The sequence below is a fragment of the Burkholderia sp. 9777_1386 genome, assembly GCF_015712265.1.
In the GTDB taxonomy this organism is placed as follows: domain Bacteria; phylum Pseudomonadota; class Gammaproteobacteria; order Burkholderiales; family Burkholderiaceae; genus Burkholderia; species Burkholderia cenocepacia.
The window spans coordinates 1-44,911 of the sequence record NZ_JACCQB010000054.1; the positions used below are offsets into that span (position 1 = coordinate 1).

The window sequence follows — 44,911 nt, forward strand, 5'->3', positions numbered from 1 at the left end:
ACCTTGCGCCGTCAGAGTTTGCGGCGAAACATCGGGCAACCGCGGATACTCCTGCCGCTTTCTTCCAGGAGCTGGTTTAAAGGGACTTTGCTAGAAGCCCATTGGCTCTATTGAAGGGGGCAGGTCAAAAGCGCCCTCCACATCTGCCTTCTCGAAGATATTATCGATCCCGCTACAGTCCACTCACTGCCAGTGAGATCTAGCCTCATCGAAGGTCTAGCGAAACTCAGAACATTTGCTGGGTTAGATTGATTGACTTATGGGCACCCTATCGATCATTCGACCAGACGCGTGACGCTTCGCGAGGCGTCACGCGTTGCCGGGCCGATCCCGGCTTAGCCGGGTTTGCCCACCAGAATTCGATAGCGTCCACTCGGTAAATTGCCGAGATAAGCGTAACCGCTCCGACGATTGACGCCTTGCAGGCCGCCAAACGACGCGTCGGCCTGCACGGTGCGCCCGTTGACGACCAGCGTGCGACGCCCGTCTGCAACTGGAACGCCAATCGCCCCGGTCGTGCCAGGCGGCACGACGACCGTCAAATCGAAGTCGCCCCCCGAAGCCCGCCACTCGACCTCGATCCCGCCGTAAGGCGTCGGCACTTTGCCCCGCGCCCAGCGCAAATCGCCCGGCTGGGGCTCGACCAGCCACGACCGGTAGCCCGCCGAAAGTGGCCGCACGCCGAGTACGTATTTCGACAAGGCCGACGTCGGCCCTGACGACCAGCCGTGCGCGAGGCTTGCGTATGTGTTGCCGGCGTCGGCAGGCGGAACGGGCGTACCGTCAGGCGCGATCGCTTCCCAGGTCGCACCGCTGTAGTAAGGACTGCCCGCTCGCATATGCCCCCACACGGTACGAATGGTCGATAGCGCGCCTCTCGCATCACCGGCTTCAAACCGTGCAGCAACGTCGAAACTGGAAATGAACGGGCTGATGAGCTGGCTGAGCAGCGGCGGCGTCCGGTAATCCGGTGAAAATGCGAGCGGCCCGTTGGCAGTGGAAAGCGCGGCACCCATCTTGCCGAGAATCGTCGTCCACTTGTCCCGCGGCGCGATACCGTAAAGCACCGCCAATGCATTCGCGTCCTGCGCGACCGGACCGCGAATCTGGTCGCTGATGACGTATAGACCGCTAGCGAAATCGTAGAGCGTGGTGTTGACCGCCCAGCGCACGCGGGCCGCCTGCGCATCGTAGTCGCGCTGGGCGCCAAGGTCGCCCACGGCCGCGGCGAGCTTTGCCCCGCCACGCAGCGCACCGTAATAGAGAGTGTTGAACTCCGTCACCGTCCCGGTCAATTTCGACGCATCGTGCGGGTGCCAGTCCGCTGAATTCGACGCATCCGTCACGATCAGGCCATTCGCATTGGTCAGACCGCGCAAGTAGTCGAACGAACGGCGAACGGCTGCCCAGTTCGAACGCACGAAGTCGAGATCGCCCGTGTACAGGAAATAGTCGTACAGGGTCGTCAGGAAATAGATCGAATAGGATAGCGAATAATAGTACGCATCGGGCATTGCATCCGCGCTCGCCACGCCGGCTGCAAGTTGCGGCGGAAGATCGCCGGGGAACATGCCGTTCGAACGCTGATAGGCGGCAGCCAGCCCCAGGGAGCCGGCTACGGCGTCGGTGGCACCGGTCGAGTAGTAGATCGCAGGCGCGCTCACGGCCAGGTCGCCACTCCAGACGTACCGGTCACGCTTCGCGCCGTCGAGAATCGCGGCAAAACGGTTCGTTCCCGCGGCGAAGGCATCGATGACAGCCGGATCCGTCAGCTTCGCATCGAGCAACGTACCGCCTGCCCCGGTGATCTTCAGGTTGCGGAACAGCCCTGCACTGCCGTCGTATCCCGCAAAACCGAATGAGCCCGGTGAAGGTATCGGCGCGTCGAGCACGAGCCGGTCGTCAACGTACACCTGCACGGCGCTTCCTGCCACGGTCTTCACGTGATGCCACGTGCCACGCTTGAGTTCGAACGGCAACGCGACCTGGGCCAGCGTGCCTGCTACGAAAGGATGCGTGAGCCGAAGCGTATTCGGGGTCCCGATTGCATCATCGCTCGCGGCAAGCACCAGCCTGAATCCGCCGCTCGGACTCGCGCCGACCATCCAGCCGGCCTCGTTCTCCAGCACCTGGACGTCGAACTCCGCAGTGTAGCCGGTCCACTTCGTCCCGGCCTGGTAAATCGAGAATGTGCTGTCCCTGACGACCAAACCCTGGGGCGTCACGGTCCAAGTAGGCGGCAAGCTGCGTGCCGGCACCGTAACCAGCTCGACCGTGCGCGCACCTAGATCCCAGATTTCGTCCAGAGCCGGATCGCTGGACGCGAAATAGCCGGCGCGCTTTTGGCGGGCGGGGACGAGCGGACGGATACCCACGCGAGACAGCGTCACGCTGCCGGGCTGGGTCAGCCGAATGACCTGAAAACGCTCTCCACCCTGAACCAGGCGACTTACGATCAGCCCTGGACCACTCGGCCGATACGTGTTTACGCGCGACAGGCTCACTGCGCCGCCATTGCCGACGAAGGACACGTTGTATTCGGCGCCGTCCGGATAGGAGCCGTCTCCATTCGCGCCAAGGTACTGCCGGGCCTCCGCATAGACGGCCTGCAGCGCGGGACGCCCGGACACCGAGCTGACCAGGAAAACCGGCAGACCACCGACCACGCGCCCGTAGTCCAGCGTGATGGTCGGAGACGGGCCGCCCGGCGCCATCGTCAAGGTCGTCGAGCCGCCCGTTGTCAACGCGTCGGCGTTGGCCACGTTACCCGCCGTGCTGACGACGCGAACCGGGCGAATCAACTCGTCATCCGTGGTTTGCGCCATCCCGCACGCGGTACCGAATACCCAGACCGACACGGCGACGACCCATCCGCGCATGCCTGGAAACAGCGCCTGTCTGTTCATATTTGCCTGATAGTTCGAAGATGCTGCGTTGAACGCGCGGGACCCGTGCGTGACGTGCGCGGCGTGGCCGCGAATGTGCAACACGGGATGCGTGAGCCGTGTCCCGCGGGACACCCCGCCCGACATCAGGCGGGGTCGCGGAGCGTCAGATCAGAAGTTGAATTGATCGATGTTGGACGCATCGAACGTCGTGGGCGGCCCGAGGATCACTTCTCCGCTCTTGCCGATCGTGCGCTTGCCGAGCTTGCCGGCCTCGAAACTCTCACCTTCCTTGCCCGAGATCGCACCCGATGCGAGATTGGCGGCAGCATAGGCGGCGAGGTAGCCGAGTTGGCCCGGATCCCAGAGCTGGAACGCCTTGACAGTACCGCTCTTCACGAAGGCGCGCATCTGGTTCGGCGTGCCGAGCCCCGTCACCGCCACCTTGCCCTTGCTCGACGACGTCGAGATATAGCGCGCGGCGGCGGCGATACCGACCGAGGTCGGCGACACGATCGCCTTCAGGTTCGGGTAGGCCTGCAGCAGGCCCTGAGTTTCGACAAACGATTTCTGGTCGTCGTCATTGCCGTAGGCGATCTTGACGAGCCTCATCTTCGCGTATTCCGGCTTCTTCAATTCCTCCTGCATCCACTTGATCCAGGTGTTCTGGTTGGTCGCATTCGGCGTTGCCGACAGAATCGCGAACTCGCCCTCCCCGCCCATCAACTTCGCGACGAGCTGGATCTGGCCGCGTCCGATGCTCTCGGCATTGGCCTGGTTGACGAAAACGTTGCGGCCGTCCGCAGCCGTGTCGGAATCGAACGTAACGACCTTGATGCCCTGCGACATCGCGCGCTTCAGATACGGCACGACCGCGTTGGGATCGTTTGCCGCGATCACGATCGCATTCTGTCGCTGCGTAATCAGCGTATTGACGTATTGCACCTGCGACGACGCGCCGGCGTCCGACGGGCCAACCACTTTTCCGTCGCCCTTGAACTCCTTGATGGCCGCCATCCCGCCTTCGTCGGCAATGACCTCGTACGGATTGTTGATCTGCTTCGGCACGAACGCGATCTTCAAACCGTCCTTCACGCCGGCTGCACTGGCGGCCCCCCCGATTCCGAACAACAGGCCGCAAACCGCGACGGTCGTCGCCATGCGCAGTGTCTTCATCATGCTACGTCTCCTATGAGTCGCCGGGCCGCTCGGCCGGCGTTGTTGATATGCGGTCGATTCACATTCGACACACGGTGTCCTTCAATGCGCGATCGCGCGTCGCGCTCTGCGTGCCCGCCAGCCCGCGACCAGATTCGGGATCAACACGGACGACAGCAGCAACACGCCGGTGACGATCGTCAGCGTCTCGCTCGACACGTCGACGAGCGTGAGCGCGTTTTTCAAGACGCCGACAATCAGCAGCGACAGCAGCACGCCGTACAACGAGCCGCGTCCGCCGAAGATACTCACGCCGCCGAACAACACCGCCGCGATGACGGCCAATTCGAACCCCTCGCCGTTGTCGCCGCGCGCGCTCGTGAAGCGGAGCGTGTAGACGATTCCGGCGATCGCGCTCATCACCCCCGACAGCACGAACAGCTTCAGCTTCGTCTTCTTGACGTCGATGCCCGAAAAAGCGGCTGCCTGGTGGTTGGATCCAATCGCATAAAGGCCGCGACCGAATGCCGTCGCCTGCAGCAAAACGGTAAACAGCACGGCAGCGACGATGACGATGACGAACGGCTCGGGAATGAAGGTCGCGCCGATCGTGTTCATCCCGAACGCCGTGTAAGCCGCCGGGAAATCAGCAATCGCCTGGTCGCCGAGCAGCACGTACGCGAGGCCGCGAAACAGCGCGAGCGTACCGATGGTCACCGCCAGCGACGGGAGCTCGAAGCGAACGATCACCCAGCCATTGAAGAACCCGGCAAGCGCGCCGCCGACGACCACCAGAACGATGACGACCGGCATCGGCAAGCCGAGATGCCAGAGCACGCCCATCAGCGCGCTCGATGCACCGAGGACCGACGCCACCGACAGGTCGATCTCGCCCGTCACGACGATCAGCGTCATCGTCAGCGCCATCAACGAGATCTCGGCGATGTCGAGCAGGATATTGGTGAGGTTGGCCGCATCGAGAAAGACCGGTGACAGCACGCGTGCCATCACCAGGGACGCTGCAAGTATGACGGCCAGCAGGACTTCCCAGCTCAGGGCAGTGGCGGATCGGCGGGCCGAAACCGCGGTGGATCGATTAACCATGGTCGCGTTTCCTCATCATGCGTTTTGCGATGGAGCGGGCAAGCAGCGTATCGGTGGCGACGGCCGCCACGATCAGTGCGCCCTGGATCGCCTGCTCCCAGAACGGCGAAACATGAAGCACCGCGAGCGCGATGCTGATGACACCGAGCATGACCGCGCCAAGCGTCGCGCCCAGGATCGTGCCGACGCCGCCATTGATGGCCACGCTGCCGACGACGGCTGCCGCGACCACCTGGAGTTCGATGCCCTTGCCCGTACTGGCATCGACCGTGCCGAAGCGTGCCAGCCAAAGTGCACCGGCGAAGCCCGCGATCGCGCCGGAGATCATGAAGCCGGTCATGACTCGCCGATCGACCCGTATGCCGGCCAGCCGCGCCGCCTCCGGATTGGAACCGATCGCGTAATGTTCGCGCCCGCCGCGAAACTGCTTCAGATAGACCGACAATCCGGCGAGGACGGCGGCGGCAACCAGCGCCAGGACCGGAATGCCCAGGACCGAGCCGGTCGCAAGCCGCGAGAACGCGTCGGGCAGGCTCGTGGCGTTGATCTGACCGCCGTGGACCCACGCATAGTCAGCACCACGAAAGATGTAGAGCGTCGACAGCGTCGCGACCAATGACGGGACCCGGCCTATGGCGACCAGACTTGCGTTAATCGCGCCTGCCGCCAGTCCGATGGCGAGCCCCGCTGCCAGCGCGACGGGTACCGGCATGGCCGGATACGCGACATAGAGGGCGCCGACGCCATACGCGCTGATGCCGACCACCGAGCCGACCGACAGGTCGATGTGCCGCATCAGCATCACGACCGTCATGCCTGCGGTCATCAGACCGACGATCGACACGTTGAGCAGCACGTCCCGCAGATTCTGCATGCTGAGAAACTGCGGCCGGGCAAGCGCCGTGCATGCGATCAGCGCCACCAGGACGACGAGCAAGGTCGCCTCGCGTCGCTTCACGACGTCAGACAATCCGCCAGCCAGTACCGCACGCCTCGGGAGGCGCTCTGTTCGATTCATCGTGTTCGTTCCGCTTTTCATGCCGCCCGTCCCAGTTCGATATCGTCTTGCCCGAGCGCGGCCCGCATGATTCGCTCTTCGGTCGCGAGCGCACGCGGGATCTCCGCGCTGATGCGACCTTCGTGCATCACGAGCACGCGGTCGGCCATGCCGAGCACTTCCGGCAGTTCGCTCGAAATCATCAGTACCGCCATGCCGTCCCTGACCAGCTCCGACAGAGCCCCATACACTTCCGCCTTGGCGCCCACATCGATGCCTCGCGTCGGCTCGTCGATGATCAGCACCTTCGGACCGGTCGCCAGCCACTTGCCGAGCACCACCTTCTGCTGATTGCCGCCAGACAATGTGCCGACCGGCAACGTCAGGTCGCTCGCCTTCAGGCGCAAGCGGGCTCCCCACTCATGCGCGAGCACCACTTCACGCGCAGCGGAGATCAAACCGTACCGTGTCAGGCGGCCGAGAACCGTCATCGACGCGTTGCGCGCGATGCTGAGTTCGAGCGCGAGTCCTTGCTGACGCCGGTCTTCCGGAACCATCGCGAGCCCGGCCTTGATCGCCCGCCCGGGTTGCCCGACCGAGAGCACCTTGCCCGCCACGCGGATCTCGCCCGAATCGAGCGGGTCGATGCCGAAGATCGCCCGCGCCACCTCGCTGCGGCCAGCGCCCACCAAGCCGGCCAGCGCGACGATTTCGCCGGCGCGCACATCGAACGACACGTCCTTGAACACGCCGATGCGCGTGAGTCCCCGCACCGCCAGCTTCACGTCGCCCGGCTCGACCTGCGCTTTCGGATAGAACGTCTCCAGATCGCGACCCACCATCTTCGCGACGATGTCGGCCGTGGTCATGTCCGACGTGCGCGCGTCGAAGACCTTCGCGCCGTCACGCATGATCGTCAGGTGCTGTGTCAACGCGAACACTTCCTCCAGACGGTGCGTGATGAACAGAATCGCCGCGCCCCGCTCGCGCAGCGTCCGCACGATCGCGAACAGCCGCTCGACTTCGGGAAGCGACAGCGCCGCGGTGGGCTCATCCATGATCAGCACGTTTGCGTCGACCGACAGCGCCTTCGCGATCTCGATGACCTGCTGGTCCGCAATCGACAGGCCGCGCACCAGCTGCTGCGGTTTCAGGTTCACGCCGAGCGATACGAGCAACTCGGCCACTTCCTGGTGCATCGTGTCGTAATCGATGCGCCCGAACCGGTCGACGGGCTGCCGTCCCATGTAGATGTTTTCCGCGATCGACAGATCGAAGAAAAGCGTCGGCTCCTGATAGATCACCGCGATGCCCGCATCGCGCGCATCGGCCGGCGACGCAAATCGCCGCTCGGCTCCGTCGATGGTCAGCGTGCCCGTATCGGGCGCATGAACGCCCGCGAGAATCTTCACGAGTGTCGATTTGCCTGCGCCGTTTTCGCCGAGCAGCGCGTGCACTTCGCCCGGCATCATCGTGAGATTGCCGTCGATCAGCGCGCGCACCGCGCCGAACGACTTGCTGGCGCCGCTGAGCGCCAGCCGCGGCACGGCCGTGCCGCTTGAGGTTGTCTGCACTGTTGTCTCCGTCGATATTGTCGTTGTGCGGCCGTCACGCCTTGCGGCGGCCGCTGTCACCGCTAGATTCGATAGATGCGCTCGGCGTTGTCGACGAACAATTGCCGGCGCTCGCCGTCGCTCGCGCCCGCGACGATGCGCGCATAGGCGTGCCACAACGCGTCGTATGAGCCGAACAGCCTGTCGACCGGAAAGTTCGACGCGAACATCGCACGCTCGACGCCGAACGTGTCCAGCGTCTCGAGCACATACGGACGCAGGCTTTCCACGGTCCAGTGATGATCGAACATCGCCAGCCCGCTGACCTTGACGGCCACGTTCGGGCACGCGGCCAGCGTTTTCAGGCCGTCGCGCCACGCGCGATAGCCGGTGGGGCTGTCACGGTCGACGAACATGCCGGCGTGGTTCAGCACGATCTGGATGTCCGGATACATCCGCGCCAGTTGCGCCGCCTCGTTCATCTGCGACGGGTAGAGCTGCAAGTCGAACGACAGCCCGTATCGCGCAAGCAGCCCGAAGTTCTTTCGCCAGACCGGATCGCGCAGGTAATGCCGCTGCACATAGCCATACAGCGGGTCGTCATGCACGTTGAGGATCTGGCGAATGCCGCGCACGTTGGCGAACGCGGCATGTCCGGCCAGCGTCGCCTCGACGTCGGGCGCGCTCAGATCCGCCGCGGCGACGATGCCGTTCGGCCATCCGGCCGCACGGCCGTCGCCCGCATCGGCGAGCGCCTGCAGCCAGCGCGTCTCCTCGACCGGGTCGGCCGGATCGTGATTGGCTTCGACGTGCACGATCTTCACGATCTCGATCTCGCCCGCATCGCTCGATAAATCACCGGGCAGGTAATCGTGCTTCAACAGCAGCGCATCGCCGACGAACGACGTTTTCGGATGCTCGAGCCACGGGTAGCGGTGCGTACCGAGCGACCAGAAGTGCACATGGGGATCGATGACTTGCATGCTGCGTCTCCGTGTGCGGGTCAGGGAAGATAGAACATCGGGACCAGCGGCTTCTGCGCCGGCGCGCCGTCTGAACCGGTGGCCATGATGTCGGACATGAAGCCCCACCATTTGCGCATGACGTCGTCGGTCACGAGCTGATCCATCCGGTGATCGCGCTCGCGCTTCAGCACCGCGAACAGATGGTTCGTCGCGTCGTCGAGAAAAATCCAGTAGTCGCGAATGCCGGCAGCGTGCAGCGTCTCGACCAGCTCGGGCCAGATCTCCCGGTGGCGTCGCCTGTACTCCTCGCTCTGCCCGGGGTTCAGCACCATCCGGAAGGCGATCGTCTCCATGTTTGAATCTCCGTGTCATGCCGTTTTTCGTGCGCCAGCGGCGTATGGCAGCGACTATAATTCCACCACCGATAACAAACCAATCCGTATTCGTGATTGGGCGATCCACAAACCGAATCGCATTCCTCACATGAGTCCGCACGACGCCACCGTCTCGCTCGTCAACCGCCTGAAGTTCAAGCACCTCGCGCTGCTCGTCGCGCTCGACGACACGCGCAACCTCCATCAGGCGGCAGACGAGATCAACGTCGCGCAACCGAGCGCGAGTCGCATGCTGGGCGACATCGAGGACGCATTCGGTTTCCGGCTGTTCGAGCGCAACGCCCGCGGCATGTCGCCTTCGGCGCTGGGAGAAGTCGTGCTCACCTATGCGCGCCGCGCACTGTCCGACCTGACCCGCTTCGCCGAAGATCTGGATGCAAAGCGCCGCGGCGGCCACGGCCAGTTGACGGTCGGCGCGATCATGGGCGCCGCACCCGACGTACTGGCACTCGCCGTCGCCGCGCTGAAGACCGAGCGCCCGCTCCTCAACATGCGGATCCTCGGCGAGACCAGCGATCAGATCGTTCAGCTCCTCTATCGACGCGACGTCGAGCTTGCACTCGGCCGACTGACCGCATCGCTTCAGCACAACGACTTCCGCTTCGAGCCGCTCGCACGCGAGACGCTCGTGCTCGTCGTGCGTGCCCGACATCCGCTCGCCGAAGCGGCCCGCGTGACGCTCGACGAGCTCGTCGCATGGCCCTGGATCGCGCAGCCGGTCACGAGCCCGGCGCGCGCGATCCTGGAGGAGGAGTTCGCCCGCGCGAATCTGTCGACGCCCGCCAACGTCACGGAATGCGGCTCGATCTTCGCGACGCTGCAGCTCGTTGGCACGTACGATGCCATCGCGATGCTTCCCGAATCCGTCGTCCGCGACCACGTGCGTGCGAAGCTGCTCGTCGCCCTGCCGATCGAGATCGGCAAGAGCTTGCCGGGCTACGGGATTCTCACGCGCAAGGAGGAACCGCTGTCCGAGCCGGCGGTTCATTTCATTGCGTTGCTTCGCCGCTTCTCGCAGCCGGTCGCGAACTGATCACACGGGCCCCGAAGGCGGCCCGTCCTCACTGCAGATTCACGAACATCCCGCCATCGACCAGCAGAGCGGCGCCCGTCACATAGCGCGCGCGGTCGGACGCGAGGAACACCACGCAATCGGCAACGTCCTCGGGCTGCCCGAGCCGGCCGAGCGGGATGCGCTTCTCGAAATAGCACCGCTTGTCTTCGTCCTCGAGATCCGCCGCGTTCAGATCGGTCGCGATCGTACCTGGCATCACGGAATTGCAGCGAATGCCGTAGGGGCCGAGCGCAATCGCGCAGGACTGCATCAACGAGTGCACACCCGCCTTCGTCGGCGTGTAATGCGTCTGCATTCCGCCGCCCACGAGTGCGCTGATCGAACTGGTTGCGACGATCGCGCCGCCCGTTCCCTGCTCCTTCATCTGACGTGCGACCGCCTGCGTCACATAGAACGCACCGTTCAGATTGACGCCGATCGTGCGCTCCAGGACGGACGGAGGCATGTCGAGAAACGCATGAAACGGGCAGATGCCGGCGTTGCTGGCCAGCACGTCGACCTTGCCGAACGCGTCTACCGCGTGGCGAACCAGGTCGATGCCGGTTTGCGGCAGAGCGACGTTGCCCTCGATCGCGATGGCACGCCGGCCCGCGCGCTCGACTTCGGCGACGACTTCGGCGATCGCGGAGCGCCGACCATACGACGCGTCGTTGTCGCCCCAGTAATTGACGACCACGTCCGCGCCTTCGCGGGCGCTGGCAACGGCGATAGCCCGGCCAATTCCGCGAGAACCGCCGGTGACGATGACGACCTTGTCTTCGAGCAGCACCTTGTTTCTCCTCGTTACGTTCAGTGCGTGTACGGACGAACCAGCGCGCACTCCGGATTGAGCCGCACACCGAATCCCGGCCGGTCCGGCACCTTCATGCGGCCGTTGACGGGCACCGGTTCGTCGAGCAACAGCGGCGTGAACATTGGTACGACTTCGTCCGCCTTCGGCGCCATCATCAGGAATTCCGCGAACGGCGAATTGTGGCGCGTCACGACGAAATGGTAGCTATACACCGATGAGCCGTGCGGCACCACCATTACGTTGTGCGCGTCCGCGAGCGCCGAGATCTTGATGAGCTCGGTAATGCCGCCGCACCAGCCGACGTCCGGCTGGATCAGATCGCAACACTCCATCTCGAGCAGCATGCGGAAGCCCCATCGCGTCGCCTCATGCTCGCCCGTCGACACCATCATGCCGCGCGGCACGTTGCGCCGCAGTTCCGCATAGCCCCAGTAGTCGTCGGGCGGCAGGCATTCCTCGATCCACTTCAGACCGTATTCATGGGCGGCGTTGGCCAGACGCGTCGCATAGCGCACGTCGAGGCTCATCCAGCAGTCGAACATCAACCAGAAGTCGTCGCCGACGCGGTTGCGCATGTCGGCGAGTTTCTCCAGGTTCTTCCTGAGCCCTTCCTCGTTCTCGGCCGGCCCGTGCTGCAACGGCATCTTGCCACCGATGAAGCCCATCTGCTTCGCGAGATCCGGGCGAGCACCGGTGGCATAGAACACCAGCTCGTCGCGAACCGGGCCACCGAGCAACTGATAGACGGGTTCGCCACGCACCTTGCCGAGCAGATCCCACAGGGCGAGATCGACGCCGGAGATCGTGTTGAGCACGACTCCCTTGCGCCCGTAGTAGAGCGTCGCGTAATACATCTGGTCCCACATCGTCTCGATGTCGGTCACGCTGCGGCCCTCGAGGAAACGCGCGAGATGCCTTTCGACGATGAACGCGCCGATTTCGCCGCCCGTCGTGACCGCGAAACCCACGCTGCCGTCGCTCGCTTCGATCTCTACCACGAGCGTACCGAGGACGTTGATGCCGAACGACCGTCGGCTCTGCCGGTATTCCGGGTAACGCGACATCGGCGTGGCGACGTGGTCGTCGATCCAGTGTCCGTCGTCCTGATCGTGATAATCCGCGCCGCCGCCGCGAACGGTGAACGCGCGCACATGCTTGATGGTAGGCATGGCCATGAAGAATAAGCTCCGAATGTTTTGGCTGGGTTACCGCATGCGCTGGACAGGCGGTTTGAAGGGTTCGGCGGCAATGCCGACGGATCGACGCGGCACGATGACCGCAATCAGCAACGCTGCCAGCAAGCTGGCAAGCGCGAGAACCTGCAACCCGGCCGCACCTGCACCGAACCAGCGGTCGGCCGATGCGCGCAGCGTCGGTGCGATGAATCCGCCCAGGCTGCCGAGTGAATTGATGAGCGCGATCCCGCCTGCTGCGGCGGCCCCCGTCAGGTCTCGCGCGGGAAACGTCCAGAACAGCGGCTGGGCGGCAATGAAACCGCTCGCGGCCGCGCACAGCCCGGCGAGCGCGACGAGCGGCGCGGGTGCGACGCCCGACAGCGCGATGCCGGCGGCGGCACATACGAGCATGACGATCGCCCACTTCCGATGTCCGTTCGAGCGCTCCGCCAGGCGCGGTATCCACCATGCGGCGCCGAGCGCGCATAACCACGGCACTGCGGTCACCAGCCCGACTTCGAAGCCGACACGTCGGCCGAGCAGCGCGCCGACTTGTTGCGGCAAGAAGAAGATGACGCCATACACGCTCATCTGGATCAACGCATAGATGACCGCATAAGCCAGCACGCGCGCGTTCGTCATGGCGGCCGTCACGCTGCGCGGGCCATGTCGCAGCGCGACCTTCGCATCCTGTTCGATCGCGTCGACCAGCACGCGGCGAGCCGGAATGTCGAGCCATTGCGCGTCGGCCGGCGCATCGTCGAGATAGCGAAGCGCCCATACCCCGACCAGCGACGCTAGCCCGCCCTCGACGATGAACATCCAGCGCCAGCCGGCCAGACCGAGCGCGCCGTGCAAATCCAGCAACAAACCCGACAAGGGCGCGCCGAAGATGAACGCCAACGGCGCACCGAAATAGAACACGCCGATCGCGCGGGCCCGTGCCGATTGCGGAAACCAGCTCGTCAGGTAGTAAATGATCCCCGGGAAGAACCCGGCTTCGGCGACGCCCAGCAGAAAGCGCAAGACGTAAAACGTGGTGGCGCTGTTCGTGAATGCCACGCCCGCCGACACGAGCCCCCATGTGACCATGATCCGGCACATCCAGATCCGCGCCCCGACCCGATGCATGATCAGGTTGCTAGGCACCTCGAGCAGCGCGTAGCCGACGAAGAACACGCCTGCGCCGAAAGCGAATGCCGCATCGGACAGGCCGGCATCGCGTTGCAGCGCGTGCTGGGCAAAGCCGACATTCGTCCGGTCGAGAAAGGCGAGGACGTACATCAGCAACAGGAACGGCAGCAACCTCCGCATGACCCTGCCGACCGTCTGCTCGACAGTGGGTTGCGTCGCGTTCATCGTGGTATCTCCTTGTCCGGGCGGTCGATCCGCCCTGTATCGTGCGACCCGCGTGGCGCGAGTCGGCTAGCGTCGATCAATAGGTGGCGCGACCGCCCGACAGGTCGAATACGGCTCCAGTGCTGAATGCGCAATCCTCGGACGCGAGCCACAGGATCAGCGAGGCCGCCTCTTCCGGCATCAGGAAGCGGTTCATCGGGATCTTCGACAGCATGTAGTCGATATGCTGCTGCGACATCGAGTCGAAGATCTCTGTCTTCGCTGCCGCCGGCGTGACCGCGTTCACGAGGATGCCGCGGGTCGCCAGCTCCTTGCCGAGCGATTTCGTGAGGCCGATCAGGCCGGCCTTCGACGCGCTGTAGTGCGATGCGTTCGGATTGCCTTCCTTGCCGGCCACCGACGCGATGTTGACGATGCGGCCGTAGCCCTTCTCGAGCATGCGCGGCACCACGGCGCGGCACGTCAGATACGAGCCGATCAGGTTCACGTCGATCACGCGACGCCACACATCGGGCGGCAGTTCCCACGTCAGGCCGTTCCCTCCCGTGATACCGGCGCTGTTGATCAGCACGTCGATCGCACCGTGCCGCTCAAATGTGGCCGCGGCCGCGGCTTCGACGGACGCTTCGTCGGTCAATTCGACGATGACGGTCGATACGGTGCCGAGTTCCGACAGTTCACGCTGGCTGCGTGCGAGCCGCTCTCCATCGACGTCCCACAGCGACACCGCCGCACCCGAGTGCAGCGCGCGCTGCGCGACCGCATAGCCGATGCCGCGCGCACCGCCCGTGATCACGACCACCCGGCCGTTCAATTCGATCTGGTTCATCGTGCCTCCGGGATACGTGCGGCAACCGTGCGTTGCTGCTGCTCACCGAGTCCGTCGATCCCGAGCCGCATGATCTGGCCCGCGCGAAGAAAGACCGGCTCCGGCTTCTGGCCCAACCCGACGCCGGGCGGCGTACCGGTGGAAATCACGTCCCCCGGCTGCAGGCTCATGAACTGGCTGATATAGGAGACGAGCGTGGCGACGTCGAAGATCATCGTCCGCGTGCTGCCATCCTGGTAGCGCTTGCCATCGACCTCGAGCCACAGGCGCAGGGACTGGGGATCGGGGATCTCGTCGCGTGTGACGAGCCACGGGCCGAGCGGGCCGAACGTGTCGCATCCCTTGCCCTTGTCCCACTGCCCGCCGCGCTCCAGCTGGTACGCGCGCTCGGATACGTCATTGACGACGCAGTATCCGGCGACGTATTCGAGGGCACGCTCGCGCGACACATAGCGCGCCTCGCGACCGATGATGACGCCCAGTTCGACTTCCCAGTCGACCTTCTCCGCGCCAGGCGGAATCTCGACGTCGTCGTCCGGGCCGACGATCGCGCTCGTCGCCTTCATGAACAGTACCGGCTCAGTCGGCACGGCCATGTTCGATTCCGCGGCGTGATCCGAATAGTTCAGGCCGACGCAAATCATCTTGCCGACCCGGCCGACGCACGGGCCGATCCGGACGTTGGCTGGCGCGAGCGGGAGCGACACCGCGTCGAGCGCCGCGAGGCGGCGCAGGTTCTCGTCGGACAATGCGTCGGACGCGATGTCTTCCACGTGACCCGACAGATCGCGAATGCGACCGTCTCCGTCAATGACGCCGGGTCGCTCATCGCCCGGCACACCAAAGCGCACCAACTTCATGCAACGTCTCCTCATGTGAATTGAATGTCCTCTGCAGTGCCCATGTTGACGCGCCGGCAATAGCGGAACAATCCGAAATTCGCATGAAGTGATAGCCAAACCGAATCGATCGGTCAGCGCGGCCTTTCGGCGTCGGCACGGACGTCTGAAATCAATCACGGCCGAGTCGCGGCTGATCGATGTGGCCGCTCGCCCGAGATGCCGTGCTTAGCGACGGCAGCTAAGTTGAACGTCCGTTCTGGACGAAGTGACGTACCTGCGGTTCACACCTTCGTGATATGCGTTATATCCGTCCCGGCGCTTTCTCGACGCAAAGATCCGGACGTTCATCGACCTCCTCCGCGAAGAGGTGCCGTCGATGCTGGAGGCGGACGCGCGTGCACTCGCGGCGCTTGACTGATGCGAGCCCGGGGCGCACCTGATCGCGCGCCTTGAGGCCAAGAAAGTCGAGGATGTCTGGATCTTTCAGCACGAGACGGGCGTCATCGGCTGCGCATCACGCAGGTGCCCCACTTCGCGCCAGATCACTTCGTCGGGTTGGCGCGGTAGCGCGCTGCGCTCGAACAGCATCGACTGCATCCGCTCGTGCAACTGCCGCGACGACCTGCGCTCCAGGCGGCAGAGTTCAATATAGAAGTCGCGCTTGAGCGGGTCGTCGACGTACATCCGCATCTTCAGATGGGTCCAGCTCAATTCTCTCCGCAATGCGGAGAGAATTGAGCCATCTTCCCGCCGAAGCCCTCGCCTCCCCCGCGCTAGTTGCGGGTGCTCGCAATTGAGCTTCGGCGTCGCAAGAGAAGAAGCCACCCTCCGGTCGCCCGGCTCGGGTCGAAGAACCTCCCGGCCCGCGGGTGACGCATTGCCCAATGAACCCACCCACCGGCACATCGCCTCCCGCACCAGAAATATAGGGACGCCGAGACGGCGGCGGCAGCGTTTTTCGATCGCCGCGGCGCGGGGGGTTACCGTCCTCGGCCACGAGCGCTCGCACAACTAAAGTTGTAGCCATCCACTGTGCATTGCAGCAATCCGGCGACTCTTTGTCCCACAAGCCTGAGAAGCCCCTATTGGTTTCAACTAAACTTGGGTCTACCGTCACGAGAGAAAGACGACTGACCTGGTCAACCGGAAGAGGTAGTAGTTGCACCTTCGTCAGTGGCCATCGGCGCACGGTTGAGTGTTTTCGCATAGCTTGATTGCCGTGCCAGCAACATCAAATTTTACCGGGCGACCGCTCCATCGTATTCGCCCATCCGCGCGTACTTGAGTACCTCGGAACCTCGGACGGGAAGTCACGCCTTGCGGCCCCGGCGCTCCAGTTCGACCCTGGTACGTTCCAATTCTCGCGCGAACGTGGCCTCATCCGGGAGGACCGTCTGATACTCCGCTGCGAGTATCTTATTCGGTAAGTTGTCGAGTGCATAATGCGCCTCGGCCGCGCCTTTTTCAGCACACAGAATCAAGCCGACCGGGGGGTTTTCGCCGGGCTTCATCCAATGTTCACGCGCGTAGTTGAGGTAGAGATGCATTTGCCCCGCGTCCGCATAGCTGAAGCGCCCGACCTTCAAATCGATAATAAGCAGGCATCGCAAGCGCCGGTGAAAAAACACGAGATCGACTCGAAACCAGGCGTCATCGATCCGTAAACGCCGCTGCCGACCTATGAACGCAAAGTCGTCGCCGAGCTCGAGGAGAAAGTCCGCCAAGTGCTGGATCAAAGCCGCTTCGAGATCCGACTCCGAATATTCGTCCTTCATGTCAAGAAATTCGAGGACAAACGGATCGCGGATCGCTTCCTCAGGCGATAGAAGATCGCCGGGTTGCGCTACAGCCGCCTTTCCGAGCAAGGACGCCTTGTTGCGTGACAGCACCAGCCGCTCATAGAGCTGACTGCTGATCTGACGGTCAAGCTGCCGCACAGACCAGCCCTCACGCAACGCTTCAGCCTCGTAAAAGTCGCGAGCAGCTTGCGCTTTCACCGCGAGGAGGCGAACGTAGGCGGACCAGGGCAACGGAAAAGCCTGAGCGATAGCATTCAGCTCAAACGCCACGCCCGGCGACGCCTTCACCGCAGCCTTGGTTGATTTTGCAGACGCTGTCGGGACAATCCGGGCGGGCGTGGATTGTGCAGACAGTGTCTGCACAATCCGATCCGCAGGCCACGTCAAGTAAAAGGCGCGCATCTGTGCGAGATTGCGCCATCCGAAGCCGCGACCGAATCGCTCTGACAGATCAGCGCCCAAACGGCGGATCACCGCCTCGCCATAAGCGGCCCGTTCCTCCCCGCCCTGCTCGAACTCAATGATTCGTCGCCCGATCTCCCAATATGTCGCCGTCATTAGGGCGTTCACCGTGCGAGCCGTCGCCTCGCGCGCCGACGCGACTACATCAGCAATTTCACGGTGCAGTCCCGCATAAGCGGCCTGCCCGACCTCGCGCTGCGTCACAGTGCGTTCACCGCGTCCTTGAACGCCTTGCCGGCGGTGAACTTCACAGTATTCGCGGCCGGGATGGCAATCTCCGCGCCCGTCGTCGGATTACGTCCCGTGCGGGCAGTGCGCTGCGCCTGCGAAAACGCGCCGAAACCTATCAGCTGTACCGATTCGCCGCGACTCACCGCGTCCGCGATCGCTTCCAGGACCGCCTGGACGGTTTTGCTCGCGTCGGTTTTGCTGACGCCTGCGCCCGCTGCGACCGCGTCAATGAGTTCCTGCTTGTTCATGAACAGCCTCGGCAACAAAGTCAAAGCTGCACCCTACCTCATCCCGCTGCACACACGCAAATCGCTGGCCTCCGCCGCACCACTGCCTGCGGCGGGCAGCCCACCAATGAACTCCGGCTTACACCTGTCGCAGCCACGCTCGCCAAGAGCAATCGCGAACGTTTTCTACCCGGCCAGCGCTCACACAACCAGCGGGCCGGTGCGGGTGTCATCACTCGCGCTGACTACGTGGTCCGGCTTCCGGTGTCACACAACCTGACTGTTTCTCCAGCCGAATCTGCCCGGCCGACCTGCGCGGACTACGGCTTCGGTTCGTGCCGCGTCTCCTGCCTCCCTCTGCCCGCCACCGGCAGCCGGGCCTAGACTCAACTTTAGTCGTGTGAGCCCCACGAGCCTCGGGCGTTCGCCCGATGTCCCGAAATGAAGGGTAACATAGCCCTTACTATGTTCCCCTTCCCCGCCGGCCCTCGGAATTGCTCGCTTCAGTAGCCCGACAGTTTCACTCGGACAACCACGCACAACCTCCCTCGATTCCTAAAGTTTCTATGTAGAAACTGCCGATGCCCGCCAGCGACATGCTTTAAGTAGGCGCGCTACCCGCGCCACGGTACGGTTCACCCGCGCTGGCAGTGCAAGTGCAATCTCGTTTGAGTCACTCGCCAACGGACAAGGTGTCGGGCCCCAATAAACTATCCGGGATAGATCATGGGAAGATCCATCTGCACCCAGTCACCATCATTGCGAAGCGCCGCCGCACGCGGTGCGGTGGAGAGCAGCACGTAGTCACCGACCGCGTGCGTCACGCCACTTTCACTCGCACGGGCGACCGTTACGGTTGCGATTTGATACCCGCGTTTACGCAGCTCGCACACACGTGCACGAGGATCGAGGATGTCGAGGAAGCGCATTGCCTCCACGGTAGTAACACGACCGAAAGCAGAGAAAGCCTGAAGCAAGCGTTCGCGCTGCCGGCTCGCACTATTGCCAGGTTGTCGAGCCAAAATCACCCTCAGTGCCGTCGCCATCGTAGTTGCATCAACTCGTGCCATGCTTTTCCTTCTAGTTGTGAGCATGGACACAATGTTCGCCTAGCATCCCGCAAACCCTGCTACGTCAATCTCTCCGCTCGGGAGGGGGAAAGCGTCCGGAAGAAATTGATGTCAAAAGCCTAGGTAATTCATCCGGCCGGCTGTTCAAGCTGTACGGGCGCGATGCCAAACTCGTCTGCGAGCTCCATCAATGTCGCCACCGTGACGGTTGCGGCAGTCGGATCGGTGAGCGACCGGAGCAACCGCAACGCCTCTGCGATTTTCTCGCCGTCTGACCTACTGTCGCCCCCAATCAACGGAGTCGATACTGGATTCACGCTGACCCGGCTGATCAGATGGTGAGTCGCATTTTCGCTGGCGATACCCGCCACTCTTTCGGAAGCGGCCTGAGCGGCAATCGTCGACCTCACAGCGGGTGTGAGAATCGAGCGAATCGTGCGATCGCTCGTCTCCTCCCAAGCAAGAACCGTAGCCACCATCAGAAATTTCGTCGGGAAACTTGAGCTAAGCACGTACAACGAACGGGCAAGGTGGAGAACAAATGCCCGTCGATCTCCCAGCGGCAACCGGCCCGCCGATCGCGGCGGCACGCGAGAAGGTGCGGCACAAATACGGCTAAGTGGTTCGCGAAAAGCCGGATCCGTCCGATCGCCGATGACCCATGACCCGGCCGAATCAAGGTCCGCCTCAAAGGCAGAAGCCGAAGCCTGCAGCTTTCTGACCTGGGCAACAGTCGGAGCCAGTTCAGCCTCTTGCCCCTCGACGCACGCCAAATACGCTCTCGCGACCGCCTCGGCCACCTTCACTCCGAATACCGTCGACTGCGTCATGGGCGTCGCGTCGAAAAAGGTGCGGCTATCGCGATCGTCGCGCAAGTAGCGACACCAATTGTCGGCTGCCCTTTTTTGCGGCTGCGTGGCCAAGAACGCTTGTGCACGCTCGATTGTATCTGCGAGCGTTTGATTATCGATGGCGAGGACGGTCACGGGTTGCTCCCGATTCTTATTACGGTTCGATCAAGGCTGAATGCCGTCGATTGTAGCCTGCGGAGTCGCCGCCCCCCAGCAACCGCGGACGTCGGAGTGCCGACGACGGACTTATAACCGTGACAAGTCGTATTATCAGGGTTACATCTTCCTCCTTCCCTCTGCGGAGATGCCCTCCCCGATTAGGGTGAGAACAGAAAACGTACGTTTTCCGTACCCGTGCCAACTAGTACCGACAGGCGGTCACCCCATCGCCGCCAAGCGTCGCGCATCTGCGCGTCATAATCGAACTGCAGATAGATCCGATCAAGCGGATCGTTTCGTGCGTGGTTCAGACATCGATGCACGATGCTTTCCGGAATGCCCAGCGATTGCATCATCGTTGCGCACGTCCGACGCAAGTCGTGACATTTCCATTGCCCCCCCGGGACAGTGAGCGCATCGGTTGCCCTCGTGCGACCCTCGGTCGGCGCATCCTTTGGGCGTTGCCGATTACGGATAGCCCCGCAGGTCGTATGGATGCTGACGTGCGGCAGCTTACCCTTTTCCGACGGGAACACATAATCGCGCCGTGCGTCGCCCTCCGGCACGCCGGCGCGCACGACCTGCTGCGCCGCAAACTGCGCGAGGACGAAATCGGAAAGGTGAATTGTGATCGCCGTGTTCGACTTCGTGTGTTCCTTTGGGATGGTCCACGTCCGTGCCTTGAAGTCAAGATCGGTCCATCGCGTCACGACTGTTTCGCCGACGCGCGTTCCGCAAGCGAGCATCACCCATACCGCTGACGCAATGGAGCATGGAAGCCGAGCGGCCGGAATCAGTTCACCGAGCATGCAGATTTCGTCGTCCGTAAGCGTCCGATCGCGTTCGTTGCCACGCACCGGATCGTAATCGCCTGAAACAACATCCTCTTTTGCAAGCGCAAGCACATCGCAATCGATCAACAAGCGCTTCCACGGCTGATTACGCTCGCCCCATCGAATCATTTGTTGGATGGTTATCAGCATCTCGACCGCTTGGCGGTTGTATCCCACATCGGAAATCGCGGTAAGCAGCGGCAGAACGTTCGACGCAAACACGCCTGCGATCCGGTGAGCACGAAGAGTCGGCAGCACATGCTTTTCCATCGCAGCTCGAAGCGACTTACCGCCATCCTTTCGGCCTTTCTTGCCGCGCTTCTTGTTGACCGTCGCGAACCACGCATCGAATAAGTCGCCGAATGTGAGGTCCGCCGTCACCGCTTGTTCAACCTTGGCCTGGCGTTCACGCTTCTTCGCTTCGAGGTAGTCCACGCCGTCGCGCGCGTGTGAACGAATCGTCGCAGCCGCTGCGCGCGCATCCTCTAGCGATAACTGCGCATCGGTCGTCGAGCGCGCCCACGTCTTGCCGAGCGGCTTATCGCATTGCTTGCCATTGATACTGACGCGAACAAACCAAGATTTCCCGCCGGCCGGCCCCACGCGCAGGAACAGTCCACGCCCATCCGACAGGAAATACCGCTTTCCGGTCGCCTTCGCAGCTTCGATTTGCCTGACCGTCAATGCCCCCATGATCGCCCTCCATCGATATCGTGATCCGATCGGCCCGCGCATCCTCAGCAGAGCCTACCCCACGCCACGAACACTAAAAAGACACTAAAAAGTTGCGGCTCGTGCGGGATTTCCGCGGAATTGGGCGGACCACCGATTCCCCGCAAACCCTTATCCGACGCGGCTCAGACGGATTTCGTCGGACTTGGCCGGATCACCCGGAAAATAATCACAATTCATTTAACTTTCCGTGAGGACTTCGACACCGGCCGCTGCCTACGATGGGCGCATGTTTTCAGGACCTGCTTCCAGGAGCCCATCATGCCCACCCGCAGACATCTGCTGTTCGCCGGAGCCACCGGTCTCGCCGCGCTCGCGGCGCTGTCGTCCGCCGGCCGCCGCGCGCTGGTCGGCCGCGCGTTCGCCGCGCCGCCCGCCGGCTCGCCCAAGGCCGCCCCGTTCGAGATCACGCTCAGCGACGCCGAATGGCATCGCCGGCTCACGCCCGCCCAATACACGGTCCTGCGCGAAGCCGGCACCGAGCGGCCGTACAGCAGCCCGCTGAACGCCGAGCACCGGCCCGGCACGTTCGCGTGCGCCGGCTGCGACCTCGCGCTGTTCTCGTCGGCCACCAAGTTCGACAGCCATACGGGCTGGCCGAGCTTCTGGAAACCGCTCGACCACGCGGTCGGCACCGACACCGACGCGTCGTTCGGGATGGTCCGCACCGAAGTGCACTGCCGCCGCTGCGGCGGCCATCTCGGCCATGTGTTCGACGACGGCCCGGCGCCGACCGGCCTGCGCTACTGCATGAACGGCGTCGCGCTCGCCTTCCACCCGGCTGCCGCCTGATCCGGCCCCCCGACCGACTGGAGAACGCATCATGCTGCTCATCGTCCTTGCCTATCTCGGCGGCGTGCTCACGATCCTGAGCCCGTGCATCCTGCCCGTGCTGCCGTTCGTGTTCGCGCGCGCCGACCAGCCGTTCGTGCGCACCGGCCTGCCGCTGCTCGCCGGCATGGCGCTCACGTTCGCCGTCGTCGCGACGCTCGCCGCCGTCGGCGGCGGCTGGGTCGCGCAGGCCAACCAGGCCGGCCGCTGGATCGCGATCGTGCTGCTCGCGGTGTTCGGCCTGACGCTGCTGATGCCGCGCTTCGCGGAACACCTGACGCGCCCGCTGGTCGCCGCCGGCAACCGGCTCACCGGATTCGCACAACGCGACGGCCGCCCGGCCGGCCCGGCGTCGTCGCTGCTGCTCGGCGTCGCGACGGGCCTGCTGTGGGCGCCGTGCGCGGGCCCGATCCTCGGTCTCGTGCTGACCGGCGCCGCATTGCGCGGCGCGAGCGTCGGCACGACGCTGCTGCTCGTCGCGTATGCGGCCGGCGCGGCGACCTCGCTCGGCGTCGCGCTCGTGATCGGCGGCAAGGTGTTCGCCGCGATGAAGCGCTCGCTCGGCGCCGGCGAATGGATCCGGCGCGGGATCGGCGCGGCGCTGCTGGCCGGTGTCGGCGCGATCGCGCTCGGCCTCGACACCGGCGCCCTGGCGCAGCTGTCGACCGTCACCACCGGCGGGCTCGAAACGAAGCTCGTCGACCGCCTCGGCGGGCGCTCGAACGGCGCGCCGGCGGCAACGCCGGCGACCGGCGCCGCCGACAACGCGACGGGCGGCGCGATGATGGCCGCCGCGACGGATGGCGCGCAGGCCGGCGGCGCTGCAATGGCCGGCAGCGCGATGATGCGCGCGGCCGGCGCGACCGCGGCCGCGCTGCCCGTCGAAGGTACGCTGCCGTCGCTCGACGGCGCGGTGCAGTGGCTGAACTCGCCGCCGCTGACGGCGGCCGGCCTGCGCGGCAAGGTCGTGCTGGTCGATTTCTGGACGTATTCGTGCATCAACTGCCTGCGCACGCTGCCGTACACGACCGCCTGGGCACGCAAGTACGCGCCGTACGGACTCGTCGTGGTCGGCGTGCACGCGCCGGAGTTCGCGTTCGAACGCGACATCGGCAACGTGAAGAAGGCCGTGCACGACCTCGGCATCGACTACCCGGTCGCGATCGACAACGGCTATGCGATCTGGCGCGCATTCAACAACGAATACTGGCCCGCGCACTACTTCATCGACGCGCAAGGGCGGATCCGCCATCACCACTTCGGCGAAGGCGAATACGCACAGTCCGAACGCGCGATCCAGTCGCTGCTCGCCGAAGCCGGCCATCCGGACGCGCTGAACGTGCCGCTCGGGCTCGCCGGCGCGCCCGCGAAGGGTGCGCTCGCCGCCGCCGACAGCGCGGACGTCCGTTCGCCCGAAACCTACGTCGGCTATGCGCGCGCGGAAAGCTTCGCGTCGCCGGGCGGCGTCGTGCGCGACGCGGCGCACCGCTACGACGCGCCGGGCAGCCCGGATCTCAACGGCTGGGGTCTCGCGGGCACGTGGAACGTCGGCGCCGAACGCGCGTCGCTGGCCGCACCGGATGGCCGGATCGTCTACCGCTTCCATGCGCGCGACCTGCACCTCGTGCTCGGCCCCGGTGCGAACGGCCGGCCCGTGCGCTTTCGGGTGACGCTCGACGGCGCGGCGCCCGGGGCCGCGCATGGCGCCGACGTCGATGCGCAAGGCTACGGCACCGTCACCGGCCAGCGCCTGTACCAGCTCGTCCGGCAGCCGGGCGCGATCGCCGATCGCACGTTCGCGATCGAGTTCCTCGATCCGGGCGTCGATGCGTACGCGTTCACGTTCGGTTGATTGCGCGCGCCACCGCCCTCCGAGCACCGGCTTTTTTCAACGCAGTCCGAAGGAGCAAGAGATGATCCCGATCCCCACCCGCGATGCCGCCGCACGACGGCGCGCGGCCATGCTGCGCCGCATCGGCGCCGTTGCCGTGGCAGCCGCCGCCGTGTTCGGCTACCAGCGCATCGTCAATTCCGCGGAGCCGATGCGCACCGTGCCCGCACCGACGCTCGACGAAACGCCCGGCGCGTCGCACGACGAAACGGCCGTGCTCGCCGGCGGCTGCTTCTGGGGCGTGCAGGGCGTGTTCGAACACGTGAAGGGCGTGAAGCAGGTCACCGCTGGCTATGCGGGCGGCGCGTCCGAAACCGCGCACTACGCGCTCGTCGGCTCGGGGCTGACGGGGCACGCGGAATCGGTGCGGATCGTCTACGACCCGACGCAGATCACGTACGGCCGGCTGCTGCAGGTGTTCTTCTCGGTCGCGCACGACCCGACCCAACTGAACCGGCAAGGCCCCGACGAAGGCTCGCAGTACCGGTCCGCGATCTTCCCGACCACCGCACAGCAACGCGCGGTCGCGACCGCGTACATCGCGCAGCTCGGCAGCGCGCATGTGTTTCCGGCGCCCGTGGTCACGCGCGTGGAAGCCTACAAGGGGTTCTATTCGGCCGAGGCCTATCATCAGAACTACCTCGAACTGCATCCGGATGCGCCGTATATCGCGTTCAACGATCTGCCGAAGGTCGCCGGGCTGAAGCAGCGCTTCCCGGCGCTGTACCGTGCCGACGCGGTGCTGTGGCGCGAAGCGCGCTTGTGAGCCGCGGGTCACTCACCCTGCCGCGCGACGGGAGGCCGCCCGCCGCACAGCCGGGCCGGGCCGGGCCGGCCCGCCACGCCAGGCGCCGGCAGAGGCCGCTTTGCGCCGCATCAACGAATCGGCGGACGCGACGCCGGGGCAAACCCGCATCGTGTCCGCCGCGGCCGGCAACTTCGCGTAGACTTCTCCTGATCCTCGCCGCATGATGCGGCATCCGGACCACCCGCCCAGCCAGGAGGCGTCACGCATGCGCGCAGTGCCTTTGCCTGACAGCAATACCCTCGAAGAACCGTCCACCGGCGCGGTCGTGCGCGACCTGCGCCGCGTGCCCATTCACCCCGATCACTGGTACCCGCTCGCGTGGTCGCGCGAGCTCAAGCGCGGCAAGACGCTCGGCGTGCGCTTCGCCGGCGATCCGATCGTGCTCGTGCGCACCGAATCGGGCGCCGTGTATGCGCTCGAAGATCGTTGCGCGCACCGCCAGGTGCCGCTGCACGCAGGCGTCGTGAGCGGCGAAACGCTGCGCTGCTGCTATCACGGCTGGACCTACGCGTGCGACAGCGGCCGCTGTGTCGACGTGCCCTACCTCGGCCGCGAACGCTTGCCCAACGGCGTGCGCGCGTATCCGTGCCGCGAGGCGCACGGGCTGATCTTCGTGTTCCCGGGCGACGCCACGCTCGCCGAGGCACGGCCGTTCCCCGCGCTCGAATCGGCGGACGATCGAGCGTTCAAGACACGCCGCTTCGGCCGCGAAGTCAAGTGCCACTATTCGTTCATGCACGAGAACCTGATGGACATGAACCATCAGTTCCTGCACCGCAAGCAGATGGGCCAGATGCGCGCACGCTCCGTGGGCCGCCGCCGCGGCGACGACTGGGTCGAGGTCGACTACACGTTCGCGCGGATGGAAGGCAAGCAGCCGGTCGGCGAGGCGCTCGTGTTCGGTTCGAGCAAGAAGCCCGGCGACCAGGCCAACAAGAGCGTGATGACGGTGCGCACCGAGTATCCGTACCAGACGCTGCGGATCCGGTCGAGCGAAGGCACGCTCGTGATGGACCTGTGGATCGTCTACGTGCCGCTCGACGCGGAGCAGCGCACCAACCGCACGTTCGGGCTGCTGTCGATCCACAAGCCCGGCATCCCGTTCGCACTCGATCTCGCGTGGCCGCTGCTCGTGTGGTTCACCGAGCGCATCTTCCGCGAGGATCGCTGGATCGTCGAACGAGAGCAGGAAGCGCATGACCGGCAGGGCGCCGACTGGAATCACGAGGTGTTCCCGGTCATCAACGAGCTGCGCGACCTGCTGCGCCAGTGCGGCGCGCGCACCGTGATCCCGATCCGCGACGCGCGTGACAGCGCATGAGGCGACGCGCGCGTCTCGCCGCGGCGCGTGCGGTTACAGCATGAACGCGCCCGGCAGCAACGCGCGGGCCGTCGTGATCTCGACGGCCCCTTTCAGGTTGGTCAGGATCACTTCGATGTCGGGCTTGCCGATCTCGATGATCACCTGACGACACGCGCCGCACGGCGCGATCGGGCCGTCCGTGTCGCCGACGACCGCGAGCCGCGCGAAATCCCCGGGCCGATAGCCGGCGGCGATCGCCGCGAACAACGCCGTGCGTTCCGCGCAATTGCACAGTCCGTACGACGCGTTCTCGACGTTGCAGCCGTGGAAAACCGTCCCGTCGCGCGCCTGCAGCGCCGCGCCGACCTTGAAGCGCGAGTACGGCGCATACGCGCGCTCGCGCGCCGCCTTCGCCTGTTCGATCAGTTCGTCTCGTTCCATCGTGGTGAGGCCTCCGGGAGCAGGGTCAGTCGACCCGCTGGTAAAGGGTCGGCGGCGCTTCGCCCGTGTCGCCGAGCACGTAGCCGCGGCGAATCGCGTCCGCCGCGTGCGCCGCGGTCGCTTCGTCGCGGGCGTGCACGAAACCGAGCGGCTCGCCGGCCTCGACGCGTTGCCCGATCTCCGCGAGCGCCGACAGGCCGACGCTGACGTCGATCGCATCCTCCGCGCGCGTGCGGCCGCCGCCGAGCGCGACCACCGCCAGCCCGAGCGCGCGGCAATCGACGCGCTGCACCACGCCGCTCGCAGGCGCCGGAACCGGCACGATCACCGCCGCGCGCGCCAGATGCCGTGCGGGCGCATCGAGCAGGTCGGCGGGGCCACCGAGCGCGACGACCATGCGCGCGAAACGCTCGGCCGCCGCGCCCGAATCGAGCGCCTGCTGCAGCTTCTCGCGCGCGTGGCCGACGTCGCGCGCCAGCCCGCCGGTCACGAGCAACTCGGCCGACAACGCCATCGTCACGTCGTGCAACCGCGCGGGACGCGACTTGCCGGTCAGGTAGTCGATCGCGCACGCAACCTCGAGCGCGTTGCCCGCGCACGGCGCGAGCGACTGGTTCATGTCGGTGAGGATCGCGGTCGTCTTCATGCCGGCGCCGTTGCCGACGTCGACGATGCTGCGGGCCAGTTCCGCCGATTTCTCCGCGGTCGGCATGAACGCGCCGGAGCCGACCTTGACGTCCATCACGAGCCCGTCGAGCCCGGCCGCGAGTTTCTTCGACAGGATCGACGCGGTGATCATCGCGACCGATTCGACGGTCGCCGTCACGTCGCGGATCGCATAGATGCGCTTGTCGGCCGGCGCGAGCCGCGCGGTCTGCCCGATGATCGCGACGCCGACCTCGCGCACCGTGCGACGAAACGCGTCCGTGGCGGGCATCACGTCGTAACCGGGAATCGCGCTGAGCTTGTCGAGCGTGCCGCCGGTGTGACCGAGCCCGCGCCCCGAGATCATCGGCACGTAGCCGCCGCACGCGGCCACCATCGGCCCGAGCATCAGCGACACGACGTCGCCGACGCCGCCCGTCGAATGCTTGTCGATCACCGGCCCGTCGAGATCGAGCGCGCGCCAGTCGAGCACGTCGCCCGAATCGCGCTGCGCGAGCGTCAGCGCGACGCGCTCGTCGGTGCTCAGGTCGTTGAAATACACCGCCATCGCGAACGCGGCCACCTGGCCCTCGGTCACGCTACCGTCGGTCACGCCGCGCACGAACGCGGCCATCCCGTCGCGATCGAGCGGCTGCCCGTCGCGCTTCCTGCGAATGAATTCCTGCGGTAGAAACATCGTTGCCTCGCTTCGATCGGTCGGAGTCTACTGTCAATGCAGCGAGAAAAACAGGCCGGCAATCGCCGCGCTCATCAGGTTCGACAGCGTCGCCGCCGTCAGCGCGCGCAAGCCGAGGCGCGCGACGTCCGAGCGGCGCTCGGGCGCGACCGCGCTGAAGCCGCCGGCGAGAATCGCGATCGACGAGAAGTTCGCGAAGCCGCACAGCGCGAACGACACGATCGCGAGCGTCTTCGGGTCGAGCACCTGCAGGCCGGCCGCCGCCGCATGCGCGCCGCCCTTCAGGTACGGCGACAGGTCGCCGTACGCGACGAATTCGTTGAAGATCAGCTTCTCCCCGATGAAGTTGCCGGCCAGCGCCGCATCGTGCCACGGCACGCCGATGATCCACGCGAGCGGCGCGAACAGGTGGCCGATGATGCCGACCAGCGTGACCTGCGGAAAGCCCACGAACGCGGCCGCGCCACCGACGATCAGGTTCATCAGCGCGATGAGCCCGACGAACGCGATCAGCATCGCGCCGACGTTGATCGCGATGCGCAGCCCGACCGATGCACCGGAGGCGGCCGCCTCGATCACGTTGGCGGCGCGCTTGTCGTCGAAATCGAGACCGTCGACCACCACGCGGCTCGGTTCGACGGTCGGAAACAGCAGCTTGCCGAACAGCAGCCCGCCCGGCACCGCCATGAACGACGCGGCGAGCAGGTACTCCATCTTCACGCCGAGACCGGCATAACCGACCAGCACCGAGCCCGCGACCGATGCCATCCCGCTCGCCATCACCGTGAAGATCTCGGCGCTCGTCATGTTGCGCACGAACGGCTTCACGAGCGCGGGCATCTCGCTTTGCCCGAGGAAGATCGTCGCGACGGCCGAACACGCCTCGATGCGGCTCACGCCGAGCACCTTGGCGAGCCCCGCACCGAGGATCGCGACGATCCACTTCATCACGCCGATGTAGTACAGCACCGAGATCAGCGCGGTGACGAAGATGATCATCGGCAGCACGCGCAGGCCGAACACGAACCCGCCGTCGCCGAACAACTGGAACATCCGTGCGTCGACCAGACCGCCGAACACGAACGCGATGCCGTGATTGCCCATGTCGAGCACGCGGTTGACGCCGTTCGCGGCCGCGGCCAGCGCCGCGCGACCCGACGGCACGAACAGCACGAGCGCGCCGATCGCGAACTGCGTGAGCAGCGCGGCGATCATGGTCCGCCCACTGACCGCGCGGCGGTTGTTCGACAGCAGATACGCGACCAGCAACAGAAACAGCATACCGAGGAGACTGCGTAGAATATCCACCTTGTGCTCCTTTCTCACTATTTGAACTGTCCGGCGGGCGGCCCGTGCCCGCGACCCGCGTGATCGGGTTGGTGGATGTTACTCGCTCGATATGCACGCCGGCAACGTCGCCAAAATCGCCGCGACCAATGGCGTCGATCGTTTCTTTTTTCGTGCTTCGACGACTTGATCAGTTGTTCTACCTACCTCGTGAAAACGCGCGCGGGGCGCGCCGTTCGAACGGGCACGCCCCGCCTGCTACGCATCGCTCAACCCGCGCGTTCGACCGGATGGGGTTCGCGCAGCCGGTTCGCGATCCGCGCGGCCTCGTAGTAGCCGGCACCGGGCGGGCGCTTCAGGTAACGGCCCGCGCCGCGCACCGCGCGCAATTCACCGTCGGCCCAGGCGAGTGCGCCGCGCGTGAGCGTGTGCGTCGCGACGCCCTGCACGGTCATCCCCTCGAACACGTTGAAGTCGACCTGCTGGTGATGCGTGTTCACCGAGATCGTCTTCGTCGCGGCCGGGTCCCATACGACGAGGTCGGCATCGGCGCCGACCTGCACGGCGCCCTTGCGCGGATACAGGTTGAAGATCTGCGCGGCGTTCGTCGACGTGATCCGCACGAACTCGTTCGGCGTGATGCGGCCATGATTCACGCCGTGATGCCACAGCACCGACATGCGATCCTCGACGCCGCCGCAGCCGTTCGGGATCTTCGTGAAATCGTTGCGGCCCATCGCCTTCTGCGATGCGCAGAACACGCAGTGATCGGTCGCCGTCGTATGCAGCTGCCCCGACTGCAGCCCGCGCCACAGCGCCTCGCGATGCTCGGCGGAGCGGAACGGCGGGCTCATCACGTGGGCCGCCGCGCGCGTCCAGTCCGGGTCGCGATAGACGGCCTCGTCGATCACCAGGTGGCCCGGCAGCACTTCGCCGAACACGCGCAGCCCTTCGCTGCGCGCGCGCGTGATCACGTCGACCGCATCCTTCGCCGACACGTGCACGATATACACGGGCACGCCGAGCACCTGCGCGATGCGGATCGCGCGGTTCGCGGCCTCGCCTTCCACCTCCGGCGGCCGCGACAGCGGATGCGCCTCCGGCCCCGTCATCCCGCGCGCGAGCAGCGCCTTTTGCAGCTGGAACACGAGCTCGCCGTTCTCCGCGTGCACGGTCGGCAGCGCGCCGAGTTCGAGCGAACGCGTGAAGCTGTTCACGAGGATCTCGTCGTCGGCCATGATCGCGTTCTTGTACGCCATGAAGTGCTTGAAGCTCGACACGCCATGCTCGCGCACGAGCGTGCCCATGTCGCGGTGCACGCTGTCGTCCCACCACGTCACGGCCACGTGAAAGCCGTAATCGGAAGCCGATTTCTCGGCCCAGCCGCGCCATTCGTGGAATGCCTCCATCAGCGGCTGCTTCGGGCTCGGAATCACGAAGTCGATGATGCTCGTCGTGCCGCCCGCCAGCCCGGCGGCCGTGCCCGAGTAGAAATCGTCGCTCGCCCGCGTGCCCATGAACGGCAACTCCATGTGCGTATGCGGATCGATGCCGCCCGGCATCACGTACTGGTCGTGCGCGTCGACGACGGTCGCGCCGGCCGGCGCATCGATCTGCTCCGCGATCTGCAGGATCGTGCCGCCGTCCTGCGGGTCCGCGCAGAGCACGTCCGCGCGATAGGAACGGTCTGCATCGACCACGGTGCCGCCACGAATCAGGATTGCCATTTGCTTGCCTCCTCGTTGACTGTCGGGTGCCGCATGCCGCGTGCGAGTCGAAGCCGGCTCGCGCGTCATGCGCTCGCGATCTGCGCGCGCTGTCCGGCGCGCCACTTCATCCAGGTGCCGTACACGCCCGACGCCAGCACGAGGCCGACGAACCACGCGTACGTGTAAAGCGTGTTGAAGAACGCCGGCACGTTCGGGAACGACGCGGGAAACGCGGTATGCAGGAAGCCCGGCAGGTTCGGCAGCACGCCGACCGCGAGCGCGACCAGCGCGGCCGGGTTCCAGCCGCGCGCGTAGCTGAAGCCGCCGGCCTCGTCGAACAGCGCACGCGTGTCGAGCTGCGTGCCGCGAATCAGGAAGTAGTCGACCATCAGGATGCCCGCGACCGGCCCGAGCAACGCCGAATAGCCGACGAGCCAGGTGAAGATATAGCCGTCCGTCGTCGCGAGGATCTTCCACGGCATCATCACGATCGCGATCGTCGCGGTGATCATCCCGCCCGTGCGGTACGAGATCGCCTTCGGCCACAGGCTCGAGAAGTCGTACGCGGGGCCGACGAGATTCGCGGCGAGGTTGCAGCACATCGTGTCGAGCGTGAGGATCACGAGCGCGATGCCGACGCCGATGCCCGTCATCCGGCTCGTCAGGTCGATCGGATCCCAGATCGCGTTGCCGTAGATCACGACGGTTGCCGACGTCACGACGACCGACACCACCGACAGCAGCGCCATCGGCAGCGGCAGCCCGATCGACTGCCCGATCATCTGGTCGCGCTGCGAATGCGCGAAGCGCGTGAAATCAGGAATGTTCAGCGCGAGCGTCGCCCAGAAGCCGACCATCGCGGTCAGGCCGGGCCAGAAGGTCGCCCAGAACAGCCCGGCCTTCTTGCCGCCTGCCGCGAACTGCGACGGCGCCGACAGCATCGAGCCGAACCCGCCCGCCTTCGACGTCGCCCACCACACGAGCGCCACGCACATCACGACCTTGATCGGTGCGGACCAGCTTTCGAGCCAGCGGATCGAATCGGTGCCGTGCCAGATGAAGTACAGCTGCAGCGCCCAGAACACGAGGAAGCACGCGAGCTGCCCGAACGAGATGCCGACGAGCGGCAGCGCCGCGCCGTGCAGCGCGTTGCCGGTCAGGATGTTCAGCAGCGTGTAGATCGCGCTGCCGCCGAGCCAGGTCTGGATGCCGTACCAGCCGCAGGCGACGATCGCGCGCAACAGCGCCGGCAGCTTCGCGCCCTGCGTGCCGAACGACGCGCGCACGAGCACCGCGTACGGGATTCCGTGCTTCGCGCCCGCATGGCCGATCAGCAGCATCGGCACGAGCACGATCAGGTTGCCGAGCAGCACCGTCATCACCGCCTGCCACGGCGACATGCCTTCCTGGATCAGCCCGGCCGCGAGCATGTACGACGCGATGTTCATCACCATCCCGACCCACAGCGCCGCGAAGTGGTACCACTTCCACGTGCGCTGCGCCGGCGTCGTCGGCGCGAGATCGTCGTTGTACAGGCTGCCGCCGTGCGCCGCGGCGCTGTCGGGATCGGCGGGATTCGCTGCGTGATTCATCGAACACACTCCACGAAAACGTCAACGCCGGCATCGTGCGATGCCGGCCCGGGTGGAACGAAAGGCGGCGATGCAGGATGACCCTGCCTCGCCGGACGCCGGTCAGGCAGCCTTCTTCGCGTGCTTATCCGGTGCCGCCGCGCCTGCACCCGCCCCCGCCTCCGCGCTCGCCGGATTGTTCGGATGCGTGGTCCAGTTCGCGTAGTCGCCCGAATCGACGCGCTCCATCGTGATGCATTGCTCGACCGGACACACATGCATGCAAAGATTGCACCCGACGCACGCCGAATCGACCACTTCGAAATGCCGCACGCCGTCCTTCGTCGCCGTGATCGCCTGGTGCGAGGTGTCCTCGCACGCGATATGGCACAGCCCGCACTGGATGCAGCGGTCCTGGTCGATGCGCGCCTTGATGTCGTACTTCAGGTTCAGGTATTTCCAGTCGGTGACGTTCGGCACTGCGCGGCCGCGGATGTCGTCGAGCGTCGCGTAGCCCTTCTCGTCCATCCAGTTCGACAGCCCGTCGGCGAGATCCGACACGATCCGGAAGCCGTAATGCATCGCGGCGGTGCACACCTGCACGCTGCCGGCGCCGAGCACCATGAACTCGGCCGCGTCGCGCCATGACGAGACGCCGCCGATGCCCGAGATCGGCAGGTTCGGCGTTTCCGGGTCGCGGGCGATTTCCGCGACCATGTTCAGCGCGATCGGCTTGACCGCCGGCCCGCAATAGCCGCCGTGCGTGCCCTTGCCGTCGACGGTCGGCATCGGCGCCATGTGGTCGAGATCGACCGCGACGATCGAGTTGATCGTGTTGATCAGTGACACGCCGTCCGCCCCGCCCTTGTACGCGGCGCGCGAGCCCATCCGGATGTCGCTGATGTTCGGTGTGAGCTTCACGAGGCACGGCAGCTTCGTGCCCTCCTTCACCCAGCGCGTGACCATCTCGACGTATTCGGGCACCTGCCCGACCGCCGCGCCCATCCCGCGCTCGCTCATCCCGTGCGGGCAACCGAAGTTGAGCTCGACCGCGTCGGCCCCGGTATCCTCGACGAGCGGCAGGATCCATTTCCAGTCGCGCTCGTTGCACGGCACCATCAGCGACACGATCAGCGCGCGGTCCGGCCAGTCGCGCTTCACCTGCGCGATCTCTCTCAGGTTCACGTCGAGCGGACGGTCGGTGATCAGCTCGATGTTGTTCAACCCCGCGATGCGCTGGCCGTTCCACTGCACGGCGCCGTAGCGCGAACTGACGTTGACGACGTGCGGGTCGAGCCCGAGCGTCTTCCAGACGACGCCGCCCCAGCCCGCCTCGAATGCGCGATTGACGTTGTAGGCCTTGTCGGTCGGCGGCGCGGACGCCAGCCAGAAGGGATTCGGCGAAGTGATGCCTGCGATGGTGCAGCGAAGATCGGCCATGTTCGGCTCCGTGAGAATGGGGTCGTGTTCGGTGTGCCAGCGGGACGCCGCGCGTTCAGGCTGCCTTCGCGTCGCGCGCGGCGAGCGTCGCGTCGATCGACGCGGCCGCGCGCTTGCCGTCCTGCACGGCCTGCACCGTGAGATCGATGCCGTCGGTCGCCGCGCAGTCGCCGCCGGCCCACACGTCCGGCAGCGCCGTGCGCCCGTCCGCATCGACCGCGATCCGCGTGCGGTCCGAAGTCAGCAACGTGGCCGCGATGCCGTCCGGCACGAGCGTCTGGCCGATCGCCTTCAGCACCATGTCCGCGTCGATGGTGAAGCGCTCGCCCGATGCGCCCTCGAATTCGACGCCCGTCACCTGCCCGTCCGTGCCCACGATACGCACCGGCTTCGCGTGCGTGACGAGCGTGACGCCGCTCTTTTGCGCGAACTCGCGCTCGGCCCACGTCGCGCTCATCGCGTCGACGCCGCGCCGGTACACCATCGTCACGCGCTCGGCGCCGAGCTTGCGGCTCTGCACCGCCGCATCGATCGCCGTATTGCCGCCGCCGATCACGACCACGCGCCGCCCGACCGGCACGTTCGCGAGCGCGTCGGCCTGCCGCACCTGCGCGATGAAATCGACCGCGTTCATCACGCCGCCCAGTTGCTCGCCGTCGATCGCGAGCGCGCGCACGCCACCGAGCCCCATCGCGAGGAATACCGCGTCGTGCTGCTCGCGCAGCGCATCGAGCGTCACGTCGCGTCCGAGCGCCGCACCGGTTTTCAGCGTGATGCCGCCCACCGACAGCAGCCACTCGACCTCGCGTTGCGCGAAATCGTCGACGGTCTTGTACGCGGCGATCCCGTATTCGTTGAGGCCGCCGGCCTTCGGACGCGCGTCGAACAGCGTGACACGATGCCCGGCGAGCGCGAGCCGGTGCGCGCACGCGAGCCCGGTCGGCCCCGCGCCGACCACCGCCACATGGCGGCCCGTCTCCGGCGCGCGCCGGAACTGCACCGCGCCGGTCTGCATCGCCCAGTCGGTCGCATGCCGCTGCAGCGCGCCGATCGCGACCGGCTGCGCATCCTGATGGTTGCGCACACAAGCGCCTTCACAGAGGATCTCGGTCGGGCACACACGTGCGCACATCCCGCCGAGCGGATTCGCGGACAGGATGTCGGTCGCGGCGCCTTTCAGGTTGCCGTTGCCGATCTTGCGGATGAAGCTCGGGATGTCGATCTGCGTCGGGCACGCGTGCACGCACGGTGCGTCGTAGCAGTAATGGCAGCGGCTCGCGGCGGCCGCCGCCGCGGTCGGATCGAGCAGCGGCGCGATATCGGCGAATTCGCACGAGAGTTGCGTGGACGACAGGCGATGCGCGGCGATATCGCCGGTTGGCTGGGTGGTCATACGCGTTCCTTCGGCTGGGTGGAGACAAAGCCGTCCCCGCCGGCTGCGAATGCACAGTCGGGGCGGTCATGCTTAGGCATGCAAATTTCTGACGACAGGCAGCCTCGCGGCTGCTACGGCCGACCCATCATGAAGCCGGCTCGCATGCGCGCGACAGCATCGCGTGCAGCAGCACGTTCGCGCCGGCCTCGATCCATGCGGGCGTCGCGTCCTCGATCTCGTTGTGGCTGATGCCGTCGACGCAGGGCACGAACACCATCGACGTCGGCGCGACCTGCGCGAGATAGCACGCGTCGTGGCCCGCGCCCGACACGATGTCGCGATGCGAATAGCCGAAGCGGTCGGCCGCGCCGCGCACGGCCGCCACGCACGCGGGATCGAACGCGACCGGCTTGTAGTAGAAAATCTGCTCGAGCTCGGTGTCGAGCCCGATGTCGGCCGCGATGCGCGCGACGCCGTCGCGCAGCGCCGCATCCATCTTCGCGAGCACGGCGTCGTCCGGATGACGGAAATCGACGGTGAAGAACACGCGGCCCGGAATCACGTTGCGCGAGTTCGGGTGGACCTGCATCATGCCGACCGTCGCACAGCCGAACGGCGCATGATCGAGGCCGATCCGGTTGACGAGATCGACCACGCGCGACGCACCGAGCAGCGCGTCGCGGCGGCGCGGCATCGGCGTCGGCCCCGCGTGCGCTTCCTGGCCGGTGAACGTGATCTCGTACCAGCGCTGCCCCTGCGCGTCGGTCACGACGCCGATCGTCTTGCATTCCGCTTCGAGAATCGGCCCCTGTTCGATATGCAGCTCGAACGCCGCGTGCAGCTTGCGCCCGCCGCACGGCACGTCGCCCGCATAACCGATGCGCGCCAGTTCCTCGCCGATCGTCTTGCCGTCGACGTCCTTGCGCGACAGCCCGTATTCGAGCGGGAACACGCCCGCGAACACGCCCGATGCGACCATCGCGGGCGCGAAGCGCGAACCCTCTTCATTGGTCCAGATCACGACCTCGACGGGATGCTCGGTCTCGATGCCGTGATCGTTGAGACTGCGAATCACTTCGAGGCCGCCGAGCACGCCGTAGATGCCGTCGAAGCGTCCGCCGGTCGGCTGCGAATCCGCGTGCGAGCCCGTGACGACCGGCGCGGCGTCGGCCACGCGGCCCGCGCGGCGCATGAACACGTTGCCCATCGTATCGACCGTCACCGTGCAGCCGGCCGCCTTCGCCCAGCCGACGATCAGGTCGCGGCCGGCCTTGTCGAGATCGGTCAGCGCGAGGCGGCACACGCCGCCTTTCGGCGTCGCGCCGATTTTCGCGACTTCCATCAGGCTGTCCCACAGCCGCTTGCCGTCGACCTTGATCGACGTGTCGAAAGCTGCCCGCTTCACTGTTTCCGATACCGCGTTCATTCGTATCGCTCCTGTGGGGTCGGTGATGTCGTCAGCCCGGTCTGTGCCGGTGCGTGTGATGCCTGTTTCGAGGGCACACCGCCCGGATGCGGTGCATGTCCCCGTCGATTCGCGAAACGCGCAAATCCTGTCCGATTGGACAGGTTTTAGACGATCAAAATGACCAGCGCAACGTCTTTCTTGCGTGACGCGATGGAGCGAGAAACGTGCCACCGCAACGCAGCATCGCGGTGGAATCGCGGCATCCGGATGCGTGCGCGCGACGCGAATCAGCAGCTAGAATGAAGCCCAACGCGGCATGGCCGCCGCGCGAGGGACACGATGAGACATGACGAGGCGGCGATCGAAGCCACCGACCGGGACGAAACGCCCGCGCCTTTGCGGCGACGCAAGGCACACATTCGCGAGTCCAACGAAGCCCATCTGCTCGCGTGCGCGGAAGCCGTATTCGCGGAACGCGGGCTCGCCGGCGCCAGCACCGCGATGATCGCGGAGCGCGCGGGCCTGCCGAAGGCGAATGTGCACTACTACTTCCCGACCAAGCTTGCGCTGTACCGCCGCGTGCTCGACGACCTGTTCGAGGACTGGCATCGCGCGGCCGGCTCGTTCGAGGCCGGCGACGATCCGGTGGAGGCGATCGGCAGCTACGTGCGCGCGAAGATGGCGCTGTCGCAGCGGCGCCCGCTCGGCTCGAAGGTCTGGGCCAACGAGATCATCCACGGCGCGGAACACATGCAGGACATCCTGTCGCAACGCGTGAAGCCGTGGTTCGACGCGCGCATCAACGTGATCGACGGCTGGATCGCGCGCGGACTGCTCGCGCCGATCGACCCGCATGCGCTGATGTACCTGATCTGGGCGACCACGCAGCACTATGCGGATTTCGATGCGCAGATTCGCGCGCTGAGCGGCAAGCGCGCGTTCACGAAGAAGGCGTTCGACGACAGGACCGAACAGGTCGTGCAACTCGTGATTCGCGCATGCGGCGCGGTATCGCCGAACGCGAAGTCGTAGCGCGACACGGCGATCCGCCAAATAAAAACGGGCGGCGCGCACCACACGGAAGGTCCCGTGCGATACGCGCCGCCCGCGATGCCACGGACGGACGAACGATGCGTCGCGTTACGCGAGGCGCTCGATCGCGACGGCCGTCGCTTCGCCGCCGCCGATGCACAGCGATGCGACGCCGCGCTTCAAGCCGTACGTTTCGAGCGCGGCCAGCAGCGTCACCATCACGCGCGCACCCGATGCGCCGATCGGATGCCCGAGCGCGCATGCGCCGCCGTGCACGTTGACCTTCTCGTGCGGCAGGTCGAGGTCGCGCATCGCGGCCATCGGCACCACCGCGAACGCTTCGTTGATCTCGAACAGGTCGACGTCGCGCAGGTTCCAGCCGGTTTTCTCCGACAGCTTGCGCAGCGCGCCGATCGGCGCGGTCGCGAACAGGCCGGGCTTGTCCGCATGAGTCGAATGCCCGACGATCACGGCCTTCGGCGTGAGGCCGAGGCGCTCGGCTTCCGAGCGACGCATCATCACGAGCGCGGCCGCGCCGTCCGAAATCGACGAGGCGTTCGCGGCCGTCACCGTGCCGCCGTCGCGGAACGCCGGCTTCAGCGTCGGGATCTTGTCGAGTTTCGCCTTGCCCGGCTGCTCGTCGATCGACACGACGCTTTCCGTCTTGCCGGCCTTCACGGTCACCGGCGCGATTTCCGACACGAAACGCCCTTCCGCGATCGCGCGCTGCGCCCGCGTCAGCGACGCAATCGCGAACGCATCCTGCGCTTCGCGCGTGAACTGGTAGGCCTGCGCGCAATCCTCGGCGAAGGTACCCATCAGGCGGCCCTTTTCATACGCGTCCTCGAGCCCGTCGAGGAACATGTGGTCGAGCACCTGCCCATGACCCATGCGCATGCCCGCGCGCGCCTTCGGCAGCAGGTACGGCGCATTCGTCATGCTCTCCATCCCGCCCGCCACGGCCACGCCCGCCGAACCCGCCAGCAGCAGGTCGTGCGCGAACATCGCGGCCTTCATCCCGGAGCCGCACATCTTGTTGACCGTGGTCGCACCCGCGGCGAGCGGCAGCCCGGCCTTCAGCGCGGCCTGGCGCGCCGGCGCCTGGCCCTGGCCGGCCGGCAGCACGCAGCCGAACACGATCTCGTCGATGCGCTCGGCGGACACGTTCGCGCGCTCGAGCGCGGCGCGAATCGCCACCGCGCCAAGGTCGCTCGCGCTGGCCGCCGCCAGGTCGCCCTGAAAACCGCCCATCGGCGTGCGCGCCGCGCCCACGATTACGATCGGATCCTGAGTCGTCATGATTCGCTTCCTCCAGTGTCAGCGCGGTGCCATGCGCAACGCGCCATCGAGACGGATAACTTCGCCGTTCAACATCGTGTTCTCGGCGATGTGGCGCACCAGCGCCGCAAATTCTTCCGGGCGGCCGAGCCGCGGCGGGAACGGCACGCTCTTGCCGAGCGCGTCCTGCACGTCCTGCGGCATGCCGGCCATCATCGGCGTCGCGAAGATGCCGGGCGCGACCGTCACGACGCGAATGCCGAAGCGCGCGAGCTCGCGTGCGATCGGCAGCGTCATGCCCACCACGCCGCTCTTCGACGCCGCATACGCAGCCTGTCCGATCTGCCCGTCGAACGCCGCGACCGATGCGGTATTGACGATCACGCCGCGCTCGCCTTCCGCGTCAGCGTCCTGCTTCGACATCGCTTCGGCGGCCAGCCGGATCATGTTGAACGTGCCGACCAGATTGATCGACACCGCGCGCGCGAAGCGGTCGAGCGAATGCGGGCCGTCGCGGCCGACGACCTTCTCGCCCGGCGCGACGCCCGCGCAGTTGACGAGCACGTCGACGCGGCCGAACGCGTCGCGCGCGGCCGCGACGGCGGCCTGACCATCGGCTTCGCTCGTCACGTCGGTCTTCACGAAGCGCGCGGCCGCGCCGAGTTCGTTCGCGAGGCTCGTGCCCGCCTCGTCATTGACGTCCAGCAGCACGGCTTTGCCGCCCTGCGCGACGACCATGCGCGCCACCGCGGCGCCGAGGCCGGAACCGGCACCGGTAATCAGAAAAACGCGATCCTTGATATTCATTCGCAGTCCGTATTCAGGGTTGAGCGGCCTTCTCGGCTTCCATCTTGCGCAACACGAAGCGCTGGATCTTGCCGCTCGGGGTTTTCGGCAGCGCGTCGACGAAGTCGATCGCGCGCGGATAAGCGTGAGCGGACAGCCGCCGCTTCACGTGCAGACTCAATTCCTCGGCCAGTTCCGGCGTGCCGTCGAACCCTTTCGACAGGACGACGAACGCCTTCACGATCTCCGTGCGCTCCGGATCGGGCACACCGATCACGGCAGCCTCGCTGACGGCCGGATGCTCGATCAGCGCACTTTCCACGTCGAACGGGCCGATCCGGTAGCCGGACGACGTGATCACGTCGTCCGCGCGGCCGATGAAGCTCACGGTGCCATCCGGCTCCAGCTCGACGTTGTCGCCGGTCCGGTAGTAGCCGCCCGCGATCGCCGGCGTGTCCTGCTGCCAGTAGCCGCGGAACCACAGCAGCGGCGAGCGCGCGATGTCGATCGCGAGGTTGCCGGGCTCGCCGGGGCCAAGCTCGCGGCCGGCTTCGTCGAGCACCGCGACACGGTAGCCCGGCATCGCGAGGCCGGCCGAACCGGCATGGATGACGTGCGTGAGGCCGTGATGATTGTTGACGACCATCCCGAGTTCGGTCTGGCCGTAGTGGTCATGGATCGGCGCGCCGAGCGCCGCGTGGAACCAGCGCACGACTTCGGGATTCAGCGGCTCGCCGGCACTGCTGACCACGCGCAGCTGGCCTTTCAGCCGTGCGGCCGCTTCGTTGCCGGCCGCCATCAGCATCCGGTACGCGGTCGGTGAACCGGCGAGGCTCGTGATGCCGAGTCGCTCGATCACGTCATAGGTGCTGTCGACCGTGAAGCTGCCCTCGTACAGCGTCGTCGCATGACCGAGGAGCAGCGGGCCGGTGATCGCGTAATAGAGCCCGTACGCCCAGCCCGGATCGGCGATGTTCCAGAACCGGTCGCTCGCGCGCAGGTCGACCGCTTCGCGCATGTACGCGCCGAACGCGAGCAGCGCGTACAGCGGCACCGGCACGCCCTTCGGCAAGCCCGTCGTGCCCGACGTCGACATCATCATGAACAGGTCCGCCCCCTTGCGCAGCACCGGCTCGAACGTATCGGACTGCGCAGCGAGCGCCGCGCGGAAATCGATGTCGTGAGCCGGCAGCGTCTCGCCTGCTTCGCGCACCGTCGCGACCGCCGGACAGTCGGCAATTTCGTCGAGCTTCGCGCGATTCGCGACGTTGGTCACGACCAGCCGCGCGCCGCTCATGCGCAGCCGGTGCTCGATCGCCTTCGGGCCGAACGCGGTAAACAGCGGCTGGTACACGGCGCCCGCGCGCCACGTGCCGAGGATCGTCGCGACGAGTTCCGGCGTGCGCGGCAGCATGCCGGCCACCACGTCGCCCGGTTTCACGCCCTGCGCGACGAGCAGGTGCGCGACCCGGGCCGACAACGCCTGCATCTGCGCGAAGGTGAAGCGATGGTGCTGGCCGCCGGCGTCGATCCAGTCGAGCGCGATCGCGTCCGCCTTCGCGTGCCGGTCGCAGCATTCGACACACGCGTTCAGGCCGCGCTCCAGGTCGCCGTCCAGTTGCGCGGCGGCGGTCTCGATACTGAACCGGGCCACGGCGTCGGCGTAGGCCGGCACCGCCCGGGCGGTAGCTCCTTCAGGCATGCGTGTCTCCTGTGCGTTATGGCCGCCGGCGAGCCAGGGGCGCGACGGGGATACATCGATAGTAGACAGCCCCTACATTGCAATCAATGACAAACGGAATCTAGAATCGTGATCGCTTTTGCCATGTCGGAGGACGCAGGAAAATGGGGCCGCAGATGATTTCGCCGGATTTCGTCGACGATGCGCTTGCGTGCCTGCGCCGGCGCGGCCTGCCGACCGTGCCCGTGCTGCGTGCCGCGGGGCTGCCGGCCGCCGTGCACGAGCCCGTCACGCCCCAGCAGTACGGCCGGCTGTGGCTCGCGATCGCCGGTGCGCTCGACGACGAGTTCTTCGGACTCGCCGCGCGCCCGATGCGGCGCGGCAGCTTCACGCTGCTGTGCCACGCGGTGCTGCATGCCGGCACGCTCGACAAGGCGCTGCGGCGCGCGCTGAAGTTTCTGCGCGTGGTGCTCGACGAGCCGCACGGCGAGCTCGTGGTGGCCGACGGGCAGGCGCAGATCGTGCTGGCGCAATCGGGCGCGCCGTACCCGGCGTTCGCGTACCGGACGTTCTGGCTGATCCTGCTTGGCGTCGCGTGCTGGCTGATCGGCCGGCGCATCCCGCTGCAGCGCATCGATTTCGCGTGCCCGAGCGCCGGCCAGCGCAGCGACTATCACCAGTTCTTCGGCGTCCCCGTGCATTTCGACCGGCCCGACAGCCGGCTCGCGTTCAACGCCGCGTACCTCGCGCTGCCGACGATCCGTTCGGAGCAGGCGCTGAAGACCTTCCTGCGCGGCGCGCCCGGCAACCTGCTCGTGCGCTACCGGCACGACACCGGCTGGGTCGCGAAGACGCGCGCGCATCTCAAGGCGCGGCCGGCCGCCGAATGGCCCGACTTCGACACGCTGGCCGTGCGCCTCGACACGACGCCCGCGACGCTGCGGCGGCGTTTGCGCAGCGAAGGGCAAAGCTTCGCGGCGATCAAGGACGAGTTGCGCGGCGCGCTCGCGCAGTCGCTGCTGCGCGGGCACGCGCTCAGCGTCGCGGAGATCGCGGCCGAGCTCGGCTTCACCGAGCCGAGCGCGTTTCATCGCGCGTTCCGGAAATGGACGGGGACGAGCCCCGGTGCCTTCCGGCGCGACGTGCATGCGGCTCAGGCGGAATCTTGAATGGCTGATGGATGTGGAGCGCCTCGTCATGTGCCGTCGATACGCTCCAGTCCGGTTTCTTCTGCGTTCCGGTGCGAATCCGCGCGGCGTTCACCGCACCGCGGAGCCGGCACGACGTTGCGCCGCGATCCGTCAGACCACATACTGGTCTGCCTGTCCGGACGAGGTTGCGTCGATGGTGAATGTCGATCAGGGCGCCGCTTCGATCTTCGGCGCGATCGGAACGGCCGTGTCGTTGCTGGCGGCGATTCGTTACGCGCTCGCGATCTATCGGCGCACCGTGCGCCCGCATCTGTTCACGTGGCTCGTGTGGTCGGTCGTCACGGCGATCGCGGCTGCCGGCCAGTTCGTCGCGGGCGCGGGGCCGTCCGCGTGGTGCACGGCGGCGATCGCCGTCACGTGCTTTCTGACGCTGATCGCCAGCCTGTTTCGCGGCGAACGCGGCTGGACGGGCCTCGACTGGCTGTTCCTGTGCGCGGCCCTGTCGGCCATTCCGCTGTGGAAGCTGACCGACGATCCGACGGTGTCGATCTGTCTGGTTACGCTGATCGAGCTTGCCGGCCTCGGCCCGACCGTGCGCAAGACGATCCGCGATCCGTGGAGCGAGAGCCTCGCGTATTTCGCGCTATGCGTGCTCAAGTACGCACTGGCGCTGCTGGCACTGAGCACGTGGAGTGTCGCGGTCGCGTTCTATCCGGCCGTCAATCTCATCGCGTCGATCGGCATCTGCATGGTGATGCTGGCCCGGCGTCAGTCGTTGTCGAACGCGCGGTAGGCTGCGTTTGTCACCGCCATGCCGCTCCCCTTCCGAAATGATGCGAGGCCTGACATGGATGCAATCCGTACCGTCATCGAACCCTATGAGACCGCGCTCCGCACAGCGATGCTGAGCAACGACGTCGAAGCGCTCGACGCGCTGCTGGACGACGATCTGGTATTCACCGCCCCGACCGGCCAGGTCATCTCGAAGGAGGACGACCTCACCGCGCATCGGGCGAAGCTTCTGCGTCTCGACACACTCGACGTCCTCGAGAGGCGCGCATGCGCGATCGACGAGATGATCCTGACCACGACGCGAGCGACTCTCGCCGGACATTTCGATGGCGCGGCATTCGCCGGCACGTTTGCCTATACGCGTGTCTGGCGTCGATCGGGCGCCCACTGGCGTGTCGTCGCCGGACATGCGTCGCAGGTCATGTAACTGCGACGGGCGTGTGGGGATGCATAGTGTCGAGCAAAGCCGCTGCGAGCAGCCGGCCGTCGACCGGACGGTGAGATGCCGCGATCCCGACGATGCACTGATGAAGGCGCGACACGGTGTCGACAATGACGAGAGACGAAATGCACAAGCTATTTACCGTGCGTTCCGCGCGTGCCGCGGACGCAGACGAACTCACGCGACTGGCGCGCCTGTCGAAAGCGCACTGGGGCTATCCGAAGGAATGGCTGGACGTGTGGCAAAACGATCTCACGATCTCGCCGGAGACGATCGAAGGGGCGATCGGTTATGTCGCGGAATCAGGCGAGTCGATCATCGGGTTCTGGATCCGAGCATCGTTGAATTCGGATCGACCAACACCCGGATGGCTGTTCGTTCATCCCGATCACATGGGTCAGGGTGTCGCCCGTGCGCTGTGGGAATCAGTTCGGACCGAGGCCGCTGCGAGAGGAATCAAGCGCTTTGTGATCGAAGCAGATCCCAATGCCGCGCCGTTCTATCTGACACTGGGGGCTGAAAAGATCGGCGAAAAGGAATCGAGCGCTATCCCGGGCAGATTTTTTCCGATCTTGCGGATCATGGTCTGATGGGTGAGGAGATCGCAGCAAGATGGCTCACTGCGTACGGTTGACGGGATTGGGCTACCGACTGCGGCAAGCATGCTTTTTGGCGCGCCAATGCAAAAACCCCCGCCTTGTCGGGCGGGGGTTTCTGGCTTAGGGAGCCTGACGATTACCTACTTTCACACGGGAATCCGCACTATCATCGGCGTAGAGTCGTTTCACGGTCCTGTTCGGGATGGGAAGGGGTGGGACCGACTCGCTATGGTCATCAGGCAAAGGGGGT

Annotated in this window: 38 protein-coding genes, 1 rRNA gene and 2 pseudogenes; 11 read left to right on the plus strand and 30 right to left on the minus strand. The window is 65.9% G+C overall.

Going from position 1 to position 44,911, the window contains the following annotated elements; all coding sequences use genetic code 11:
- Positions 1-335: 335 nt before the first annotated feature.
- The 7 genes from H0X91_RS28575 to rhaM all read right to left on the minus strand — a co-directional run bounded on the left by H0X91_RS28575 (position 336) and on the right by rhaM (position 9,015).
- A complete protein-coding gene (locus tag H0X91_RS28575) occupies positions 336-2,990 on the minus strand; it encodes an alpha-L-rhamnosidase C-terminal domain-containing protein (protein WP_196433558.1) in 2,655 nt (884 codons plus the stop codon).
- Between the two features lie 66 nt (positions 2,991-3,056).
- On the minus strand, positions 3,057-4,064 hold the full coding sequence (rhaS, locus tag H0X91_RS28580; RefSeq protein ID WP_062911560.1) for a rhamnose ABC transporter substrate-binding protein: 1,008 nt from the start codon (positions 4,062-4,064) through the stop codon (positions 3,057-3,059).
- 81 nt (positions 4,065-4,145) lie between these two features.
- Positions 4,146-5,147, minus strand: coding sequence for an ABC transporter permease (locus H0X91_RS28585; RefSeq protein WP_059677864.1), 1,002 nt, complete (start codon positions 5,145-5,147; stop codon positions 4,146-4,148).
- Complete coding sequence (locus H0X91_RS28590) at positions 5,140-6,165, minus strand: ABC transporter permease (protein WP_059677877.1); 1,026 nt, start codon at positions 6,163-6,165, stop codon at positions 5,140-5,142. The genes H0X91_RS28585 and H0X91_RS28590 overlap by 8 nt, the downstream gene beginning before the upstream one ends.
- A gap of 17 nt (positions 6,166-6,182) precedes the next feature.
- Complete coding sequence (locus H0X91_RS28595) at positions 6,183-7,718, minus strand: sugar ABC transporter ATP-binding protein (protein ID WP_175851970.1); 1,536 nt, start codon at positions 7,716-7,718, stop codon at positions 6,183-6,185.
- Positions 7,719-7,780: 62 nt separating this feature from the next.
- Positions 7,781-8,680, minus strand: coding sequence for an amidohydrolase family protein (locus H0X91_RS28600; protein ID WP_059677865.1), 900 nt, complete (start codon positions 8,678-8,680; stop codon positions 7,781-7,783).
- 20 nt (positions 8,681-8,700) lie between these two features.
- A complete protein-coding gene (rhaM, locus tag H0X91_RS28605; protein ID WP_059677866.1) occupies positions 8,701-9,015 on the minus strand; it encodes an L-rhamnose mutarotase in 315 nt (104 codons plus the stop codon).
- Between the two features lie 130 nt (positions 9,016-9,145).
- Here rhaM and H0X91_RS28610 point away from each other — a divergent pair, with 130 nt between their 5' ends.
- Entirely contained in the window at positions 9,146-10,090 is a 945-nt protein-coding gene (locus H0X91_RS28610) for a LysR family transcriptional regulator (protein ID WP_059677867.1), read from the plus strand.
- Between the two features lie 28 nt (positions 10,091-10,118).
- Here the strand turns inward: H0X91_RS28610 and H0X91_RS28615 are convergent, their stop codons facing one another.
- The 5 genes from H0X91_RS28615 to H0X91_RS28635 form a co-directional block, all read right to left on the minus strand.
- Entirely contained in the window at positions 10,119-10,901 is a 783-nt protein-coding gene (locus tag H0X91_RS28615) for an SDR family NAD(P)-dependent oxidoreductase (RefSeq protein WP_059677868.1), read from the minus strand.
- Positions 10,902-10,921: 20 nt separating this feature from the next.
- Positions 10,922-12,100, minus strand: coding sequence for an L-rhamnonate dehydratase (gene rhmD, locus H0X91_RS28620; protein ID WP_062911559.1), 1,179 nt, complete (start codon positions 12,098-12,100; stop codon positions 10,922-10,924).
- A gap of 30 nt (positions 12,101-12,130) precedes the next feature.
- Complete coding sequence (locus H0X91_RS28625) at positions 12,131-13,459, minus strand: MFS transporter (RefSeq protein ID WP_062911558.1); 1,329 nt, start codon at positions 13,457-13,459, stop codon at positions 12,131-12,133.
- Positions 13,460-13,535: 76 nt separating this feature from the next.
- Positions 13,536-14,288 (minus strand): SDR family oxidoreductase, encoded by a 753-nt coding sequence (locus H0X91_RS28630; protein ID WP_059677871.1) that lies wholly within the window; start codon positions 14,286-14,288, stop codon positions 13,536-13,538.
- A complete protein-coding gene (locus H0X91_RS28635; RefSeq protein ID WP_062911557.1) occupies positions 14,285-15,148 on the minus strand; it encodes a fumarylacetoacetate hydrolase family protein in 864 nt (287 codons plus the stop codon). Before H0X91_RS28635 ends, H0X91_RS28630 begins: the two co-directional genes overlap by 4 nt.
- Positions 15,149-15,425: 277 nt before the next feature.
- Here H0X91_RS28635 and H0X91_RS35070 point away from each other — a divergent pair.
- Positions 15,426-15,548: pseudogene (locus H0X91_RS35070) on the plus strand (LysR family transcriptional regulator); the annotation flags it as partial.
- A 33-nt stretch (positions 15,549-15,581) separates the two neighbouring features.
- Here the strand turns inward: H0X91_RS35070 and H0X91_RS28640 are convergent.
- The 6 genes and pseudogenes from H0X91_RS28640 to H0X91_RS28665 all read right to left on the minus strand — a co-directional run.
- Positions 15,582-15,874, minus strand: a pseudogene (locus H0X91_RS28640) (DUF1016 N-terminal domain-containing protein); the annotation flags it as partial.
- A 566-nt stretch (positions 15,875-16,440) separates the two neighbouring features.
- Complete coding sequence (locus tag H0X91_RS28645; RefSeq protein WP_059677874.1) at positions 16,441-17,595, minus strand: PDDEXK nuclease domain-containing protein; 1,155 nt, start codon at positions 17,593-17,595, stop codon at positions 16,441-16,443.
- Positions 17,592-17,870, minus strand: a complete 279-nt coding sequence (locus H0X91_RS28650; RefSeq protein ID WP_059677875.1) for an HU family DNA-binding protein — start codon at positions 17,868-17,870, stop codon at positions 17,592-17,594. Before H0X91_RS28650 ends, H0X91_RS28645 begins: the two co-directional genes overlap by 4 nt.
- A gap of 689 nt (positions 17,871-18,559) precedes the next feature.
- A complete protein-coding gene (locus H0X91_RS28655; RefSeq protein ID WP_080465610.1) occupies positions 18,560-18,919 on the minus strand; it encodes a helix-turn-helix domain-containing protein in 360 nt (119 codons plus the stop codon).
- Between the two features lie 128 nt (positions 18,920-19,047).
- Positions 19,048-19,905, minus strand: coding sequence for a hypothetical protein (locus H0X91_RS28660; RefSeq protein WP_062885880.1), 858 nt, complete (start codon positions 19,903-19,905; stop codon positions 19,048-19,050).
- Positions 19,906-20,087: 182 nt separating this feature from the next.
- On the minus strand, positions 20,088-21,455 hold the full coding sequence (locus H0X91_RS28665; protein WP_062885881.1) for a tyrosine-type recombinase/integrase: 1,368 nt from the start codon (positions 21,453-21,455) through the stop codon (positions 20,088-20,090).
- A 300-nt stretch (positions 21,456-21,755) separates the two neighbouring features.
- On the opposite strand from H0X91_RS28665, the gene msrB reads away from it, so the two are divergent.
- From msrB to H0X91_RS28685, 4 genes are all read left to right on the plus strand, one after another.
- Positions 21,756-22,286 (plus strand): peptide-methionine (R)-S-oxide reductase MsrB, encoded by a 531-nt coding sequence (gene msrB, locus H0X91_RS28670; RefSeq protein ID WP_006498596.1) that lies wholly within the window; start codon positions 21,756-21,758, stop codon positions 22,284-22,286.
- Positions 22,287-22,317: 31 nt separating this feature from the next.
- Positions 22,318-24,177: a cytochrome c biogenesis protein DipZ gene (locus tag H0X91_RS28675; RefSeq protein ID WP_062885882.1), complete on the plus strand. Its 1,860-nt coding sequence runs from the start codon at positions 22,318-22,320 to the stop codon at positions 24,175-24,177.
- Between the two features lie 61 nt (positions 24,178-24,238).
- The gene (gene msrA, locus H0X91_RS28680; protein WP_062885883.1) at positions 24,239-24,982 is read left to right on the plus strand and encodes a peptide-methionine (S)-S-oxide reductase MsrA; all 744 of its coding nucleotides are present in this window, start codon (positions 24,239-24,241) and stop codon (positions 24,980-24,982) included.
- Positions 24,983-25,229: 247 nt separating this feature from the next.
- Positions 25,230-26,345, plus strand: coding sequence for an aromatic ring-hydroxylating oxygenase subunit alpha (locus H0X91_RS28685; protein WP_006485640.1), 1,116 nt, complete (start codon positions 25,230-25,232; stop codon positions 26,343-26,345).
- A gap of 33 nt (positions 26,346-26,378) precedes the next feature.
- On the opposite strand, the gene H0X91_RS28690 is transcribed toward H0X91_RS28685, so the two are convergent.
- From H0X91_RS28690 to H0X91_RS28725, 8 genes are all read right to left on the minus strand, one after another.
- Positions 26,379-26,768, minus strand: coding sequence for a cytidine deaminase (locus H0X91_RS28690; RefSeq protein ID WP_006485641.1), 390 nt, complete (start codon positions 26,766-26,768; stop codon positions 26,379-26,381).
- Between the two features lie 25 nt (positions 26,769-26,793).
- On the minus strand, positions 26,794-28,110 hold the full coding sequence (gene deoA, locus H0X91_RS28695) for a thymidine phosphorylase (RefSeq protein ID WP_058903766.1): 1,317 nt from the start codon (positions 28,108-28,110) through the stop codon (positions 26,794-26,796).
- A gap of 33 nt (positions 28,111-28,143) precedes the next feature.
- On the minus strand, positions 28,144-29,418 hold the full coding sequence (locus tag H0X91_RS28700; protein ID WP_048985671.1) for a NupC/NupG family nucleoside CNT transporter: 1,275 nt from the start codon (positions 29,416-29,418) through the stop codon (positions 28,144-28,146).
- 248 nt (positions 29,419-29,666) lie between these two features.
- The gene (hydA, locus tag H0X91_RS28705) at positions 29,667-31,124 is read right to left on the minus strand and encodes a dihydropyrimidinase (protein ID WP_006485639.1); all 1,458 of its coding nucleotides are present in this window, start codon (positions 31,122-31,124) and stop codon (positions 29,667-29,669) included.
- Positions 31,125-31,189: 65 nt separating this feature from the next.
- Entirely contained in the window at positions 31,190-32,698 is a 1,509-nt protein-coding gene (locus H0X91_RS28710; protein ID WP_034203769.1) for an NCS1 family nucleobase:cation symporter-1, read from the minus strand.
- 102 nt (positions 32,699-32,800) lie between these two features.
- Positions 32,801-34,117 carry an NAD-dependent dihydropyrimidine dehydrogenase subunit PreA gene (gene preA, locus H0X91_RS28715; protein WP_034203770.1) on the minus strand — a complete coding sequence of 439 codons (1,317 nt, stop codon included), beginning with the start codon at positions 34,115-34,117 and terminating at the stop codon, positions 32,801-32,803.
- Positions 34,118-34,172: 55 nt separating this feature from the next.
- Complete coding sequence (locus H0X91_RS28720) at positions 34,173-35,510, minus strand: NAD(P)-dependent oxidoreductase (RefSeq protein ID WP_062885885.1); 1,338 nt, start codon at positions 35,508-35,510, stop codon at positions 34,173-34,175.
- A 127-nt stretch (positions 35,511-35,637) separates the two neighbouring features.
- Positions 35,638-36,918 carry a Zn-dependent hydrolase gene (locus H0X91_RS28725; protein WP_006498608.1) on the minus strand — a complete coding sequence of 427 codons (1,281 nt, stop codon included), beginning with the start codon at positions 36,916-36,918 and terminating at the stop codon, positions 35,638-35,640.
- 321 nt (positions 36,919-37,239) lie between these two features.
- Between H0X91_RS28725 and H0X91_RS28730 the strand changes: the two genes are divergently transcribed.
- Positions 37,240-37,932 carry a TetR/AcrR family transcriptional regulator gene (locus H0X91_RS28730; protein ID WP_006485720.1) on the plus strand — a complete coding sequence of 231 codons (693 nt, stop codon included), beginning with the start codon at positions 37,240-37,242 and terminating at the stop codon, positions 37,930-37,932.
- A gap of 108 nt (positions 37,933-38,040) precedes the next feature.
- Here the strand turns inward: H0X91_RS28730 and H0X91_RS28735 are convergent, their stop codons facing one another.
- Genes H0X91_RS28735 through H0X91_RS28745 form a run of 3 tightly spaced genes read right to left on the minus strand, consistent with a single transcriptional unit; the run spans position 38,041 to position 41,698 of the window.
- Complete coding sequence (locus tag H0X91_RS28735; RefSeq protein WP_034203774.1) at positions 38,041-39,231, minus strand: acetyl-CoA C-acetyltransferase; 1,191 nt, start codon at positions 39,229-39,231, stop codon at positions 38,041-38,043.
- An 18-nt stretch (positions 39,232-39,249) separates the two neighbouring features.
- Positions 39,250-40,017: a 3-hydroxyacyl-CoA dehydrogenase gene (locus H0X91_RS28740; RefSeq protein ID WP_006483642.1), complete on the minus strand. Its 768-nt coding sequence runs from the start codon at positions 40,015-40,017 to the stop codon at positions 39,250-39,252.
- Between the two features lie 13 nt (positions 40,018-40,030).
- Positions 40,031-41,698: an acyl-CoA synthetase gene (locus H0X91_RS28745; RefSeq protein WP_196433559.1), complete on the minus strand. Its 1,668-nt coding sequence runs from the start codon at positions 41,696-41,698 to the stop codon at positions 40,031-40,033.
- Positions 41,699-41,841: 143 nt separating this feature from the next.
- Here H0X91_RS28745 and H0X91_RS28750 point away from each other — a divergent pair, with 143 nt between their 5' ends.
- From H0X91_RS28750 to H0X91_RS28765, 4 genes are all read left to right on the plus strand, one after another.
- Positions 41,842-42,846, plus strand: coding sequence for an AraC family transcriptional regulator (locus H0X91_RS28750; protein WP_059721215.1), 1,005 nt, complete (start codon positions 41,842-41,844; stop codon positions 42,844-42,846).
- A gap of 175 nt (positions 42,847-43,021) precedes the next feature.
- The gene (locus H0X91_RS28755) at positions 43,022-43,621 is read left to right on the plus strand and encodes a hypothetical protein (protein WP_196433560.1); all 600 of its coding nucleotides are present in this window, start codon (positions 43,022-43,024) and stop codon (positions 43,619-43,621) included.
- Between the two features lie 54 nt (positions 43,622-43,675).
- The gene (locus H0X91_RS28760) at positions 43,676-44,047 is read left to right on the plus strand and encodes a nuclear transport factor 2 family protein (protein ID WP_006483646.1); all 372 of its coding nucleotides are present in this window, start codon (positions 43,676-43,678) and stop codon (positions 44,045-44,047) included.
- Between the two features lie 140 nt (positions 44,048-44,187).
- Positions 44,188-44,652 (plus strand): GNAT family N-acetyltransferase, encoded by a 465-nt coding sequence (locus tag H0X91_RS28765; RefSeq protein ID WP_006483647.1) that lies wholly within the window; start codon positions 44,188-44,190, stop codon positions 44,650-44,652.
- 136 nt (positions 44,653-44,788) lie between these two features.
- On the opposite strand, the gene rrf is transcribed toward H0X91_RS28765, so the two are convergent.
- Positions 44,789-44,901 (minus strand): 5S ribosomal RNA (gene rrf / locus H0X91_RS28770).
- Positions 44,902-44,911: the final 10 nt, after the last annotated feature.

Excerpts from the sequence above, each read along its gene's own strand:
- rhaS (WP_062911560.1), bottom strand. The coding sequence starts at position 4,064 with ATGATGAAGACACTGCGCATGGCGACGACCGTCGCGGTTTGCGGCCTG.
- H0X91_RS28585 (WP_059677864.1), bottom strand. The coding sequence starts at position 5,147 with ATGGTTAATCGATCCACCGCGGTTTCGGCCCGCCGATCCGCCACTGCC.
- H0X91_RS28590 (WP_059677877.1), bottom strand. The coding sequence starts at position 6,165 with ATGAATCGAACAGAGCGCCTCCCGAGGCGTGCGGTACTGGCTGGCGGA.
- H0X91_RS28600 (WP_059677865.1), bottom strand. The coding sequence starts at position 8,680 with ATGCAAGTCATCGATCCCCATGTGCACTTCTGGTCGCTCGGTACGCAC.
- rhaM (WP_059677866.1), bottom strand. The coding sequence starts at position 9,015 with ATGGAGACGATCGCCTTCCGGATGGTGCTGAACCCCGGGCAGAGCGAG.
- H0X91_RS28610 (WP_059677867.1), top strand. The coding sequence starts at position 9,146 with ATGAGTCCGCACGACGCCACCGTCTCGCTCGTCAACCGCCTGAAGTTC.
- rhmD (WP_062911559.1), bottom strand. The coding sequence starts at position 12,100 with ATGGCCATGCCTACCATCAAGCATGTGCGCGCGTTCACCGTTCGCGGC.
- H0X91_RS28625 (WP_062911558.1), bottom strand. The coding sequence starts at position 13,459 with ATGAACGCGACGCAACCCACTGTCGAGCAGACGGTCGGCAGGGTCATG.
- H0X91_RS28630 (WP_059677871.1), bottom strand. The coding sequence starts at position 14,288 with ATGAACCAGATCGAATTGAACGGCCGGGTGGTCGTGATCACGGGCGGT.
- H0X91_RS28635 (WP_062911557.1), bottom strand. The coding sequence starts at position 15,148 with ATGAAGTTGGTGCGCTTTGGTGTGCCGGGCGATGAGCGACCCGGCGTC.
- H0X91_RS28650 (WP_059677875.1), bottom strand. The coding sequence starts at position 17,870 with ATGAACAAGCAGGAACTCATTGACGCGGTCGCAGCGGGCGCAGGCGTC.
- H0X91_RS28655 (WP_080465610.1), bottom strand. The coding sequence starts at position 18,919 with ATGGCACGAGTTGATGCAACTACGATGGCGACGGCACTGAGGGTGATT.
- H0X91_RS28665 (WP_062885881.1), bottom strand. The coding sequence starts at position 21,455 with ATGGGGGCATTGACGGTCAGGCAAATCGAAGCTGCGAAGGCGACCGGA.
- msrB (WP_006498596.1), top strand. The coding sequence starts at position 21,756 with ATGCCCACCCGCAGACATCTGCTGTTCGCCGGAGCCACCGGTCTCGCC.
- H0X91_RS28675 (WP_062885882.1), top strand. The coding sequence starts at position 22,318 with ATGCTGCTCATCGTCCTTGCCTATCTCGGCGGCGTGCTCACGATCCTG.
- msrA (WP_062885883.1), top strand. The coding sequence starts at position 24,239 with ATGATCCCGATCCCCACCCGCGATGCCGCCGCACGACGGCGCGCGGCC.
- H0X91_RS28685 (WP_006485640.1), top strand. The coding sequence starts at position 25,230 with ATGCGCGCAGTGCCTTTGCCTGACAGCAATACCCTCGAAGAACCGTCC.
- H0X91_RS28690 (WP_006485641.1), bottom strand. The coding sequence starts at position 26,768 with ATGGAACGAGACGAACTGATCGAACAGGCGAAGGCGGCGCGCGAGCGC.
- deoA (WP_058903766.1), bottom strand. The coding sequence starts at position 28,110 with ATGTTTCTACCGCAGGAATTCATTCGCAGGAAGCGCGACGGGCAGCCG.
- hydA (WP_006485639.1), bottom strand. The coding sequence starts at position 31,124 with ATGGCAATCCTGATTCGTGGCGGCACCGTGGTCGATGCAGACCGTTCC.
- H0X91_RS28710 (WP_034203769.1), bottom strand. The coding sequence starts at position 32,698 with ATGAATCACGCAGCGAATCCCGCCGATCCCGACAGCGCCGCGGCGCAC.
- preA (WP_034203770.1), bottom strand. The coding sequence starts at position 34,117 with ATGGCCGATCTTCGCTGCACCATCGCAGGCATCACTTCGCCGAATCCC.
- H0X91_RS28720 (WP_062885885.1), bottom strand. The coding sequence starts at position 35,510 with ATGACCACCCAGCCAACCGGCGATATCGCCGCGCATCGCCTGTCGTCC.
- H0X91_RS28725 (WP_006498608.1), bottom strand. The coding sequence starts at position 36,918 with ATGAACGCGGTATCGGAAACAGTGAAGCGGGCAGCTTTCGACACGTCG.
- H0X91_RS28730 (WP_006485720.1), top strand. The coding sequence starts at position 37,240 with ATGAGACATGACGAGGCGGCGATCGAAGCCACCGACCGGGACGAAACG.
- H0X91_RS28735 (WP_034203774.1), bottom strand. The coding sequence starts at position 39,231 with ATGACGACTCAGGATCCGATCGTAATCGTGGGCGCGGCGCGCACGCCG.
- H0X91_RS28740 (WP_006483642.1), bottom strand. The coding sequence starts at position 40,017 with ATGAATATCAAGGATCGCGTTTTTCTGATTACCGGTGCCGGTTCCGGC.
- H0X91_RS28745 (WP_196433559.1), bottom strand. The coding sequence starts at position 41,698 with ATGCCTGAAGGAGCTACCGCCCGGGCGGTGCCGGCCTACGCCGACGCC.
- H0X91_RS28750 (WP_059721215.1), top strand. The coding sequence starts at position 41,842 with ATGGGGCCGCAGATGATTTCGCCGGATTTCGTCGACGATGCGCTTGCG.
- H0X91_RS28755 (WP_196433560.1), top strand. The coding sequence starts at position 43,022 with ATGGTGAATGTCGATCAGGGCGCCGCTTCGATCTTCGGCGCGATCGGA.
- H0X91_RS28760 (WP_006483646.1), top strand. The coding sequence starts at position 43,676 with ATGGATGCAATCCGTACCGTCATCGAACCCTATGAGACCGCGCTCCGC.
- H0X91_RS28765 (WP_006483647.1), top strand. The coding sequence starts at position 44,188 with ATGCACAAGCTATTTACCGTGCGTTCCGCGCGTGCCGCGGACGCAGAC.